This window comes from Anaerotruncus sp. 80 (genome assembly GCF_009936115.1).
Classification (GTDB): Bacteria; Bacillota; Clostridia; order Peptostreptococcales; family Anaerovoracaceae; genus Senimuribacter; species Senimuribacter intestinalis.
In genome coordinates this window covers 1-41,617 of record NZ_QWES01000026.1, presented here as the reverse complement: position 1 = coordinate 41,617, position 41,617 = coordinate 1, and the positions used below count along the sequence as shown (strand labels likewise).

Below are 41,617 nucleotides of genomic sequence, written 5' to 3'. Positions count from 1 at the left end.
ACTACTATGCTGCAGAAACTGATGGAGGGAACTGAGCGAAGCTATGTCACGTTAGACGATTTGCAGGAGAGAAGCATCGCAAAAACAGACCCGGAATTGTTTTTACAGCTGCATAAACCGCCGGTGCTGATTGATGAAGTGCAGTATGCACCGGAGCTTTTTACGTATATCAAAATTCATGTGGATCAATACCACATGCCGGGCGATTTTTGGCTGGCAGGGTCGCAGGCATTCAAATTAATGGATGGGATACAGGAATCTTTGGCGGGCAGAGTAGCATTGCTCTCTTTAACGCCTCTTTCTCAGGCAGAGATATGCGGCGGTGAGATAACGCCTTTTCAATTGGATTTTGACTGTTTGAAGGAGAGAGAGAGAAAGAGCGGGAAGAAATGGATGTTCAAGCCATCTTTCAGCGGATTTATCAGGGATCCATGCCGGCAATCATCAGTGGCTTGAATCGTAACAGCAATATTTTTTACAGCAGCTATTTGAATACTTATATTGAACGGGATGTGAAAGGCCTTTCAGTTGCAGTGGATTCGCTGAAGTTTTTAAGATTTATGACGGCAGTGGCGGCGAGAAGCGGACAGATGCTTAATGTGGCAGAAATTGCGCAGGACGCGGACATCAATCAAATCCAGGCGAAGGCGTGGCTTACAATTTTGGAAACTTTGGGAATCATTTTCTATCTACATCCGTACTCCAACAATCTGCTGAAGCGTTTGGTGAAAAAGCCGAAGCTATATTTTTATGATACGGGGCTTGTCTGCTATCTGACAAAGTGGAGCAGTGCGGAAACCTTAGAAAGCGGTGCGATGAACGGCGCAATGCTGGAGAACTATGTAGTTTCAGAAATTGCAAAGTCTTACTTAAATTGCGGGAGAGAACCATTTATGTACTATTACCGGGATAAGGATGCAAAGGAAATCGACATCGTACTGGAACGTGACGGCGTGCTGCATCCGATTGAGATTAAGAAGACTGCAAATCCCGGAACAGAATTGACGAAAGTATTTTCACTGCTGGATGGGGCTTCTGTTCCGCGGGGAAAAGGCGCGGTGATTTGTATGAAACCAAATTTGAGCGCAATTGACAGGGAAAACTATATTGTGCCAGTGTGGTTGATTTAAATCGCCTGGTATCGAATATACAGGAATGAGAACACAAAACGGAGATTGCTATGACAATGCAGAAACAAGACATCTATGCATATTTAAAAATGAAGAATATCCGGCATGAGATTATAGAGCACAAGGCGGTGTATCATATGGAAGAGGCTTCCAAACTGGAATTGCCTTATCCGGAAGCCGATGGGAAGAATTTGTTTATTCGAGACGACAAGAAAAGAAATTACTATTTGCTCACCGTGAAGGGTGATAAAAAAGTAAACCTGAAAGCGTTTAGAGAAAAGAATCATACCCGTGCCTTGAGCTTTGCGCCGGAGCATGATTTGATGGATATGCTGGGAGTAACTGCGGGTGCTGTAACGCCCTTTGGCTTGCTGAACGATAGTGAGCGAAAGGTGCAGTTTTGTATTGATAAAGATTTTTTTGGCGGTTCCCAAATGATTGGGGGGCATCCAAATGACAATACGGCAACCGTATACCTCAAGGTGGAAGTCTTGATTCGCATCATAGAAGAACATGGAAATCAGATATATGTCGTAGAGTTTTAAAAAGGAGAAACCTATTGGTCATTGCACAGGATGCGCAGGCGAATCCTGTTGGATTCATGGGAGTGGAAAAACGGAAACTGGAAATGCTGTTTATCGTGCCGCAGGCGGTTGGCTTCTATACCCATATGGGATTTTGGCTTGCTCGGCGGGCGGAAATCGATGAGCAGGGGCATCCGTATCCGATTTTGTATATGAAATTGGATGCATAAAGCAGCGTGCAGGGGATTTTTGATTCTGTACTATAAAGCAGATGCTGATTTTCTGTATTGCGCACTGAACTTTTGTGAAGTATAATAATGCCATATGCATGGAAAGGAGGGGAAGTGCTTGAAAGTGGAATCTTTGACAGGTTATTTGATGTCAGAAGACAGAAAAATCGCTGAGATTGAGAATGGGAAAATCCTTAAGTTTGACAGCGCTTTGCTGCCGCTGTATTTAAAGAGAACAGAGGATATAGCGGGATGGCTGGCAGGTCGTGCCATTGATACGCATCGGGTAAATTCCCGTCTGCTGAAAAAAGTGCTTCGTCTGCATACCGCTGATGATGCGGAAACTGCCTTGTCCGTCAATGGTGCAACCATTACAGATACTTACTGGATTTGCCCTGCAGATCATCTGGTGCATTACGCAGATGTTTGCTTTAAAGAAAATGATTTTGATGGTCTTGCCCTTTATGGTGACCCTGACAGCTTTTCACAGAGACCTTCCAGAACACCGGAGTTGACCAACATTGGGAGTTATGAAAAATGCTGGCGTCGAAAGGATGGCGCCTGGTGGATGTATAAGGCGGGAACACCTTGGGAGTATTTTTCGGAGTTGTTCATTTGCAGACTGGGTCTTGAGATGGGGTTTTCTATGGCATGGTATGAGATGGAAGAAGGTTATATCAGAACCAAAGATTTTACAGGCGGTGCCAAAATGAATTTTGAAACGGCAGATGGTGTGATGGGCGAAGAGGACGATTATGCCCGGAGCTATAAAAAGTTATGCGCGCTAAATCCTGCTTTGGGGTCTGATTATTTGAAAATTCTCTGGATGGATACCCTTTGCTTTAACATGGATCGACATACGAAAAATTTTGGACTGCTGCGAGATAGGACGAGTGGCAGGATTTTAAAAATGGCGCCGAACTATGATAATAATATTGCACTGGTTTCCAGAGGTTACAGCCGTGATATCAGCCGCGGTGCAGATGGATTGATTCGATTTTTTCGCGAGTTTATACAAGAACAGCCGGAAGCAAAAGATGTGCTTTGTAAATTAATCGCCTCCAGCGAAATTCCACTTGTTACAGAGGAAATGCTTTTGAGTGTTCTTGCGGAAACAGATGCCGAGCTTCCCGGCGCAGGCGTGGATCTGGATTATATAAAACAATTTGTGGAAAACGGGCAGAAGCAGCTGCTTGCAATATTAGATTTATAAAACATTGCTGGAACTTTCGCTATACCTTTTCTGATGGGAACAGATCCCCTTGTACTATAGGTGCAAATACGTTACAATAAAACACACTACAGGAGGAAAGAACATGAAACCGGTTATCAGCAAATCTGCCCATATTGCGAAAGAAAGTATTTTGATTGGAGATGTGCATGTAGGCAATGAGGCAACGGTGCTGTATTATGCTGTTTTACGGGGAGATAATGGGCGTATCAGTGTTGGAGAACGGACCAACATTCAGGAGCACTGTGTGCTGCACACTGACCCTGGACATCAGGTTCTGATTGGAAATAACGTAACAGTAGGTCACGGCTGTATTCTTCACGGCTGTCAGATTGACGATGAAACGATGATTGGCATGGGCTCCATCGTTATGAATGGTGCGAAGATTGGAAAGCACTGTCTGATTGGCGCGGGCAGCCTGGTCACAGAAAACACAGTAATTCCGGATGGATTTCTTGCTCTTGGCAGACCGGCAAAACCTATAAGACCGCTGAATCAGGATCAGCTGGCGATGCTAAAAGAGAGTGCTGCTGAGTATGTGGAAACGGGGCGGAAGCTACTGGATTAAAATAACTATTTTCATTTTAGATGATATGAGTACAAACGGGCATTTTTATGGTAATATATATATATGCAAAGATAAAAACACAAACGCAGAAATTTTATTGCAAGATTCCTGCAGAACCGGTAGGTAGTCCGGTCGCACCGATTTGGTGTAAGTAACCCTCCCTCCTTAGGGTCGTCCGTTCTTTGTGCATTACAATTATTTTAAGGAGGAATTGTCATGGACAAGGTATCGGGAAAGCTGACCGTATTTTTTGAAGAACCTTTTTGGGTAGGCGTCTTTGAGCGTGTAGAAAAGGGAAAACTATCAGTGTGCAGGGTGGTTTTCGGTGCAGAGCCGAAAAGCTACGATGTATATGATTTTGTTTTAAAGAACTACAATCAGTTGCGATTCAGTCCGGCTGTGGAGGCAACCTTTCAGAAGGCCAGTATCAATCCGAAGCGCGCCCAGCGCCAGATTCACAGGCAGGTGCAAAACCAAGGTATTGGAACCAAATCTCAGCAGGCGTTGAAACTGCAGCAGGAACAGATGAAAACGGAGCGCAAGGCAGAAAGCCGAAAGAGGAAAATGGTCGAGAAGAAGCGCCAGTTTGCGTTGAAACAGCAAAAAAAGAAAGAAAAGCATAGGGGCAGATAGCTGCCTCTATGTTTTTTATCTTAAGTATGATAAACTATAAACGAAAAATAAAGTGGAGGATTGCGATGGAACTTGGAATTACTATCCCGCTGCAGCGTTTTTTGAAACGAAAACAGCCAGCCTACGGTGGAATGACTGACCTTTTTTTCTGCTGGGATTTGCACAATGTCACTTACCAGGGCAGAGATGTCCTTTTAGTTGTAAATGCGTCTAATCGATTTACCTGTGTCACAGCGAACTTGTGCGCAGCAGATTGGACAAACCTGGAGGAAATGGTGCAAAAAACCATAACCGAAGGATTACTGGCAGAGGGATACAGCTGGGAACAGGTGTATTGCTATCTGCAAGCAGCAGGCGAGGTATGGATTACAAAGACTCATGGGCGCAGACCGGTTGCTGCATTGAATCGCGCAGTGGAGCGGCTTAGCTGGATGGCAGAGCCGATGTCAGAAGAGCGACAGTTTCAAGAAGTCCACAGTAGATGGGTCAATGAAGAACTTTGCAAAACCGCAGGTTTTGTACAGCGAGGAAAACCCAAAGACTTTTTTTCTGCTGAGCTGGAACAGATATTATAAAGAAATCTTATCATTTCTCAGGAACACCTAGATATATTTGCTGTGCTGCAGATTCTCGTAAGCCTTGAGAAGAAGAAAAAAATAGTATATAATGAACACAACTTTTCAACGGAAGAAATAATTTTAAACTGAGAGGAGAAGCAAATGGGAACAGAGACGATTAAGACGGAGAGGTTGACACTTAGAAAATTTTACATAGACGATGCGAAGGCGATGTACCGCAATTGGGCGTCTGACTGCGAAGTAACCAGGTTCTTAACATGGCCTGCCCATGATAATATAGAAGTAACCAGGACAGTGCTGAAGGATTGGGAACAGCAGTATGCTGATGAAAATTTTTATAACTGGGCTATTGTGCTAGATGAGGTTGGCGAACCAATCGGCAGTATTGGCATGGCTGCAGCGGATTCGGACACTCGTATGATTGCCATTGGATACTGTATTGGAAAAAAATATTGGCATCAGGGTATTGCGTCGGAGGCACTGCAGGCTGTCATCGATTTTCTGTTTCAGAAAACTAATTATAATCGGATTGAAGCCAGACACGATGTATTCAATCCCCATTCCGGTATGGTGATGAAAAAATGCGGTATGCAGTACGAGGGGACTTTGCGCGAAGTAGCGAGGGATAATACAGGGCTTTCAGACTGCCGATATTACTCCATTCTCAGAAAGGATTACGAAGCAAAAGCAGAAACCGGGCAGATTGCCTTTGAAGAAACGGAGAAAACCGATGTGATTGCGTCCTTTGAAGGAAAGCTGCGGGAGAAGACGGTTGGATACGCTCGTATTGCCCACTATGATGGAAGAGCAACGGAGCTTTGCGGCATCTGGCTGACCGATGAGGGAAAAGAGCTTTTGGAAATTACCGCTTTTGCGGAAGGCTTCTTCACGTTTTTAAAAGAACGTGGATATGAGGAGTTGTATCTGGAAAATGAGGATATGGATTTTGGCGATAGGTTTGGATTTACGTTGGAGTCGCGGGACGCTTCAGGCTGGTATCCGAAGTATGAGTTCCGGAGAAAACTAGTGTAGCCTTAAAAATAATTGCGACAAAATCAAAGCAAACATGACACACTGCTGTCGTGTTTGCTTTGCTATTATGAGGATACTATACAAAAGAGGAGATTTTATTTATGAAAATCGACCGGCTAATCGGCATTTTATCTGTGCTTTTGCGATGTGAACAGGTTACAGCGCCAGAACTTGCAGAACGCTTTGAAGTGTCCAGAAGAACCATCAACAGAGATATCGAAGCCCTCTGCAAGGCGGGGATTCCTATTGCGACCAGTCAGGGAAGCGGCGGAGGCATTTCTATTATGGATGGCTACAAAATTGACAGAACACTGCTTACGACAAAGGATATGCAGATGATTTTAGCAGGTCTGCGGAGCCTTGACAGTGTTAGCGGAAGCAGTTATTATGAGCAGCTGATGGAAAAGTTAAAGCCTGGCGCGTCGAGCTTTACCTGCGGCAGCGATTTTATGCTGATTGATTTGTCTTCTTGGTACAAAGAGACTCTGGCGCCGAAGATTCAGTTGATGCAGGAGGCGATTTCGGAGAAAAGGAAGCTGACATTTCGGTATTATTCGCCGAAAGGAGAAGAAATGCGAACGGTGGAGCCGTATTACCTGGTATTTCACTGGTCCAGCTGGTATCTGTGGGCGTGGTGCGAAAAGAGACAGGATTTTCGTCTGTTTAAGCTCAATCGGATGACCTACGTGGAAAAGGTGGGGGAATGCTTTGCTGGGCGTGATGTACCTTTTCCGGAACTTTCTAACGAGAAAATTTTTCCGGGAGAAATCAAGGTAAAAGCACTCTTTGAAGCCGGGGCAAAATGGCGATTGATTGAGGAGTTTGGAGTGGACTCTTTTCGAGAGCAGGAAGATGGAAGGCTGCTTTTTTGTGCGGACTATACCGACAAGGAAAATCTGCTGACATGGTTGCTTACTTTCGGAGCGCAGGCGGAACTTTTGCAGCCGGAAGAACTACGAGAAGAATTGCGCCAGATAATCCAAAAAATGGAGGAAAAATACAATGGAGTACATCAAACTGACTGAAGAAAATCTGGAAAAAGAGCACATTTGCTGTGCCATATCATCGAATAGAGACCCGCAGGTGACCAGCAAGAAAGGCTGGCTGAAAGAACGGTTTGCAGATGGTTTAGTGTTTCTGCGGGCTGATACCAGGGGAAAGTGCTTTATCGAGTATATCCCTGCGGAAAAGGCGTGGCTGCCTATTGAGGCTGAAAATTACATGCACATTAACTGCTTCTGGGTGTCGGGTGCAAGCAAGGGGCACGGCTATTCCAGCGAACTTCTGCGCACCTGTATTGCAGACGCAAAAGCACAGGGTAAATCGGGTCTTTCAATCATTTCATCTGAAAAAAAGAAAGGTTTTCTGTCTGATCCAAAGTATCTGCAGCATAAAGGCTTTCTGCTTGCTGATACGGCGGAACCGTATTTTACGCTGCTGTATCTGCCGTTTTCGGCGGACGCGGCAAAACCCGTATTTCGTCCCAATGCGAAGCAACCGGCGCTGAAAGAGGAGGGCTTTACGCTGTATTATACCAGTGGCTGTCCTTTCACCGCAAAATATGTGCCGGTGATTGAAAACCTGGCGGAGGCAAAGGGTATCGCTTTTGAAAAGAGAAAGATCGAAACCTGTGAGCAGGCGCAGAATGCGCCCATGGCATGGACCAATTACGGACTGTTTTATAATGGAACTTATATCACCCATGAAATTCTTTCAGAGAAAAAGTTTGAACGTCTCTGTGAAACTTTGCTTTGACGAAATCGGGTAAGAAAGGAGTAAAAGGATGGCATCTCATTTAGAGTTTGTAGAATATGTGGCAGGACAGCTTTCGGAAGCGGGAGAAATCACATACCGGAAAATGTTCGGCGAGTACGGCATGTATCTGGACGGTAAAATTTTTGCGGTCATTTGCGATGACCAGCTGTTCATCAAGGTAACTGAGGCAGGGCGCAGGCTCGCACCCCAGCTGACCCTTGCGCCGCCTTATGAAAGTGCGAAGGATTATTTTCTTTTTGAAGACATCGACAATCGGGAATTTCTAGTCAGCTTTGTGAAAACAACGTGGGCGGATCTGCCTATGCCGAAACCGAAGAAAAAGAAGGTGAAGTAACAATGGCGTTTGATTATAAAAAGGAATACAAAGAGTTTTATCAACCGGGGAAGAAGCCGTCTTTGGTGGAAGTGCCCAAGATGCGTTATATTGCAGTTAGGGGAGAGGGAGACCCCAATGAAGAGGGAGGCGCGTACAAAGAAGCTATCGGATTACTATATGCCATTGCTTTTACGATTAAGATGAGCAAATTGGGCAGCCATCGCATTGAGGGCTATTTTGACTATGTAGTGCCTCCGCTGGAAGGATTTTGGTGGCAGGAAGGCGTGCAGGGCGTCGATTTCAGCAGGAAAGAAGATTTTCAGTGGATTTCAGCCATTCGGCTGCCGGATTTTGTGACCAGAGAAGAATTCGACTGGGCGATCTCGGAAGCAACAGCAAAGAAGAAACGGGATTTCTCCAAAGTGGAATATCTGACGATGGAGGAAGGACTTTGTGTTCAGTGCATGCACGTGGGGGCTTATGATGACGAGCCGCAAACGGTGGCGCTGATGGAGGCATACGTGGCAGAGCAGGGTTTTGTGACAGACTTTACAGAAAACCGGCGGCACCACGAAATTTATCTGTCCGATCCAAGAAGAGTCGCCGCACAGCGGTGCAAAACTGTGATTCGGCATCCTGTGAAGAAAGCTTGCGCAGCGGAGGAAAATAGAGTATGATAAGAAAAAACAAGGAGGCGCTACAACATGGGGAAAGTGAGTTTTTGTACCTGCAATGACTATGATTGTCCTTTTAACCCGGTCAATCATAATGAAGGATGCACGCCTTGTATTGCGAAGAATCTGAAAGAAAGAGAAATTCCTAGCTGCTTTTTTAATGCACAGGATCCGGATCGAGAGACTGATCGGGGCAGCTATAAATGGGAGGATTTTGCAAGAGTGGTAGCAGAGTCTTCTGGCGAGGACGGCAAGCAAGTGAACATGTAAAATGGATAGACTGAAAGCAGAGGCTTTCGGTCTATTTTTTTCTTTGTCCGCATATTCTGGTAGGAAGTACAAAGGGGGATTCGCGTTGAAAGAAAAAATTAGTATCATCCGGGTTATGAAGTATGCTGGAGCCTATATCGCCTTTGAAATCGGCTCTGGTTTTGCAACGGGACAGGAAATTTTACAGTTTTATACATCTTATGGAACTATGGGACTCGCTGGAGCCATTGTCAGTATGATTCTTTTTTCCTGGGCAGGTGGCAGCCTGATGAAGATTGGACATCGGGTAGGTGAAAAAGCTGCAGAAAAGCCATACCAGCTTTTTTGCGGAAAAATACTGGGAACTTTCTATGAATATTTTGTTCTGTTTTATTTATTTGCAGTCCTTGCTGTGATGATTTCCGGTGCAGGAGCGTCGCTTTCGGAGTATTGCGGGGTCAGTTACTATGTAGGGGGACTGATTATGGCGCTTCTGGTCTTTGGCGCTTTTGCTTTTGGACTTGATAAACTCATTGATATTGTAGGGCTTATGGGACCGCTTATCATTGGTTTTTCTGTGTTTATTGCAATCTGCACGATTACAGCGAACTTTGGTGATCTGATGGCGGGAAATGTAGATGTGGAATTTTTACAGAATGCACGCCCTGCACAGAACTGGTGGTTTAGCGGCATTTTGTATGTTGCCTATAATACAGTCAGTTCAGTTGCATTTCTGATGGCGCTGGGAAGGGATGCGAAATCTGAAAGAGAGGCAGCGGCTGGCGGCATTGCGGGTGGCGTACTGCTGATGATTACGGTGATCTTCATGAATTTGGCATTGACCTCACGGCTGGATTTGGCAGAAAGCAGTATCGTGCCTTCTCTGAAACTGGCAGAAAACGTATCATCTGCAGCGGGAACGGTGTTTGTCTGTATTATGATCTGCGGCATCTTCTCTACAGCAGCGCCGGTGCTCTGGTCCATCTGCAATGGTCTTGCAAGACCGAAGAGTAAAGCGTCTCTGATTATTGCTTTTCTGGTCAGCGCTGACAGTTTTATCCTGGGGCAGCTGCCTTTTGACAAACTGGTAGCATTTATTTATCCTTTTACGGGATATCTGGGCATTATACTGCTGTTCTGTGTGTTTCGGTGGCAAATTGGACATAGGAAGAACACTGTGCAAAGAAATTAATTTTTTCATGAAAAAAGCTCTTGCCAGAAAGGGGAGAGGCAAGAGCTTTCCTATTGCATACTTCAATTCTGAAAGAATAGGAGGGAGTATGCAGAAGGGATGGAAGAATTTAGTTTGTTTCGTTTAGTTGGAAGCGATTATAATGGGCAGACAGCAAATCCTTTGCGGTGCTGTAATCGCCGCTGATGATAGCGCTCAGAATCTGCTGGTGTTCCATGACAGTGTGATTTCTGCTTCTGTCAATATGCCAGTGATTATAGAGTACAATCATGTAAAATAAATCTTCGATTTGACCGTACTGCCGTGTGATATAAGGATTGTCACAGCAGGTGATGAAAGCGGACTCGAAACTGATGGAATAACGAACGTATTCCTGCATATTGTCTACCTCCAGATGGTCAATCTGTGCTTTCAATGTTTTCTGTAAAAGTTCTACAAGCTGATCCATTCTGCCGGTCTGCTGGCAGATCTCAAAGGCGCCAAGAAGCATGCTCAAAATTGCCTGTGCAATCTGTGCAAGTCTTCGCTCGGAAAATTTAATGACGCTGGGTCCGGAATTGGGATAAATGTCGATGATACCGTCGCGATTCAGCATGGAAAGTGCTTCTCTCACTGGAGAATTACTGACATTCAGTTCTTTGGAAAGGGCTGTAATGCTTAGGCGGCTTCCGGGTTCGTATTTTCCTTCAATGATATTTTTCTTGATGATGTCGTAAATCTGATCCCGTATAGGGGCTTTCTTAATCGGCTTGTTCATAGTCTGGTATTCCTTTGTCTAGTCTTCATATCGATAGGCATATTTTAAGGGATTTTCGCCATAATGTCAATAGTTTTCTGATTTCTTTGAAAAGGGTTTGACGAAAAATAATGAATGATTGATAATGCCTTATTTTTACGGGAAAAATATGGTGAAAATGCGGGAAATGTGTAATTATATGCACCTTTATCATTGGAAAAATCGGATTTATGGAAAAAATAGAGCATTCACGGTTTATTGTATACAATAATTACAAATAAATAAAAAATAGATAGAAAAATTGTTTGCGTATACATAAAGCAGAAAAAATTGAAAAAAATATAGGTTGATTTGGTGAAATCAATTGACAACGGAAATTTCCGGTTCTAAAATGTGGTTAAGAAGTTAATCATGTAAGAGATTACTTGGTAGATAGAAGAAGGAGGATTCACCCTTATGAAAAAATTATTAACAGGCGATGAAGCTATTGCAAGAGGGGCTTATGAGGCTGGCGTAACACACGCATCTGCATATCCTGGAACGCCTAGTACAGAAATTTTGGAAAATGTTGCTAAATATAAGGAGATTTACGCTGAATGGGCACCGAACGAAAAGGTAGCCATGGAATCCGCAGCAGGGGCATCAATGGCTGGGGCAAGAAGCATGGCTTCCATGAAGCACGTAGGTGTAAACGTAGCTGCTGACCCGATGATGACCTTTGCCACCATGAGAGTAAACGGCGGTTCCGTACTGGTAACAGCTGATGAGCCGGGCATGTTCTCCTCTCAGAATGAACAGGACAACAGAAACTTTGCTAAGATGGCAAAGATGCCGATGTTTGAGCCTGCAGACTCTCAGGAATGCCTTGACATGATGAAGGAAGCTTATGAAGTTTCCGAAACCTATGGCGCATTGGTGCTGATGAGAATGGTTACTCGTGTATGTCACTCTAAATCGCTGGTAGAAGTTGGCGAAAGAGTAGAAGTTGCCAACAGACCTTGGGAAAAGGATCTGGCAAGATTCGTCTGCGTGCCTGCTAACGCAAGAGTCAACAGAGTAAACATGGAAGAAAGAACCAAGAAGTTGGAGGCGTACTCCGAACAGTCCAAGTTCAACTTTGCTGAGATGAACGGAACCAAAATCGGTGTTATCGCATCCGGTCCTTCCTATTACTATGCGAAGGAAGTATTCGGAGAAGATGCTTCTTATCTGAAATTAGGCTTCACATTCCCGCTGCCGACAGAGATGATCAAAGAGTTCTGCAGCAAGGTAGAAACGATTTATATCGTAGAAGAAGACGATCCATATATCGAAGAATTTGTACAGCGTCTCGGATTTGCATGCCACGGCAAGGACACATTCCCTGCATACGGTGAAATGACTTCCGACGTGCTGAGAAAAGCGCTTTACGGTGAAGAACTGCCGCAGATTTCTTATGACAAAGAAAAAGTCATCAAGCGTCCGCCGACACTTTGTGCAGGATGTCCGCACAGAGGACTGTTCTATAGACTGGGCAAGAGAAAAGATGTGATGATTACTGGCGACATCGGCTGCTATACTTTGGCATACGGCGCGCCTTATAATGCAATGGACGCTGCGATCTGTATGGGCGCATCTATTTCTATGGGGCACGGCGCGCAGAAAACCTTCAACAGAGAAGGCATTAAGAGAAAGGTTGTTACCGTACTGGGTGACTCTACATTCTTCCATACCGGCGTAAACTCCCTGATGAACACCGTTTACAACAACAGCAATACCATCAACGTAATTCTCGATAACAGAATTACCGGTATGACGGGTCATCAGCAGAATCCGGGTACTGGCTACACCGTAAAAGGTGAAGAAGCTAACATGATCAACATGGAAGCGTTGGTTAAAGCCATCGGTATCAAGCATGTAAAAGTAATCGATCCGAACGACCTGAAAGCAGTTGACGCCGCCTTTGATGAATTTTGGGATCTGGATGAACCATCTGTTATCATCACAAGATGGCCGTGCGTGCTGAAGAAATTCTCTCAGGCTGATCTGGAAGAATTCCCGGGTCTGTTCCAGACAAAGGATGTTGTAGATCCTGACAAGTGTATCGGATGTAAGGCATGTCAGAAGACTGGATGTCCTGCACTGATTTTTGACAAAGATACTAAGAAAGTACATATCAATAGAGCTGACTGTGTAGGCTGCGACGTTTGCGCACAGGTTTGCCCGGTAGATGCCATCGTAAAGGAGGAGAAATAAAATGACAAAGAATATTTTATTATCAGGTGTCGGCGGACAGGGCACCATCACTGCTGCAAAGATGCTGACCTTCGGTCTGATGGAAGCAGGCTACGACGTAAAGATGAGTGAAATTCACGGCATGAGCCAGAGAGGTGGCGACGTGGTTTCTCAGGTTAGATACAGCAAAGAGAAAGTATTCTCTCCTGTCATCGAAAAGGGTACTGCAGATATCATCGTTTCCTTTGAAGAAATGGAAGCGCTGAGAACTCTGGATTATCTGAAACCAGATGGCGCAGTGGTTGTCAATACAGAGAGAATTCCTTCCATGACCGTACTGACCGGCGTAGAAGAATATGCAAACGATGTCATTGAAGAAATTGAAAAGGCAGCAGACCGCGTACATACCATGGACGCATCCAAAATGGCTGCGGACCTGGGCAACGTAAAAGCGGCTAACGTCATTCTTCTAGGCGCCCTTGTAAAATTGATGGGGCTTGACGATATCGACTGGGAAGATATCATCAGAAAGAATGTAAAAGAAAAGTTCATCGATCTGAACCTGAAAGCATTCAAAGTAGGCGCAGACGCTGTAAAATAACTATAAAATTTAAAAGACAGGAATCTCTTGCATGAAAGGGATTCCTGTTTTTCTGTTTTTGGTACTACGGATTTTTTTATTAAGTAGGAAAAATAGGTAGAGAAGCTGATGATTGACAATATGTAAAAAACTATCTAAAAAGTAAGGAAATGAGACAGTTCTTTTGAAGTAAAAGTGATATTGGAGCGAAAAAGAATCCAAGACAAATGCCAGGATGAAGTTTAATCTGATTTAATGATTGGTATGCAGTATTTCATGCTGTGGAGAAACCGGTGCGCCATAATCTCAGGATTTTTTTGTATATATGGCGTTCATCTCCTGGAAAACGCCATATTTTAAGCGTTTTTTTGTATACATGGCGCCAGCCATCCGCCAACCGCCATATTTGGATTCATTTTCTCAAATACTGGCACGAGCCTGCCGCCCGATACTTGCTTTTTTGATATTTTACTGTAGGATACCAAAGTTTTTCCGACTATCTGTCTGCATTTCTTTCTGCAGCCGCCATTTTTTCTTAAAAAGCTTTTGTATCTGGCACTTTCTCAAAGGTCCGCGCCATGTATACAGAAATCAAGCTAAAATATGGCGCGGGGTAAATCATCGGCATATCTTGATTCTCTTTCTGCCAGGTTTGCTCCCGTACATGAACTTGCCGGACTAGCTGCTTGTAGCGGGCGCTGGCCTAAAGCCGAAAAGAAGCTGTCTCATTTTATTTTGAGACAGCTTCTTTCAACCTTATGCAAGATGGGGTTGTTATTTTTTCTTCGAGACAGCGACGCTGATCAGACCGCACACTGCCATTAGGTAAGGATAGAACAGATACGGAATGATATCAAAGGAGGTTAGCCCTGTCAGCGTTGCAGCAGACAGCAGCTGGGCGCCGTAAGGAATAATCCCCTGAAATACGGAGGCGAACATATCCAGAAGGGAAGCGCTTCGTTCCGGTGAAATGCCGTAGTCGTCGCTGATTTCTTTTGCGATTGGGCCCGCAATTACGATAGCCACGGTGTTGTTGGCGGTCGCTGCGTCAACAACAGAAATCAGAGCAGCAATACCAACTTCCGCGCCTTTATATGTATGAATACGGCTATGGATTTTTTCGAGAATAAAAGCGAATCCTCCGTTTTCTTTGACCAGTGCGCTGATGGCAGCAACCAGCATGGAAATTACAGTGATATCATACATACCGGTGACGCCGCTGCCGATAGAAGTGAATACTTCAGATACGACAAGGGAGCCGGTGAAAAGACCAACGAGAATGGAAAGTACGGTGCCGCTGATTAAAACAACAAACACGTTGATTCCGATTACTGCAGTCACTAATACAAAGATATACGGCATAACCTGCCAGATATTATAATTGAGCTCTGCCTCTAATGTAAAAGAAGCGCCGCGAGTCAGGCAGAACAGTATGACAACGGTGATAATTGCTGCTGGAAGTACAATCAGAAAGTTCTTTCTGAATTTATCTTTCATCTCACAGCCCTGGGTTCTTACCGCTGCGATGGTGGTATCTGAAATCATGGACAGATTGTCGCCGAACATAGCACCGGACACAACTGCACCGATACAGATTGGCAGCGCAAAGCCGGTCTTGTCCGCAATGCCTACAGCGATTGGTGCAAGGGCTGCGATGGTACCCATGGAAGTACCCATGGAAATTGAGATAAAGCAGCCGATGACAAACAGACCGATTACTGCAACGCTTGGCGGCATCAGGGAAAGCCCCAGATTGACGGTACTGTCGACTCCCCCTGCTGCAGATACTGCTCCTGAAAAAGCGCCTGCGGCAAGATATATCAAGCACATTGTGATGATATTATCTTCCCCGATTCCAATAGCAGCAATGTGCAGCTTTTCGGTAAAGGTTTTGCCCTTTGTCTGGACAAATGCTACGATAAGCGCGATTAAGAAGCCTACAACAGCTGGCATGGTATAAAAGTCATTGAGTAGAATTCCGGTTCCTAGAAATAGGATTAGAAATACCAGAATTGGAAGCAGAGCCCAGCCGTTTGCCTTTGGTTTTGATTCGTTCATTTCTTCGTCTCCTTTTTGCGTAAATTAATAATAAAATCCTGAGAAAAAAAGTCGGACCTTTGTGGGGTTCGACTCAGGGACAATTGCTATTTACATTTTATCAAATTATTATTTGCGGTGCAAGGGTAATTTGCGAAGTTTTAGCTGTCTGTAAGGGGAATAAAGCAGACCCAGACTGCGATTGTAGGCGCGGAATCCAAGGGAGGCAGCTATAGAATGTCTTTTTTTGTGCTTCGGGAGCATGATTCGTTCTGTACCTCCGAAAGCAATGATTCCACCGCAGGTAATAGCGGAGATTAAATCATTGTTGCAGGTGATATTCTCATGGAAAGCAGTAAATGCCATGCCAACATAATCTTCTTTGTGAGAGTCTGAACCGCCGATACAGGGTTTGCCATATGCTTTTGCAAGGGCCTGCGCTTTCTGGTTGGCAAGGGGACTTTCACAGGTGTTAAAGCCTTCAATAAAATCAAAGTGGTTGACAAGCTGAGGATTTTTGCGCAGCTTGCGGAGAAGCAGAGCGCTGTTGTAGCGAGTGCCGAAAGGATGAGCAGGTCCTAGAATTCCGCCATACTGATGGACCAGCTTTATCAGTCGCGCAATGGACATGCCGCGGATTTTTAGCACAGGCAGAAAAATGCCATCTGGCATAATCACCAGAATGTGACCGGCGTCCCTGGTGTCGTATTCCACTCCGACCAGTACTGTAAAATCGCTGGTTATGCTGTGGCAAAAATTTTTAAAATACCGATAGCCTTTGTATGTATCGTGGTCAGTTATCAGCATACCGGAGAAACCGTGAGATATTAAAAGTTCAATATAGCGTTCGATTGGAATTTTTGCATCGATGGAACCGGCTTTGGTGTGACAGTGCATATCGAATTTTATCATCAAATTCACTTCCTTTCGCGATATAGCCTTTACATATGAAATGGATTTTATACAGGTATTTTATGCAAAAATGCAGTTTGAAATGTGCTGCATCATTGTCACCTTTTATTAAAAAACAAGGTTGACATGAAGAGGCGTAGATGTTATACTCTCTTTAGTTCAAGAAAGAAGGAGTATTTAATTATGACTACAACAAGAAATAAAACCTATGATATGATTTGTGTGGCAATGTTTGCAGTTATTATGGCAGTATGTTCCTGGATATCAATTCCTACTTTGGTTCCTTTTACGATGCAGACCTTTGCGCTGTTTTTAGCCTTTGGTGTGTTAGGGGGCAAGAGGGGCACTCTGGTCGTTGTTATCTATGTTCTGCTGGGAGCTGTTGGTGTTCCAGTCTTTGCAGGATTTTCCAGTGGGCTTGGTGTGCTGATGGGTACTACCGGCGGATATGTGCTGGGATTTTTGCTCAGCGGACTTCTCTATTGGAGTTTAGAGCGGCTGCTCGGTGAGAAAATCTGGGTGCGTGCTCTCTCCATGGTTTTGGGAATGGTTACCTACTACGTATTTGGGACTATTTGGTTTATGGTGGTGTATACCCAAAACACGGGAGCTATCGGTCTCAGCGCAGTGTTGGGCTGGTGTGTATTCCCATTTCTGCTGCCGGATAGCATAAAGTTGGTGTTGGCACTCATACTTAGTGACAGGCTGAAAAAAATCGTGAAAAAAAGTGGCTGGGAGTAAGCGCATCTGTGCGGGCTACTTCCGATAATCCAGATATTCCAGAAAACGCTTTACCGCAAGGGAAGCGTTTTTTTTGCTGCGCAAAATCAGCGCAAGGTCACGGTAGGCGGGCTCTTCCAAAGGCTTTGTGATGATGTTGTAGGGGGAACGCTTTAAAATCAGGCTGGGCAGAATGCTGATTCCCAGCCCACTTTCAACCATTGCCATGATAGCGTAGTCATCGAAAGTAGAACAGCGAATCTTGGGCGTTAACTGATGATAGCGAAAAATCTGTTCGGCGTCCACACGCTTTCCGGTTTTCGGGAGAATAAAGGGGTCGTCGCACAGCGCCTTTAGAGGAAATTTTTTGCAGTGTTCAAGGGGGTGACTTTTGGGAAGTGCCACCAGCAGTTCGTCCATTTCAAGATGAATGGTTTCCAGCGGGGATCGGATGGGGAGAGGCAGAAAGCCGCAATCCGCTTTGCCGCTGACGACCCAAGCTTCGATTTCTTCGTAGTCACCCATGAGCAGTTCATAGTCAATGCCGGGATAGTCCGCTTGAAAATGTTTGATGATGTTAGGAATCCAGTGAGTAGCAATACTGGAGAAGGTAGCAATTCGGATTAGTCCTGTGTGAAGACCGGAAAGCTCGTCTACCTGTTCTGTAAGGGCATCGTATTCTCTGCATAAAGACTGAATAAACGGAAGCAGCTTTTCGCCCTGAGAGGTCAAGAAGACGCCAGCTTTACCGCGCTCTAGAAGCGTTAGATTCCATTCTTTTTCTATGTCGGAAATCATGCGGCTGATTCCTGACTGGGAATAGTTCAAAAGTTCAGCGGCTTTGGTAAAGCTGCCATATTCCACAGTCTTGAGAAAGGCTTGGTATTTCTGTAAATTGGATTCCATCGTTTTCACTCCTATATATCTGATTTTGTAATGTAAAACATGAAAGAAATTCGCTTTTGTGATTTATACTTTTATGATACAGTATGAGAGAGAAAAATACAAGACAGATAAAAAAGAAAGTGAAAAGAAGGAAGGAATTTGTAATGCAGGAGAATTTATCTGTGCAGAGAGAACCGCAGCTGACAAAACCACAGATGAAAATTGTGGAAAATAGAAAGCCCCGGGTGAAAAATGCGTTTAGTCTGGAAACATTAGTATTTTTAGGAATCTTTGGCGTGATATTTGGGTACCTTGGAATTACCATGGGAACTGTCAATATGATGAATACGCTGATGAATACAGCCTATGACCTCTTACTGAACACGGTATTTTATATTATGGCAATCGCCGTACTTGCTGGTGCGGCTGCTGGATTATTAACGGAATTCGGCGTTGTAGCAGCGATTAATAAAATTTTGTCACCTTTAATGAAGCCTCTTTACGGGCTTCCAGGAGCAAGCATAGTAGGCGTAGTTACTACTTATTTGTCCGATAATCCAGCAATTTTATCGCTGGCAGAGGACGATAATTTCAGAAGATATTTCAAAAAATATCAGCTTCCGGCATTGACTAACATTGGGACGGCCTTTGGTATGGGCATGATTATTACTACCTTTATGATTGGGATTAAGGCACCGGCAGGCGAAAGCTTTGTGGTGGCGGCTCTGATTGGTAATCTGGGTGCAGTCATTGGCAGTATTGTCAGTGCAAGATTAATGCTTCGCCATACAAAGAAAATTTACGGAACAGAAGCGGAAGTCGATGTAAAATCCGGCTGCAGCCAGATTTCCCTTGACGAAAGAATGATTCGCGAAGGCGGTCTGGGTGAACGTTTCATGGGCGCTATGCTGGAAGGCGGAAAAAATGGCGTATCTATGGGATTTGCCATTATTCCTGGCGTGCTTATCATCTGTACTATCGTGATGATGCTGACTGGCGGACCTTCTGCTGATGGAACTTTTACTGGTGCAGCTTATGAAGGCGTTGGATTTTTGCCGTGGCTTGCGGAAAAAGTGGAATTTATTCTGACCCCATTGTTTGGCTTTACTGCGGCAGAAGGGATTTCTGTGCCAATTACGGCGCTGGGCGCTGCGGGTGCTGCCATTGGACTGGTGCCGAATTTAGTAGCAGATGGTCTGGCTTCTGGTAATGATATCGCAGTTTTTACAGCGATGTGCATGTGTTGGAGTGGTTATCTGAGTACGCACGTTGCGATGATGGATTCTTTGAGATTCAGAGAATTGACAGGAAAGGCAATTCTCTGCCATACAATCGGCGGTCTGATTGCTGGTGTCAGCGCACACTTATTATATATGCTTATTGGATAAAGCTTTCTTAAATTATATCGTAAAATGCGGATGCTGCATGATTAGGCATCCGTATTTTATTTCACTAATTCTGACGGGGTGTAGCGGAAGGCGCGCCATAATTGGCGTCCGCAAAGAAGGGGAAAAGATAGAAAAGAAGTGATAACAAGAGTTGATTTTCATATAGGGAAGCGTATATAATAGAACCATGATTTTACTTAATGCAGAACATATTAAAAAGAGTTATACAGAAAAGCCGCTGCTGATGGATGTGAACCTTTCCATCGATCAGGAGGATAAAATTGGACTAATCGGCGTCAACGGAAGCGGAAAATCTACTTTGCTGAAGATTCTTGCGGGTGCAGTCGATGAGGAAGGCGGCACCATCACAAAATCCAGAGAGCTTCGCAGCGCATATCTGGCGCAGAATCCGCCCTACGACCCAGGGCTGTCTGTGATGGAACAGGCATCGCGGTATCTTTTGGAAACTGGCAGTCAAGTTGAGCAGTATCAGTACCAGTCCATGCTGACAAAGCTTGGCATTACCGACTTTGAACAGAAGATGGGGCAGCTTTCCGGCGGACAGAGGAAACGGGTTGCCATGGCAGCAGTTTTGACGGCGGACAGCAATTTGTTAATCCTGGATGAGCCGACCAACCATATGGACAGCGATGTCATTATTTGGCTGGAAGAATATTTGCTTCGCTACAAAGGTGCGATATTCATGATTACCCATGATAGGTATTTTTTAGATCGAGTGGCTAACCGAATTGTGGAAATCGACGGCGGAAAGCTTTACAGCTATGATGGCAATTACGATTACTATTTGGAGACCCAGGCTGCCAGAAAGGAGATGGAACTGGCATCGGAGAGAAAGCGGCAGGCCATTTATCGCAAGGAACTTGCTTGGATTCGTAGAGGTGCTAAGGCTCGTACTACAAAGGCAAAGGGCAGAATTGAGAGGTTCCATCAGCTGGAAGAAAGTAAATTGGTAATAGGCGATGCCGCGCTGGAAATGACTGCCGCATCCAGCAGACTGGGTAAGAAGATTATTGAGATTGAACATCTCAGCAAAGCCTACGGCGATCTGCGGCTGATTGATGATTTTAGCTATATCCTTTTGCGAAATGACAGAGTCGGTATCATCGGACCTAACGGCTGTGGAAAGTCAACCCTACTCGGTATGCTTATGGGGCAAATCGCCAGTGACAGTGGTAAAGTGGAAAAAGGTGATACCGTAAAAATCGGCTATTTCTCGCAAGAAAATCAGGCTCTCGATGAGGATGCTAGAGTGATTCGTTATATTTCTGATATTGCAGGCACTGTGCAGACCAGCGAAGGGAGTTTCTCAGCTTCCCAAATGCTGGAGCGCTTTCTGTTTCCGCCCCATATGCACTCTGTCAAAATCGGACATCTTTCCGGTGGTGAGAAGCGAAGACTGTACCTGCTCAGTATTTTGATGACAGCACCAAATGTACTGATTTTGGACGAACCGACCAATGACCTGGATATCGAAACCCTGACGGTGTTGGAGGACTATTTGGACGATTTTAATGGTGCGGTCATCGCCGTATCCCATGACCGATATTTTCTGGATAGAGTGACCCGAAAGACCTTTGCATTTTTACCGGGTGGTGAGATACGCCAGTACAATGGAGGGTTTACAGACTATGAGGCAAAGCACAGTTTAGAGCTTTTGGAACAGCAGACAATAGCAAAACAGGAAAAGGCACCAGAGCCTAAGCGGCGAGAAACAAAGCCGCAGAAACCCCGTTTCACATATAATGAACAGAAAGAGTTTGAGACGATTGATGCGGATATTGAGGCGCTGGAAAGCCGGCTGGCAGAAGCGGAAGCAGAGATGAGCCGACATGCCACGGATTTTTCAAAGCTGGCAGAGCTGCAGATGGAGAAGGAAGAACTTGAAACACAGCTGCTTGAAAAGATAGAGCGGTGGACGTATCTGAACGAGTTAGCAGAGGAAATTGCCAATTACAAGAAATAAGAAGAGTGAGGAGAGAGTTATGGCAGATATTAAATATGAAATCATAGAGGAAATCGGCGTGTTATCAGAAGGTGCAAGAGGTTGGCGCAAGGAGCTGAATTTGGTCAGCTGGAACGGTGCTGCACCGAAGTATGATCTGCGAGACTGGGCGCCTGCGCATGAGAAAATGGGAAAAGGCGTTACCTTAACAAAAGATGAGGCAAAAGCGCTGGCAGCCTTGCTTGGCGAGATACAGTAGGAGGCGAGAAATGGAAAAACTGTTATTCATAGACGCATGTGTCAGGGATGAAAGGTCCAGAACTAAGATTTTGTGCGACGTTTATCTGGAAGAATTTCTGAAAAAAAATCCGGAGACTGAGGTTGAAACGGTAGTCCTCAGAAACGGCAGCGTGCAGCCTCACACTATGGAGAAATTGGATATTCGGGACGACCTGGTTCGCAAAAAAGACTTCACGCATCAGATGTTCAGCCTGGCGAAACAGTTTAAGGAAGCGGACTATATCGTAATCGGCACACCTTATTGGGATTTGTCCTTCGCAGCAATTCTTAAAGTCTACATCGAAAATATTATGGTAGCAGACTTGACCTTTAAAGCTACTAATACAGGATTTATCGGACTGTGCAATGGAAAAAAGCTGACATATATTACGACAGCGGGCGGCTTCATTGGAGAAAAAAATTATGGTTACGATTATATGTGTGGAGCAGCCGATATGCTTGGCATTCCTGAAACAGAATGCATCAAAGCAGAAGCGCTGGATATCGAAGGATTTGATGCAGAGAAGATTGTGGCGAAAGCCGTCGAGGAAATTCGCTGCAAATTCAAATAGACTAGGTATGCTTGGGAAATACAAACAAAGAAAAGAAAAAATGTTTGTAGAATATAAACAAAAACTGTTGACATTCTGCTGGCCAAAAGGTAGAATAGTCATGAATTAAATTTCATATGAACCAAAGACTTTGACGGAGACAGTAGATTTACGCCAAAAAGGTAAGAGCGAGCCGGGGATGGTGAAAGCCCGGTACTGAATGTAGGCATAGATTGAATATCACTCCTGAGTTGCAGGGCTGAAAGACTAACCTGTGTTAATAAATGCGGCGGTTGAGTAAGTGCTGACGGGCCTTCCCCGTAATCGGAAGAACATATGATGGTATGTTGTAGCAGGTGGTTAAGCGAAGATTTTATATCTCCGTCCTGATACAGGACGGAGTTTTTTTATAACATAGGAAATATTGGGTCTTCGATATTTCCGTATGTTTCAAGAAAAGCACCTTGCGAAGCGTCGCCTCATAGCGAGCGACATTGACAAATTTCGCGAAATAGGACATTTTTGTCAACAGGCTGCAGCAAAGCAAGTGATCTGGAACAGATCTTTAATTAATAGGAGGAAAACGAATGCAAAAGAATAACGATACGGTAGAGATCAGATGGCACGGCAGAGGCGGTCAGGGCGCCAAAACAGCATGTTTGCTATTAGCCGATGTAGCGTTTAGCTCCGGAAAACAAGTACAGGGATTTCCTGAATACGGTCCGGAGAGAATGGGCGCGCCAATTACGGCTTATAATCGGATTTCTGATCATGAGAATAAAGTTCACTCTAATATTTATAACCCTAATTATGTGGTTGTGGTAGATGAAACCCTGCTGCATACTGTAGATGTGACAGCGGGACTTTCTGAAGATGGCGCGATTATCATTAACAGCAGCAAGGAGCCTTCAGGACTGAGACCGCTGCTACGCGGCTATCGGGGAAAGGTGTGCACAGTAGATGCAGAGAAAATTTCTGTTGCTACACTGGGAAAGAACTTTCCAAATACACCGATGCTTGCTGCTGTAGTAAAGGTCAGCAATGTCGTTGACAATGAGAAATTTCTGCAGGATATGGAAACTTCCTTCAGCCATAAATTTGCGAACAAGCCCGGCGTGATTGCAGGCAATATGGAAGCGCTGAAGATGTCCATGAACGAAGTAAAAGTAGGTTAAGTTAAAAGGTAGGTTAAGTCGAGATGAAATTAGCAAAGAATATCAACGAGCAAAGTGCGTGGCAGGAGCTGACCACAGGGGCAGAGATCTATGAACCGGGCACTTCCAGATTAGTAAATACCGGAGAATGGAGAGTATTAACCCCTTTCTTCGATGCAGAAAAATGTAAGCACTGTATGCTGTGCGTGCCGTTTTGTCCAGATGTTTCGATACCGGTGAAAGACGGAAGAAGAGAGGATACAGACCTTTATCACTGCAAAGGCTGCGGCGTCTGTGCAAAAGTATGTCCCTTTGGGGCAATCACTATGGGAAAGGAGGAAAAGTAAATGGCAGTAAAAGACAGAATGAGCGGCAACGAAGCAGTTGCAGTGGCGATGAGACAGATTAACCCCGATGTGATGGGGGCGTTTCCGATTACACCATCTACAGAAATTCCACAGTATTTTTCCAAGTATATCGCTGACGGTCTGGTAGACACAGAGTTTGTAGCAGTAGAATCTGAACATTCCGCAATGTCCACCTGTATCGGAGCTTCCGCAGCAGGTGCAAGAGCAATTACGGCAACCTCTTCCGCAGGTCTTGCCTTGATGTGGGAACTGCTTTATGTAGCGTCTTCCTCCAGACTGCCGATTACCATGGCAGTGGTAAACCGTGCGCTGACCGGTCCTATTAATATCAATAACGACCACTCCGACTCCATGGGCTGCAGAGATGCAGGCTGGATTCAGATTTATGCAGAAAATAATCAGGAAGTTTACGATAACTATATTCAGGCAATGCCGATTGCAGAAAGCTGCCGCCTGCCGATTATGATCTGTCAGGACGGCTTTATTACGAGCCATGCTGTTGAAAATATCGAGCTTCTCGATGATGCAGATGTAAAAGCTTTCGTTGGAGAATACGAACCGGAAAACTATCTTTTAAAGGCTGAAAATCCTCTTGCGGTAGGTCCTTATGGCGTTTCTCCATACTATATGGAAATTAAAAAAGCGCAGGCTGAAGCAATGAAAGACGCCAAGACAAGAATCTTGGAAGTTGCAAAGGAATACGAGAAAGTTTCCGGCAGAAAATACGGGTTCTTTGAAGAGTACTATATGGATGACGCAGAAGCGGCGGTAGTAGTAATCGGCTCCTCCGCAGGAACTGGAAAAGCTGCGGTGGACATGCTTCGTGCAGAAGGCAAAAAGGTTGGTCTCATTAAGCTGAGAGTGTTCAGACCATTCCCAATGGAGGAACTGGCAGCAGCCCTTTCCAAAGTAAAAGCTGTAGCGGTAATGGATAAGAGCGAAGGTTTCTCTGCTTGCGGCGGTCCTATTTTTGCAGAGACGCGAAGTGCTTTATACGATCTTGCCAAAAGACCGATGGCAGTCAATTACGTATATGGTCTTGGTGGCAGAGATGTAACCATTTCCACTTACGAAGAAATTTACGACGCCCTCTTTAAAATGATAGAAACAGGTCAGGTCGGCCAGGTTTACAGACATATCGGCGTTAGAGATTTGGAGGATAGATAGACATGGCTTACAGTTTAAAGACAGAATTAGAAAAGAAAAATAGATTTGTACCAGGACACAGACTCTGTGCTGGCTGCGGTGCGGGCGTTGCCGTAAACGGCGTGCTTCGTGCCCTTGACGAAGGAGATAAAGCAGTAGTATCCAATGCGACAAGCTGTTTGGAAGTTTCCACTTTTATGTATCCATATACAGCTTATGAGGACAGCTATATTCACAGTGCTTTTGAAAATGCAGCAGCCATGACCGGCGGCGTAGAGACGGCTTATCATGTGCTGAAGAAGAGAGGTAAAATTAAGGACAACTATAAGTTTATCTGCTTTGGCGGAGACGGCGGTACTTATGATATCGGTTTTCAGTCTCTATCGGGGGCGATGGAACGTGGACACGATATGGTCTATGTATGCTATGACAACGAAGCGTATATGAATACGGGGATTCAGCGTTCATCTGCAACACCTCGTTTTGCAGATGCGACGACTACACCGGTAGGAAGCAAGTCCTATGGAAAAGTACAGAACAAGAAGAATTTGACAGAAATCATCGCTGCGCACAACGTGCCTTATGCAGCGCAGACTACTTTCCTTGGAGATTTTAGAGACCTGCATAACAAAGCACACAAGGCGATTTACACTGAAGGACCGTGTTTCCTCAACATACTTTCTCCTTGTCCCAGAGGCTGGAGATACGAGATGGAAGATCTTGCGGAAATCTGTAAACTGGCTGTGGATACTTGCGTTTGGCCGCTTTATGAGATTGAGCAGGGCGTATGGAAGCTGACTTATGAGCCTGCAAAGAAACTGCCGGTGGAACGTTTCCTCGAAAAGCAGGGCAGATTTAAGCACATGTTTGCAAAGGGCAATGAGTGGATGATTGAAGATGCGCAGAATTATGTGGACGAACAGTGGGAAAAACTGAAAGAAAAATGCCAGCGATAAAATCGTTTTAAAAATGACCAGCTCCTATCACGGCGATAGGAGCTGGTCATTTTATATATAAGAAAACCACGCGTTGGATGCGTGGCGGGTGTTTATTTAGGGGCTGTGCTGTGAGTTTTTTACCTTTTTCAAAACATGTGTTAGGAACGAAAATTTTCTTTGGTGCAGTTTTCAAGGATAAGATTATATGATATACTTTTACTTAGAATTTTGCATGAAGGGAGTGAAAATGATGAAACTGGCTATTGCAGCAGCTCCATGCAAGGCTTAAGGGTGAACTTGTATGGAGTGAACGGAGATTCGCCCAAGGGCTTTGCAGTCTATTTGGAAATTATCTAAATAAAAAGGAGCAAAGTCTTATGAACAATTTAAAAATGATATGTAAGGAACTTCACAGTTTCCTAATTTTGTGGTCTACTCAGTCCTTGTCGCTGCTGGGCAGTTCGATGACCAGTTTTGCGCTGATTTTGTGGACATATGAGGAGAAGGGATCTGCTTTGACGACGGCGCTTTTGGCAGTATGCTCGTATGCGCCTTATGTTGCGATGAGCATTTTTGCAGGCGCCCTCAGCGATAAGTGGAACAAAAAGCTGACATTGCTGGTAAGCGACAGCTTTGCAGCGGTCTGCACATTCGTGGTGCTTGTGCTTTTAAAAACGGGGCAGCTGGAAATCTGGCACCTTTATGCGCTAAACGCATTGAACGGTCTCATGGGGACGGTGCAGCAGCCGGCAGTAGATGTGACGGTGACTTTGATTGTGCCGAAGAAGCATTACCAACGGGTGTCAGGCTTGCGGTCGCTGTCCAGCTCTGTGGTAAATATTTTGACTCCAATAGCAGCAACGACACTATACGCAGTGTTTGGTCTATCCGCGGTGGTTTACTTTGACCTGGCAACTTTTCTATGCGCCTTTGTAACGCTGTGCCTATGGATAAAAATTCCTGAGGGCAAGTGTGCAGGAGAAGGCAAGGAGCCTCTGGTACAGTCTGCAAAGGCAGGACTTTCCTATTTGTGGAGCAATAGAGGGATTCTCGACCTAATGTTGTTTCTGGCGGCAATTAATCTGACGGCATCTATGTACAATGCAGCTTTTCCGGCAATGCTGCTGTCAAGAGCAGGCGGAGGAGAAACCGCTCTTGCGGCAGTCAATACGGCAACGGGGCTTGCTATGTTGGCAGGCAGTATTGCAGCTTCGCTGCTGCCGGAGCCGAAAAGCCGAATCCGTGTTATCTGTAATACGCTTCTATTAGCTATGAGTACGGAGAATTTTATCTTAGCCTTAGGTACTTCGATACCGGTGTGGTGTATCGGCGGAGTGCTGGGATGGATCTGGATTCCGATTATGAACGCCAATATGGATGTAGTTATGCGCAGCCATATCCCTGTTGAAATGCAGGGCAGAGTGTATGCGGCAAGAAATACGCTGCAGTTTTTCACCATTCCTATCGGTTATCTTTTAGGTGGTCTGCTGGTTGACAGGGTCTTTGAGCCGTTTATGGCAGTACAGTCTTCTGCCGGTACTGCCAGCCTGTGGTGCAGTCTGTTCGGCAGTGGAAAAGGCGCTGGTGCAGCGCTATTCTTCTTCGTGATTGGCATTTTGGGTGTGGTTACCTGTTTGATGTTTCGCAGGGATAAGCACATATGGAAACTGGAGGAGTGATAGGTTATATATAAAAAAGCAGGGTCGCTGAGCGGCCCTGTTTTAATGTGCGTTTGAAATTGAGTTAGAATCCACCGTTTGCATACGCGCGGGCGATAAAGTAGGAAGGCTCGTAATAGGCGCCGGTTGTGTAGTCGTCCAGTATATCACATATGGGCGCGTTATAGATGCGAAGCAGGGCGTCTATATAGGTTTCATCATTGGTGATCGTGTCGACGATAAGCCGCTGATAAACTTTTCCCATTTGCGTAGCTGTGGGCAGGTTTTCTGGCGCCAGGTCAGTGTTTATTTCCATAATGTCAAAATCCCCTTGGGTCAAATCATAATTTGCAATCCAGTCGTCTTCCACCTGTAATGGATTTTCACAATGCAGGACTGCGGCGCTTTGGATGAGGTGCAGCCACTGGTCTTTGCTGATAGTATTTACGATGTAACTGTTATGCCTGTGAAGCCGTCTGCTGATCCGTTCAATCATATAGCAGAGAAAATAAAGGTCATTTTCTGTTACTGGTTCATCTAAAAAATAAATCTTTTTCATAAAGAAACACTCCTGTTGAATTTTAGAGTAGGAAGAGATTTTTCTGTACAAAAGACAATCTGGTGTGTTGGATATTTGAATTTTGCAAGTGCCCAAAAGGCCTCTCTGGAAATGATACCGCGTGTAAAATCTTCTACATAATCCCAAATGGTGTCATCTGCCATAGGACCTTCTACTATATCGAAGTCATGTTCAATTCCGCGTCTGCAATTGACTACAAAATCAAGCCATGCTTCTGTTAATGCAGGAAAATGCAGCATGTGTAAATTTTTATCTTCTTCATAATCATATACATTGATGATATGCGTTGGCTGTTTTGTGAGCGCCCATCTTGCGGCTTGTTTTTCTAATTCAGTACAGTAGAATCCATAGCCGAAATCTTTGAAGTGTCCATGTATCAGGATACGAGGTGTTTCTACAATTGTATTACTTCCGTGGTATAAAAGCATGTTTGTTTACTCCTATTTTGGGGTTTTGGTAAAGAGTTTGATTCGATAAGAAAACCGAAACAAACTCTTTTTATTATCCATTTTAACATTTCAATCCACTGGAATTTCCAGACACGAAAATTCTAACATAGCCAAAATAGAAAATCAAGTTGCAAAATAATTTTCCATTTTAACGAAAATATGATTGCATATATTTACGTTAGAGAGTATAATAGAGAAAAAATAAAGCAACAAGGAGGTGAAAAAATGGCTAGAAAAAAAGATGTCCATTTAGCACATCTGGTGGAAAGAGATGGGAATTCTAGAGAGCAGTCTGTGCGCGAACATGCGCGCCAGACTGCTGCATATGCAGGGGAATGTCTGAAACATGCAGGGCTTGCCAACACAGGATTTCTTGCAGGATTATTACACGATATGGGAAAGTGTAGAGCAGCCTTTACAACGTATCTTGAAGAATCTGTAGCAGAGCAACATCCTGCCAAAATCAATCATACCTTTGCAGCGGTAAAGTTTATTATGGAAAAAGCAGAGCACTTAGAGAAAAAAGATACCCTTAGTACACTTGCCTGTGAAATACTGGCATCAGCAGTGGGGATGCATCATGGACTGTGGGATATTTACAAGCCGTTAGATCCTAGTGCCAAGGATGGACTGTCGCATCGGGTTGAAACGCCGGAAGAAGAAATAGGCTATTCGGAAGTGGTGCACAATTTTTTTCAAGAAGTTGCAGATGAGCAGGAAGTTGACGCCCTGTTTCTGAAATCAATAGAGGAATTAAGGCATGTGGTGCAGAAGATTTTGCAGATTAAGGATTTTCAGAGCGAAGGAAAGAAACTTTGCTGCGGATATCTCACCAGACTGATTTCCTCTGCGGTAATAGAAGGCGATCGCAGAGATACGGCGGAATTCAATGATGAGAAGAACGATGAGAAAACCAAAGAAAAGAATGGAGCACGATACCAGGGCAGCAAGGATTTCTGGCAGGAGCAGCTTACTGTTATGGAAGAAAAGATGCGGACAGAATTTAAGTATACGACAGCTATTTCCAAGGTGAGAGGTCAAATCTCGGAGCAGTGTAAAGCCTTTGCGAAACGGGAAGGTGGTATCTATAGATTGACTGTTGATACGGGAGGCGGCAAGACTTTATCGTCCTTGCGTTATAGCCTTGCCCATGCCATGGAATACGAAAAAGACAGGATTATATTCATCATTCCACTTCTCAGCGTGCTGGATCAGAACAGCCAGGATATTAAGGATTATTTGAAAGATCCTAATGCGGTGCTGGAACATCATTCTAATGTGGTGAATACGGAGGAAGATGAGGAAGCTTGCAGTCAACGCGAGCTTCTGACGGAAAGCTGGGACGCGCCGGTTATAGTCAGCACGATGGTACAGCTTCTGCATGTTTTATTTTCGGAGAAAACCAGCGCGATCAGGCGTATGCAATCCTTGTGCAACAGTGTCATTGTGATTGACGAGATACAGATGCTTCCGCTGAAATTTATGCAGCTTTTTGCCGCACAGCTGGAATTTCTGGCTGCATGCTGCGGTACCACCATTGTACTTTGCTCTGCAACGCAGCCGGCATTTGATCGATTAAATTGGCCGGTGCATTTTGGCGAAAAAGCAGAGATGGTGCGTCTGGATCAAGAAACGAACAAAGTGTTTAAACGGGTAAACATTGTGGATCGGACAACTCCGGAGGGGATGTCTTTGGAAGAGCTAGCGGATTTTGCGCAGGAGCAGATACTGCAAAAGGATTCGTTGCTTGTCATATGCAATACAAAGAATACGGCGAAAGAACTTTATCGTAAACTGGAACAGTGCAAAGAAAACGACTGGGAACTGTATTACCTTTCGACAGCGTTATGTGGAAAACATAGAGAACAGGTGCTTGCTGCCATTGGGAAAACGCCGGGACTCCGTGAAGACCGAAAAGTGATCTGTATTTCAACGCAGATGGTGGAATGCGGGATCGATTTTTCGTTCCAGTGTGTCATCCGGGTTCTTGCCGGGATTGAGAATATTGTGCAGGCAGCAGGTCGGTGTAACCGAGGCAACGAGTGGAACCACATCTGTGATATGTTTATCGTGAATTTGCAGGAAGAAAGCTTGCGATTTCTGCGGGAGATTAAAGAGGTACAGGACTGCTGCAGACAGATTCTGAATCTGCAAAGAGGTAAAGTTGATTTGTTGTCCAAAGATACAATCTCTGCATATTATAAAGCTCTTATGGATTCTACATATTTTAAAAAGCAAATTACCTACCCTGTAAAGACATCCGACCTCGATTTTTCGATATTGGAGTTGCTCAGTGTGAATCGGTGCAATGAAGATCGGAAACGCATTTTACGGCAGGCTTTTTTAACAGCAGGCAAGAACTGTGAGGTATTTGATACAAAAAAGACAGATGTGATTGTGGAATTTGACGATGATGCGAAAAAAGCGATTGACAATCTGACGTCAAAACACGGCTTCAGCAATGGCGTAATCAGAGACTTATCTTTTGTAAAACAACAACTGGCGGAGCTGCGCCCCTATACAGTCAGTCTGTTTGATTGGGAACTTGCCAAATTACGAGAAGATCAAAAGATTGACGAAAATCGGGTTCCCGGTGTTATCTTCCTTGACTCAGCAGCCTACGACAGTAGGGAAGGCGTCAGGATCGATCAATATGAAAAAAAGGGAGACTTTTTAAACGCTTAAAGAATGGAGGGATTACATGCAGTATAAAAACATCGTAGAATTTGAAGTTTCCGGTGATTATGCACTTTTCTCAGATCCGATCAATCGGGTCGGCGGTGAAAAGTTTTCGTATCAGGTGCCGACTTATGAGGCTTTGAAGGGCATCTTACATAGTATTTACTGGAAACCGACACTGACCTGGATTGTTGACGCGGTCAGGGTGATGGAACCGATTCAGACAGAATCCAAGGGAATTCGTCCCATCAAGTATACCAGCAGCAAAAATGATTTGTCTTTTTATACGTATTTAAAAGGCTGTCGATATCAGGTTAGAGCACATTTTGTCTGGAATGAAAACAGACCGGAGCTTGCAGAAGATAGAAATGAACATAAACATTTTCAGATTGCGAAACGAATGATTGAACGCGGAGGACGGCGGGATATCTTTCTGGGCACGCGAGAGTGCCAGGGGTATGTGAAGCCTTGTGTTTTCGGCGAGGGAGACGGTGCATACGATCATACGCCGGAATTGGATTTTGGCATGATGTATCATGGCATCACCTATGCGGATGAGGCTTACTCTGAGGAAACGAAAAACAAAATGACAGTGCGGCTTTGGAGGTGCGTGATGCATAACGGGGTGATTACCTTTGATCGTCCGCAGGCATGTATCCATCGTCCGGTACGCGAAATGGAAGTCAAACCGTTTGGCGCTGTCTATGGGAATTTTGAAACAGTTGATAAAACAGGAGGTGATATTTTTGACCTGGATGAAAATGGCATGTGATACCTATGATCAAAATCCCGGAATGGTCGCTAATTTTCAAAGTGACGTGTATCTTTGTCCTATTGCGCATATGGAATCCAGCGCGCAAATTGAAGTCAGTCTGGATTTACAGGGCAATCTAACCGGTGCTCGTTCGATCGAAGACAAAGAGGCTGCTGCCTGTATTATTCCTGTGACTGAAGAATCAGCAAGCCGTTCCAGCGGTGATGCGCCTCACCCCCTTTGTGATAATCTGACCTATGTAGCGGGAGATTATGCCGGGTATGCGAGGTCAGAAAAGGAAGCGAAAACTGCAAAAGGACGGTTTGCAAAGTATATAGAAGGGCTGGCAGCATGGAAAGATTCTAATTACAGTAATGCAACAATAGAAGCAGTGTATGCGTATCTGTCTAAAGAACAGCTTATGGCAGATTTGATCCAGGCTGCAGTGGTGAAACTTGACGGAGAAGGAAAGCTAACAACAAACAAAATTGGCGGAAATACTTATGATAAGTGTATCGTCAGGTTTCAGATCGACGTGCTTTCCGGTGAAAAAAATTGCTGGCAGAATTTACAGGTAATAGAGGATTATCAGCATTACTATCTGGAGAAAAAAGCACAGGAGGCAAGAGAGGATATTTGTTATCTGACGGGAGAAACAGGTGTGATTTCTGCGAATCATCCGAAAGGCATACTGGCAGCCAGTTATGGCGCGAAGTTGATTTCTGCCAATGATGATAAAGATTTTACCTATCGGGGGAGATTTTATACGGGAGAAGAGGCGTATGCTGTCAGTTATGAAGCATCCCAAAAAGCGCATAATGCATTGCGCTGGCTGGCGAAACAGCAGGGGTTCTATGTTGGTAAAACGGATAAACGCTTTTATCTATGTTGGAATCCTGCGGGAAAGCATGTGCCGCAGGTTGGAGAGAATCTGTTTGGCTCGTCCTCTGATGAGGGTATTTTTTCGAAACCAACCACAATGCCGGAGTATAAGACGCAGCTGAAAAAGTGCATCAACGGGCATAAGAATCAATTTAAGACTTCAGATGATATTGCAATTATGGCGATGGAAGCGGCGACCACGGGACGGCTTTCTATTGTGTATTATCATGCAATGAAGGCGCCGGAGTTCTTCGCAAGAATTGAAAACTGGTATCAAGACTGCTGTTGGACGTTTCCCGTATTTGATGCGGATCGAAAACGGAAGCTTGTTGTAAAAACACCGGAAATTATACAAATCGTAAACAACGCATTTGGTGTGGAACGAGAAAACCAGCAGGGAAAATCGATGCTGTATGTCAATGACAAACTGATGATTATGCAGTATCAAAGATTGTTTCACTGTATCGTGGATGGAAAAATACTGCCGCGAGATTTTGTGGATGGGATTTTCAGACAGTGCAATAAACCGCTGTCGTTCTCAAAGAGAAACAGAGAATACATATTGTCCACAGCTTGCGCATTGATTCGAAAATATTGGAAACAGACGTATGGAAAGGAGATTGAAATGGCGCTGGATAGAAAAGAGCAAAATAGAGATTATTGTTATGGACGGCTGCTGGCGGTATATGAGAAGATAGAGCGCAGTACCTATGGGAAGGATGAAAACAGAGAACCGAATGCGATTAGGATGCAAAGTATGTATGTGCAGCGTCCAGCATCGACTTTGGCTTTACTAGAACAAAAATCGATTCCATATTTAGAGAGCTTACCGCCGCAGAAGAGGGAATTTTATCGACAGGAAATTGGCGAAATTCTAAATCTAATAGGAATTGATAAAGAAAATAAAGCGTTGGGCTATCTCTATCTTACCGGATATTATGCTGAACGGGAAGACCTAAGATGGAAGAATAAAGCGAAAAGTGAGGAAAAAGAGGAGGAAACCAAATGAGTATTTTACAGAACAAGATTGATTTTATTGCGCTGGCAGCAGTAACAGACGCCAATCCAAACGGCAACCCACTGGATGGAAATCGCCCAAGAACTACTTATGATGGGAGAGGCGAGATTTCAGACGTATGCATTAAAAGAAAACTGCGTAACCGTTTGCAGGATAATGGAGAAAAGATTTTTGTGCAGTCTGAAGAACGTTGTGATGACGGAGAAAAGAGTCTCAGTGATCGGGTCAAAACCAATCTCCCGACAGGACTTTCCTCGGAGGAATTCGCAAAACAAGCCTGTGAACTTTGGTATGATGTGAGAGCGTTTGGACAGGTGTTCGCTTTTAAAGGAGCAGCGCCGAAGGAAGGCGTTTCCGTGGGTGTACGGGGGCCGGTATCGATTCATCAGGCAAAGAGTATATCTTCCGTAGAAGTGATCAGCCAGCAGATTACAAAGAGTGTAAACAGTGAGCCTGGCAACAAAAAAGGGTCTGATACCATGGGAATGAAGCATCGGATTGGATTCGGTCTTTATGAGATCAAGGGTTCAATCAATGTACAACTGGCGGAGAAAACAGGCTTTACGGAGGAAGACGCAGAGGCGCTGAAAGAAGCGCTGCGCACACTCTTTGTCAATGACGCATCTTCGGCACGTCCAGATGGAAGCATGGAAATTGTTAAGCTATTTTGGTGGAGACATAACAATAAGATTGGACAGTATTCTTCTGCTAAGGTGCATGATTCTCTGCAGATTCAGCAGAAAGAACCAGAAAAATTGGCAACCTGTTTGGACGATTATGATATTACTCTGCTACCTTTAGAAGATTTGGAGCCTGAAATCATAGAGGGCATATAAAATGGCTATGTATACGGAGGAAGAATACATCCAGCTTTCGGGCATTCAGCACTTTGCCTTTTGTCGCAGGCAGTGGGCGCTCATTCATGTAGAACAGCAGTGGGCGGAAAACTATCAGACTACAGCAGGGATTTTGATGCATAAGAAGGCACATGATGAGTCGTCTGTAGAAAAGCGTGGAGATTTAATCATCATGCGAGGTCTTCGCATTGCCTCACGGCGGCTGGGGCTTTCCGGGCAGTGTGATGTAGTGGAGTTTCACAGAGCGTGTGGTGGCATAACATTGTCCAATTATGACGGAACGTGGGATGTTGTACCGGTGGAATACAAGCGAGGAACAGAAAAAGATGGATGCGAAGATGCAGTACAGCTTTGTGCCCAGGCAATATGTCTGGAGGAGATGTTTCTCACGGATATTCCCAAAGGGTATCTGTTTTATGGCGAAAATAAGCGCCGGACGGAAGTTATTTTTGATATGACACTTCGAGGACAAGTTGAGAAGCTATGCGAGGAAATGCATACACTTTACAAGAAGGGAAACACGCCCAAAGTGAAAACTAGTAAAAAATGTCGCAGCTGTTCGTTAAAGGATCTTTGTTTGCCAAAATTAAACAAGAAACTTAATGTGGAACGGTATATTGCAGATAGACTGGGAGAAGGAGGTGCATTGTAGTGAAGAAGCTGCTCAATACATTATATGTACTTTCTGAGGATGTGTATCTGGCACTGGACGGAGAAAATGTAGTAATCCTTCGTGATGAGGAAACTGCCGGAAGATTTCCGCTTCATACGCTGGAGCAGATTGTCAGTTTCTCGTATAAAGGTGCTTCACCAGCGCTGATGGGTGCTTGTGCACGGAAAGAAATTGGGCTGAGTTTTTTCTCGCCGCAAGGCAGATTCTTGGCTCGCACTTCAGGGATACCATATGGAAATGTGCTGCTACGAAAAGAGCAATATCGAATTTCGGATGATGTAGATAGAAGTTTGTCATACGCAAAGGCAATGATTTTGGGAAAAGTTTTTAACTGCAGGTGGAGCTTGGAGCGGACTGTCAGAGATCACGGTTTGCGTGTTGATATTGAGCGTATCAAAGAAATTTCTGGACAGCTCCATCAAGGGCTTTCCGGGATTCGCACATGTGATACGCTGGATTCCTTACGTGGCATTGAAGGTGAGCTGGCATCTCGATATTTTGCAGTTTTTGATGATTTGATTATCAATCAGAAGGAAGATTTTCAGTTTTGCGGTCGCAATCGCCGACCGCCGCTGGATAAAGTGAATGCGCTGCTTTCCTTTGCATACACTTTGCTTGGAAATGATTGTGCAGGTGCACTGGAGGGCGTTGGACTGGATGCTTATGTAGGATTTTTGCACAGTGATAGACCTGGTAGAAAGTCTTTGGCACTGGATATGATGGAAGAACTGCGTGGGATTATGGCGGACCGCTTTGTGCTTTCTTTAATCAATCGAAAGATTATGAAAGCAGTGCATTTTGAGACGCAAGCAGATGGGGCGGTATTGCTCAATGAAGACGGAAGAAAACAGTTCTTGTCGGCATGGCAACAACGTAAGAAAGAGATGATTACCCATCCATTTCTTGAGGAAAAGCTTTGCTGGGGGCTGGTGCCTCATATACAGGCAATGCTGTTAGCGCGGACTATTCGTGGAGACCTGGAAGGCTACCCGCCATTTTTATGGAAGTAGGAGGTTTCAGATGCTAGTATTAATTACATACGATGTGTCAACGCAGGACAAAGCTGGAAAGACCAGGCTTCGAAAGGTCGCAAGGGAATGTGTCAATTATGGTCAGCGTGTACAAAATTCGGTATTTGAATGTATAGTGGACAGTTCGCAAATGCTGCTCTTAAAGGATAAACTTTTGTCTTTGATTGACGAAAAACAAGATAGTCTCAGGTTTTACTATTTGGGAAATAATTATCAAACAAAAGTAGAGCATTTCGGAGCCAAAGAAAGTTATGAAGCTGAAGGCGTTTTGATGGTTTAAGAAAGGTGCGAAAGGCAAGTGGACATAAAATCCTTGGGGCTTTCGCACCAGAATTATAGACAAAATAGTTACTTTTCTGGAAGTATATGTATTTATACTTTTGGAAATTATAAAGAATTTACAAATAAATGGTGATTCTATTGGGAAATTGGCGTTTATTTGCAGTCGCACCCCGTGAGGGGTGCGTGGATTGAAATAGTAACAAGGTTGTGGAATATGAATGTAACGGTCGTCGCACCCCGTGAGGGGTGCGTGGATTGAAATTTTTCCATGCGGAAAATGTTCTTTTCAGCCTTGTGTCGCACCCCGTGAGGGGTGCGTGGATTGAAATTATTCAGGACGACATGAATTCTGAAAAGAAAAAAGTCGCACCCCGTGAGGGGTGCGTGGATTGAAATGTTGTTTTACACCCATGCCGCAGACTATAGCCTGTCGCACCCCGTGAGGGGTGCGTGGATTGAAATGCGCCGGGGTTATCGTTACCGTAACCTTCTATGATCACTGGTACCAACTTGTGCCTATTTATAGTCACGAGTTGGTGGCTGTGAAAATACTAAAATATATAGAATTTCAGTTAGTTTCAATTTATATTCCTCTATATAAAATGGATGAGAGATTATTAATTTTTAATAATAGATTTTGACAATCATTCTTAAATGCTATGCATTCTTTTTTATTTGTGTTATGATAAATGCAAGTAAATGCGAGAGGTAGCGACATGAAATTATTTGTATATAGTATGAGAGACTTTGACGAAAAGCCTTTCTTTGACAAATTTTGTGAAAAGTATGATGTGGAGTATGGTTACACTGCAGAAGCGCCTTGCTTAGCAAATGCAGAGTTAGCAGCGGGTTATGATGCCGTGGATATTATTACAACTGTTATTGACAGAGAGTTAATTGATAAATTTTATCAGCTTGGAATAAAATGTATTTCGACTAGAACGATTGGATATGACCATATTGACTGGAAATATGCGAAAAAACTTGGTATGGGTATTACAAATGTAACCTATTCGCCATCCAGCGTGGCAGATTTTACTGTTATGTTGATTCTTATGGGGCTTCGTAAAATGAAGCATATCATGATGCGTGGGGATGTACAAGATTTTACACTTCGGGGAAAATTGGCGCGCGAACTACCAGGTTGCACTGTCGGCGTGATTGGAACTGGTCGGATAGGAGAAACGGTAATTCGTAATTTAACTGGATTTGGGTGTGAAATTTTAGCTTATGATCCTTATCAGAAAGAGTCTGTCAAAGCTTTGGGTGAGTATGTTGAACTTGAACAGCTGTTTTGTGAGTCAGATATTATTACACTTCACGTACCTGCAACAGATGAAAATTATCACCTGATTGATAATAATGCACTGCGCATGATGAAAAACGGAGTCGGGATTGTAAATTGTGCCAGAGGTGCTTTAATTGATAGTGATGCACTGATTGATGCGATCGAATCGGAAAAGGTTGGATTTGCGTGCCTAGATGTAGTCGAGCACGAAAGTGGTCTGTACTATTTTGACCGCATGGGTGAACCTCTGGGAAATCCGCGATTAGCAATCTTAAGGTCTTATGCCAATGTTATCGTTACATCCCATATGGCGTTTTACACGGATGAAGCAGTGGCGAATATGGCAGAGAACTCTATTTTAGGAGCAAAAAAATACTTTACAGGTGAAGAAAATCCTTTTGAGGTATAATTGCGACAGATAAAATACACTTGTCCTAAAAATATTTTGGAAAAGATGGAATTTTGTTGGTGCGAAAACGAAGTGAACATGACTTTCTGGGATGTTTCGCACCTGTAATTCAATGAAAAGAGGTGATCTTAAGAGGCTTTTGACAGTTTAGTAGTATGTAGAAATAGAAATAAAACAAAAGATTGATAAAAATTATAGAAATCTTTTACAATTTTGCAGTCGCGCCTCTTGCAGGCGCGTGGATTGAAATTTTTAATGATAGGGCGTTTGATATTTTCAACTCGTCGCGCCTCTTGCAGGCGCGTGGATTGAAATGCAAAAGCGAAATTGTAAAGATAAAAGAGAGATGTCGCGCCTCTTGCAGGCGCGTGGATTGAAATAATCTACGAGTTTACCGTATCTTGAAATGCTTGGTCGCGCCTCTTGCAGGCGCGTGGATTGAAATTATGCTTATTCATCTCTATATGAAGCAACACAAAGTCGCGCCTCTTGCAGGCGCGTGGATTGAAATTTCTGCGGAAAGCCTTAGCGGTCACCGTAATCGGTCGCGCCTCTTGCAGGCGCGTGGATTGAAATCGTTCTAAGGAGGTTGGATATGGAAATTGTATGTGGTCGCGCCTCTTGCAGGCGCGTGGATTGAAATCCCTTACACCGCTTACCCAACTGGTAATGTGTTTGGTCGCGCCTCTTGCAGGCGCGTGGATTGAAATTTCGCTTGCATTTATTATAGCCAGCATACCAGACGTCGCGCCTCTTGCAGGCGCGTGGATTGAAATTTGCTAAAGACAAAGCTTGGAAAAGTCGCATTAACGTCGCGCCTCTTGCAGGCGCGTGGATTGAAATTTTTCAACATAGGCTTGTCTATATCGACACCAAAGTCGCGCCTCTTGCAGGCGCGTGGATTGAAATCGCAATTCTTCCAATCCAAATTCGCAGGGTCAGGTCGCGCCTCTTGCAGGCGCGTGGATTGAAATATCTGGTAATGCGTGAAGTTTTTTTACGTAATCTGTCGCGCCTCTTATAGGCGCGTGGATTGAAACTGGCGTTGGAGCAGAAGCATAATTGGAGTGTATTTGTCGCGCCTCTTGTAGGCGCGTGGATTGAAACGTGGTTTGATTTTGCTGATGGTACGAATATGGGAAGTCGCGCCTCTTGTAGGCGCGTGGATTGAAATCGTGGACCGGGACAATTACCGGACGGTCTATGCATTCGTGTCCCCTTCGCGGGTGCGTGGATTGAAATCTTGTGACAAGGACAGAAACTTCTATAAATCCTGGGAAAAACGGAAATAATTTTGAAAATCCCCTATCACTACAGCAAACCTTACGGCAATCTTTTCCGGCAATTAGCATATCCGCTGCACTTTTCTCATATATTACACCAAATGAGAGAGGTGTTTTTATGATAAGGAAGAATCGAAAAAGAGCGTTATGCCTACTTTGTGCCCTTTGCCTTTGCGGAACTGGTGGAATTTTAGGTGTGAAATACTATTCTAACCCGCAGGAGCCTGTAGTGCTGGAAACAGTGTCTGATAGTTTGACGTCTGAGGGTGCCCCAACCGAAGAGCAAAAGAAAGCTAATTTGAATTTAGATGTAAAGGCAGCAGTACTCATTGATGCGGATACGGGCAAAGTCCTTTATCAGCAGGATGCTCACAAAGAGCTGCCACCAGCGTCAGTAACCAAAGTTATGACCATGCTTCTTGCAATGGAAGCAGTTGAAGATGGGAAAGTTAAATTGACCGACCCAGTAACAATTTCTGAGAGAGCAGCGTCTATGGGAGGCAGCCAGATGTATATGGAAGTTGGTGAAACCCATACACTGGAGGAACTTTTGGAGGGGATTGCCATTGTCAGTGCTAATGATGCCTGTGTGGCATTTAATTGGGAGAACATTTGGGAGAAAAAACTAAACACGAAAGACAATATATATAATGATTTATTAAAAAAATAGCTGAATCCGGCGAGGTTGTCAAGCCTGTACAACGGAATCAGTCAGAGCAAAATGACTTTTACAGGAAAACCATCGGAGTTAATTTCGTGAGCATTTTTCTCAATAGAAAAGAAGAGTAAAACAGACTATGTTTTGTCTATGAAGAAGCAGGTTGCATGACTTGCTTCTTTTTTTGCAGGTTAGAGAATTCCCGGACTTGCTCAGTCTTGAAATAGATGATAGATATCAATATCGGAAAGGAAAGGATGGAAAGAAAATGGAACAGAGAATGAGAAGACTCGCAGGAGGATGTGAGAGTGAACGTTTTATGCGAATGGAAACTGTGTGTATGCTTGCCCGAGAGGTATATGAAACACTGCAGTATGTCTTCCTCGAAGCATTGGAAAAGGAAAGCTTCTTTTGGGAGTACCTGGATGAAATTGAGTATCTTGCCATGAAAGAAAACTGCGAGGACGCAATGCGATATATTGCTTCTCTTTCCAAACTGGCAGATACCGTGGATCAAACAGCAAAGTGGAAGGTATATCTTCTGACCTGCCTTCCTGCTGAATGCATGGAGCTATTTGTCTTTGATTTTGTTGCACAGTACAGCAGTCAGATTATGGAGGATAACGACGATGAAGAGTGAAGTAATAGCTGTCTGCAATCAGAAAGGTGGCGTTGGAAAAACCACCACCACTGTGAATCTTGGTATAGGGCTTGCACGAGAGGGGAAGAAAGTCCTTCTTGTAGATGCAGATCCGCAGGGAGACCTGTCACGTTGTCTGGGATTTGATGATACCGACTGTCTGGACGTGACTCTTGCTTCAAAGATGCAGGATGTAATGAATGAGCGCAGCGGAGATGAAAAAGAGGGAATTCTGCATCACTGTGAAGGGGTGGATCTGGTTCCTTCCAATCTGGAACTGTCGGCCATGGAAATGACTCTTGTCAATGCCATGAGCAGGGAACGGACATTACAGAACTTTCTCGATAAAATCAGAGAAGATTATGATTATATACTAATTGACTGTATGCCGTCACTTGTAGGTTTACAATAGATGTGTTACAACTGAATAAAAAAATTGCAAGATCTCATTTTTGTGTTAAAGTTAAGTTAC

General features: G+C 44.3%; 43 protein-coding genes, 1 pseudogene and 2 CRISPR repeat arrays. Of the genes and pseudogenes, 38 read left to right on the top strand and 6 right to left on the bottom strand.

The window, feature by feature from the left end; translation table 11 throughout:
- The 15 genes from D1155_RS16135 to D1155_RS12880 all read left to right on the top strand — a co-directional run.
- Window positions 1-456: AAA family ATPase (locus D1155_RS16135; protein ID WP_347560998.1), on the top strand; the 456-nt coding region annotated here is incomplete at its 5' end.
- The gene (locus D1155_RS12945; protein WP_347560997.1) at window positions 390-1,130 is read left to right on the top strand and encodes a DUF4143 domain-containing protein; all 741 of its coding nucleotides are present in this window, start codon (window positions 390-392) and stop codon (window positions 1,128-1,130) included. The genes D1155_RS16135 and D1155_RS12945, both read left to right, overlap by 67 nt.
- Window positions 1,131-1,180: 50 nt before the next feature.
- The gene (locus D1155_RS12940) at window positions 1,181-1,675 is read left to right on the top strand and encodes a prolyl-tRNA synthetase associated domain-containing protein (RefSeq protein WP_347560996.1); all 495 of its coding nucleotides are present in this window, start codon (window positions 1,181-1,183) and stop codon (window positions 1,673-1,675) included.
- Window positions 1,676-1,689: 14 nt separating this feature from the next.
- Entirely contained in the window at window positions 1,690-1,884 is a 195-nt protein-coding gene (locus tag D1155_RS12935; protein ID WP_201759597.1) for a hypothetical protein, read from the top strand.
- Between the two features lie 118 nt (window positions 1,885-2,002).
- Window positions 2,003-3,097, top strand: a complete 1,095-nt coding sequence (locus D1155_RS12930) for a hypothetical protein (RefSeq protein ID WP_160202833.1) — start codon at window positions 2,003-2,005, stop codon at window positions 3,095-3,097.
- A 103-nt stretch (window positions 3,098-3,200) separates the two neighbouring features.
- Window positions 3,201-3,683 (top strand): gamma carbonic anhydrase family protein, encoded by a 483-nt coding sequence (locus tag D1155_RS12925; protein WP_160202832.1) that lies wholly within the window; start codon window positions 3,201-3,203, stop codon window positions 3,681-3,683.
- Between the two features lie 216 nt (window positions 3,684-3,899).
- A complete protein-coding gene (locus D1155_RS12920) occupies window positions 3,900-4,316 on the top strand; it encodes a YjdF family protein (protein ID WP_160202831.1) in 417 nt (138 codons plus the stop codon).
- Window positions 4,317-4,381: 65 nt separating this feature from the next.
- Entirely contained in the window at window positions 4,382-4,891 is a 510-nt protein-coding gene (locus D1155_RS12915) for a hypothetical protein (protein WP_160202830.1), read from the top strand.
- 144 nt (window positions 4,892-5,035) lie between these two features.
- Window positions 5,036-5,926 (top strand): GNAT family N-acetyltransferase, encoded by an 891-nt coding sequence (locus tag D1155_RS16130; protein ID WP_160202829.1) that lies wholly within the window; start codon window positions 5,036-5,038, stop codon window positions 5,924-5,926.
- Window positions 5,927-6,027: 101 nt separating this feature from the next.
- A complete protein-coding gene (locus D1155_RS12905) occupies window positions 6,028-6,951 on the top strand; it encodes a YafY family protein (RefSeq protein WP_160202828.1) in 924 nt (307 codons plus the stop codon).
- A complete protein-coding gene (locus tag D1155_RS12900) occupies window positions 6,929-7,681 on the top strand; it encodes a GNAT family N-acetyltransferase (RefSeq protein ID WP_160202827.1) in 753 nt (250 codons plus the stop codon). The genes D1155_RS12905 and D1155_RS12900 overlap by 23 nt, the downstream gene beginning before the upstream one ends.
- Before the next feature lie 28 nt (window positions 7,682-7,709).
- Window positions 7,710-8,036 carry a TfoX/Sxy family protein gene (locus D1155_RS12895; RefSeq protein ID WP_160202826.1) on the top strand — a complete coding sequence of 109 codons (327 nt, stop codon included), beginning with the start codon at window positions 7,710-7,712 and terminating at the stop codon, window positions 8,034-8,036.
- 2 nt (window positions 8,037-8,038) lie between these two features.
- Window positions 8,039-8,695 (top strand): GyrI-like domain-containing protein, encoded by a 657-nt coding sequence (locus tag D1155_RS12890; protein ID WP_160202825.1) that lies wholly within the window; start codon window positions 8,039-8,041, stop codon window positions 8,693-8,695.
- A gap of 27 nt (window positions 8,696-8,722) precedes the next feature.
- On the top strand, window positions 8,723-8,962 hold the full coding sequence (locus D1155_RS12885) for a DUF6485 family protein (RefSeq protein ID WP_160202824.1): 240 nt from the start codon (window positions 8,723-8,725) through the stop codon (window positions 8,960-8,962).
- 85 nt (window positions 8,963-9,047) lie between these two features.
- Window positions 9,048-10,133, top strand: a complete 1,086-nt coding sequence (locus tag D1155_RS12880; protein ID WP_160202823.1) for a hypothetical protein — start codon at window positions 9,048-9,050, stop codon at window positions 10,131-10,133.
- Between the two features lie 109 nt (window positions 10,134-10,242).
- Here the strand turns inward: D1155_RS12880 and D1155_RS12875 are convergent, their stop codons facing one another.
- Complete coding sequence (locus D1155_RS12875; RefSeq protein WP_160202822.1) at window positions 10,243-10,890, bottom strand: GntR family transcriptional regulator; 648 nt, start codon at window positions 10,888-10,890, stop codon at window positions 10,243-10,245.
- A 435-nt stretch (window positions 10,891-11,325) separates the two neighbouring features.
- Between D1155_RS12875 and iorA the strand changes: the two genes are divergently transcribed.
- Together iorA and D1155_RS12865 are read left to right on the top strand one after the other, a co-directional pair.
- The gene (gene iorA, locus D1155_RS12870; protein ID WP_160202821.1) at window positions 11,326-13,104 is read left to right on the top strand and encodes an indolepyruvate ferredoxin oxidoreductase subunit alpha; all 1,779 of its coding nucleotides are present in this window, start codon (window positions 11,326-11,328) and stop codon (window positions 13,102-13,104) included.
- A 1-nt stretch (window position 13,105) separates the two neighbouring features.
- Window positions 13,106-13,684: an indolepyruvate oxidoreductase subunit beta gene (locus D1155_RS12865; protein ID WP_160202820.1), complete on the top strand. Its 579-nt coding sequence runs from the start codon at window positions 13,106-13,108 to the stop codon at window positions 13,682-13,684.
- A gap of 753 nt (window positions 13,685-14,437) precedes the next feature.
- Here the strand turns inward: D1155_RS12865 and D1155_RS12860 are convergent.
- Both D1155_RS12860 and D1155_RS12855 read right to left on the bottom strand, forming a co-directional pair.
- A complete protein-coding gene (locus D1155_RS12860) occupies window positions 14,438-15,721 on the bottom strand; it encodes a Na+/H+ antiporter NhaC family protein (RefSeq protein WP_160202819.1) in 1,284 nt (427 codons plus the stop codon).
- Window positions 15,722-15,829: 108 nt separating this feature from the next.
- A complete protein-coding gene (locus tag D1155_RS12855; RefSeq protein ID WP_160202818.1) occupies window positions 15,830-16,612 on the bottom strand; it encodes a PHP domain-containing protein in 783 nt (260 codons plus the stop codon).
- A 183-nt stretch (window positions 16,613-16,795) separates the two neighbouring features.
- On the opposite strand from D1155_RS12855, the gene D1155_RS12850 reads away from it, so the two are divergent.
- Window positions 16,796-17,353, top strand: a complete 558-nt coding sequence (locus D1155_RS12850) for a biotin transporter BioY (protein ID WP_160202817.1) — start codon at window positions 16,796-16,798, stop codon at window positions 17,351-17,353.
- A 15-nt stretch (window positions 17,354-17,368) separates the two neighbouring features.
- Here the strand turns inward: D1155_RS12850 and D1155_RS12845 are convergent, their stop codons facing one another.
- Window positions 17,369-18,238, bottom strand: a complete 870-nt coding sequence (locus D1155_RS12845; protein ID WP_160202816.1) for a LysR family transcriptional regulator — start codon at window positions 18,236-18,238, stop codon at window positions 17,369-17,371.
- Between the two features lie 143 nt (window positions 18,239-18,381).
- On the opposite strand from D1155_RS12845, the gene D1155_RS12840 reads away from it, so the two are divergent.
- The 9 genes from D1155_RS12840 to D1155_RS12800 all read left to right on the top strand — a co-directional run bounded on the left by D1155_RS12840 (window position 18,382) and on the right by D1155_RS12800 (window position 27,683).
- A complete protein-coding gene (locus tag D1155_RS12840) occupies window positions 18,382-19,605 on the top strand; it encodes a hypothetical protein (protein WP_243151096.1) in 1,224 nt (407 codons plus the stop codon).
- A 187-nt stretch (window positions 19,606-19,792) separates the two neighbouring features.
- Window positions 19,793-21,589 (top strand): ABC-F family ATP-binding cassette domain-containing protein, encoded by a 1,797-nt coding sequence (locus tag D1155_RS12835; RefSeq protein WP_160202815.1) that lies wholly within the window; start codon window positions 19,793-19,795, stop codon window positions 21,587-21,589.
- A 19-nt stretch (window positions 21,590-21,608) separates the two neighbouring features.
- A complete protein-coding gene (locus D1155_RS12830) occupies window positions 21,609-21,827 on the top strand; it encodes a YdbC family protein (RefSeq protein WP_160202814.1) in 219 nt (72 codons plus the stop codon).
- A gap of 10 nt (window positions 21,828-21,837) precedes the next feature.
- Window positions 21,838-22,419: an NAD(P)H-dependent oxidoreductase gene (locus D1155_RS12825; RefSeq protein ID WP_160202813.1), complete on the top strand. Its 582-nt coding sequence runs from the start codon at window positions 21,838-21,840 to the stop codon at window positions 22,417-22,419.
- 566 nt (window positions 22,420-22,985) lie between these two features.
- Window positions 22,986-23,573 carry a 2-oxoacid:acceptor oxidoreductase family protein gene (locus D1155_RS12820; protein ID WP_160202812.1) on the top strand — a complete coding sequence of 196 codons (588 nt, stop codon included), beginning with the start codon at window positions 22,986-22,988 and terminating at the stop codon, window positions 23,571-23,573.
- A 23-nt stretch (window positions 23,574-23,596) separates the two neighbouring features.
- Window positions 23,597-23,899, top strand: a complete 303-nt coding sequence (locus D1155_RS12815) for a 4Fe-4S binding protein (RefSeq protein WP_160202811.1) — start codon at window positions 23,597-23,599, stop codon at window positions 23,897-23,899.
- Entirely contained in the window at window positions 23,900-25,087 is a 1,188-nt protein-coding gene (gene porA, locus D1155_RS12810) for a pyruvate ferredoxin oxidoreductase (protein ID WP_160202810.1), read from the top strand.
- 2 nt (window positions 25,088-25,089) lie between these two features.
- On the top strand, window positions 25,090-26,022 hold the full coding sequence (locus D1155_RS12805; RefSeq protein WP_160202809.1) for a thiamine pyrophosphate-dependent enzyme: 933 nt from the start codon (window positions 25,090-25,092) through the stop codon (window positions 26,020-26,022).
- Between the two features lie 359 nt (window positions 26,023-26,381).
- Window positions 26,382-27,683 carry an MFS transporter gene (locus tag D1155_RS12800; RefSeq protein ID WP_160202808.1) on the top strand — a complete coding sequence of 434 codons (1,302 nt, stop codon included), beginning with the start codon at window positions 26,382-26,384 and terminating at the stop codon, window positions 27,681-27,683.
- 64 nt (window positions 27,684-27,747) lie between these two features.
- On the opposite strand, the gene D1155_RS12795 is transcribed toward D1155_RS12800, so the two are convergent.
- Together D1155_RS12795 and D1155_RS12790 are read right to left on the bottom strand one after the other, a co-directional pair.
- The gene (locus D1155_RS12795; RefSeq protein WP_160202807.1) at window positions 27,748-28,221 is read right to left on the bottom strand and encodes a hypothetical protein; all 474 of its coding nucleotides are present in this window, start codon (window positions 28,219-28,221) and stop codon (window positions 27,748-27,750) included.
- Entirely contained in the window at window positions 28,218-28,670 is a 453-nt protein-coding gene (locus D1155_RS12790) for a DUF3990 domain-containing protein (protein ID WP_160202806.1), read from the bottom strand. The genes D1155_RS12795 and D1155_RS12790 overlap by 4 nt, the downstream gene beginning before the upstream one ends.
- 246 nt (window positions 28,671-28,916) lie before the next feature.
- On the opposite strand from D1155_RS12790, the gene cas3 reads away from it, so the two are divergent.
- From cas3 to D1155_RS12735, 11 genes and pseudogenes are all read left to right on the top strand, one after another.
- Window positions 28,917-31,376 (top strand): CRISPR-associated helicase Cas3', encoded by a 2,460-nt coding sequence (gene cas3 / locus D1155_RS12785; RefSeq protein ID WP_160202805.1) that lies wholly within the window; start codon window positions 28,917-28,919, stop codon window positions 31,374-31,376.
- 16 nt (window positions 31,377-31,392) lie between these two features.
- Window positions 31,393-32,142 carry a type I-C CRISPR-associated protein Cas5c gene (gene cas5c / locus D1155_RS12780; RefSeq protein ID WP_160202804.1) on the top strand — a complete coding sequence of 250 codons (750 nt, stop codon included), beginning with the start codon at window positions 31,393-31,395 and terminating at the stop codon, window positions 32,140-32,142.
- Window positions 32,126-34,015, top strand: coding sequence for a type I-C CRISPR-associated protein Cas8c/Csd1 (gene cas8c / locus D1155_RS12775; protein WP_243151097.1), 1,890 nt, complete (start codon window positions 32,126-32,128; stop codon window positions 34,013-34,015). The genes cas5c and cas8c overlap by 17 nt, the downstream gene beginning before the upstream one ends.
- Window positions 34,012-34,860 (top strand): type I-C CRISPR-associated protein Cas7/Csd2, encoded by an 849-nt coding sequence (gene cas7c / locus D1155_RS12770; protein WP_160202802.1) that lies wholly within the window; start codon window positions 34,012-34,014, stop codon window positions 34,858-34,860. The genes cas8c and cas7c overlap by 4 nt, the downstream gene beginning before the upstream one ends.
- A gap of 1 nt (window position 34,861) precedes the next feature.
- Window positions 34,862-35,533, top strand: coding sequence for a CRISPR-associated protein Cas4 (cas4, locus tag D1155_RS12765; protein WP_160202801.1), 672 nt, complete (start codon window positions 34,862-34,864; stop codon window positions 35,531-35,533).
- Window positions 35,533-36,564, top strand: coding sequence for a type I-C CRISPR-associated endonuclease Cas1c (gene cas1c / locus D1155_RS12760; RefSeq protein WP_160202800.1), 1,032 nt, complete (start codon window positions 35,533-35,535; stop codon window positions 36,562-36,564). The genes cas4 and cas1c overlap by 1 nt, the downstream gene beginning before the upstream one ends.
- A gap of 10 nt (window positions 36,565-36,574) precedes the next feature.
- Window positions 36,575-36,865 carry a CRISPR-associated endonuclease Cas2 gene (cas2, locus tag D1155_RS12755; protein ID WP_160202799.1) on the top strand — a complete coding sequence of 97 codons (291 nt, stop codon included), beginning with the start codon at window positions 36,575-36,577 and terminating at the stop codon, window positions 36,863-36,865.
- Window positions 36,866-37,029: 164 nt separating this feature from the next.
- Window positions 37,030-37,329: a CRISPR direct-repeat array (repeat unit 33 nt; unit sequence GTCGCACCCCGTGAGGGGTGCGTGGATTGAAAT).
- Window positions 37,330-37,583: 254 nt separating this feature from the next.
- Window positions 37,584-38,564, top strand: a complete 981-nt coding sequence (locus D1155_RS12750) for a D-isomer specific 2-hydroxyacid dehydrogenase family protein (protein WP_160202798.1) — start codon at window positions 37,584-37,586, stop codon at window positions 38,562-38,564.
- A gap of 218 nt (window positions 38,565-38,782) precedes the next feature.
- Window positions 38,783-39,806: a CRISPR direct-repeat array (repeat unit 32 nt; unit sequence GTCGCGCCTCTTGCAGGCGCGTGGATTGAAAT).
- A 159-nt stretch (window positions 39,807-39,965) separates the two neighbouring features.
- On the top strand, window positions 39,966-40,517 hold the full coding sequence (locus D1155_RS16125; protein ID WP_160202797.1) for a serine hydrolase: 552 nt from the start codon (window positions 39,966-39,968) through the stop codon (window positions 40,515-40,517).
- Window positions 40,518-40,773: 256 nt separating this feature from the next.
- Entirely contained in the window at window positions 40,774-41,145 is a 372-nt protein-coding gene (locus tag D1155_RS12740) for a hypothetical protein (RefSeq protein ID WP_160202796.1), read from the top strand.
- Window positions 41,135-41,542: pseudogene (locus D1155_RS12735) on the top strand (AAA family ATPase); the annotation flags it as partial. The gene D1155_RS12740 and the pseudogene D1155_RS12735, both read left to right, overlap by 11 nt.
- Window positions 41,543-41,617: the final 75 nt, after the last annotated feature.

Coding starts and splice junctions, on each gene's coding strand:
- D1155_RS12860 (WP_160202819.1), bottom strand. CDS start 15,721: ATGAACGAATCAAAACCAAAGGCAAACGGCTGGGCTCTGCTTCCAATT.
- porA (WP_160202810.1), top strand. CDS start 23,900: ATGGCAGTAAAAGACAGAATGAGCGGCAACGAAGCAGTTGCAGTGGCG.
- D1155_RS12750 (WP_160202798.1), top strand. CDS start 37,584: ATGAAATTATTTGTATATAGTATGAGAGACTTTGACGAAAAGCCTTTC.
- cas8c (WP_243151097.1), top strand. CDS start 32,126: ATGAAAATGGCATGTGATACCTATGATCAAAATCCCGGAATGGTCGCT.
- D1155_RS12900 (WP_160202827.1), top strand. CDS start 6,929: ATGGAGTACATCAAACTGACTGAAGAAAATCTGGAAAAAGAGCACATT.
- D1155_RS16130 (WP_160202829.1), top strand. CDS start 5,036: ATGGGAACAGAGACGATTAAGACGGAGAGGTTGACACTTAGAAAATTT.
- D1155_RS12940 (WP_347560996.1), top strand. CDS start 1,181: ATGACAATGCAGAAACAAGACATCTATGCATATTTAAAAATGAAGAAT.
- D1155_RS12830 (WP_160202814.1), top strand. CDS start 21,609: ATGGCAGATATTAAATATGAAATCATAGAGGAAATCGGCGTGTTATCA.
- D1155_RS12795 (WP_160202807.1), bottom strand. CDS start 28,221: ATGAAAAAGATTTATTTTTTAGATGAACCAGTAACAGAAAATGACCTT.
- D1155_RS12925 (WP_160202832.1), top strand. CDS start 3,201: ATGAAACCGGTTATCAGCAAATCTGCCCATATTGCGAAAGAAAGTATT.
- cas7c (WP_160202802.1), top strand. CDS start 34,012: ATGAGTATTTTACAGAACAAGATTGATTTTATTGCGCTGGCAGCAGTA.
- cas5c (WP_160202804.1), top strand. CDS start 31,393: ATGCAGTATAAAAACATCGTAGAATTTGAAGTTTCCGGTGATTATGCA.
- D1155_RS12790 (WP_160202806.1), bottom strand. CDS start 28,670: ATGCTTTTATACCACGGAAGTAATACAATTGTAGAAACACCTCGTATC.
- D1155_RS12895 (WP_160202826.1), top strand. CDS start 7,710: ATGGCATCTCATTTAGAGTTTGTAGAATATGTGGCAGGACAGCTTTCG.
- D1155_RS12815 (WP_160202811.1), top strand. CDS start 23,597: ATGAAATTAGCAAAGAATATCAACGAGCAAAGTGCGTGGCAGGAGCTG.
- D1155_RS12915 (WP_160202830.1), top strand. CDS start 4,382: ATGGAACTTGGAATTACTATCCCGCTGCAGCGTTTTTTGAAACGAAAA.
- cas3 (WP_160202805.1), top strand. CDS start 28,917: ATGGCTAGAAAAAAAGATGTCCATTTAGCACATCTGGTGGAAAGAGAT.
- D1155_RS12820 (WP_160202812.1), top strand. CDS start 22,986: ATGCAAAAGAATAACGATACGGTAGAGATCAGATGGCACGGCAGAGGC.
- D1155_RS12805 (WP_160202809.1), top strand. CDS start 25,090: ATGGCTTACAGTTTAAAGACAGAATTAGAAAAGAAAAATAGATTTGTA.
- D1155_RS12920 (WP_160202831.1), top strand. CDS start 3,900: ATGGACAAGGTATCGGGAAAGCTGACCGTATTTTTTGAAGAACCTTTT.
- D1155_RS12835 (WP_160202815.1), top strand. CDS start 19,793: ATGATTTTACTTAATGCAGAACATATTAAAAAGAGTTATACAGAAAAG.
- D1155_RS12840 (WP_243151096.1), top strand. CDS start 18,382: ATGCAGGAGAATTTATCTGTGCAGAGAGAACCGCAGCTGACAAAACCA.
- D1155_RS12825 (WP_160202813.1), top strand. CDS start 21,838: ATGGAAAAACTGTTATTCATAGACGCATGTGTCAGGGATGAAAGGTCC.
- D1155_RS12885 (WP_160202824.1), top strand. CDS start 8,723: ATGGGGAAAGTGAGTTTTTGTACCTGCAATGACTATGATTGTCCTTTT.
- D1155_RS12905 (WP_160202828.1), top strand. CDS start 6,028: ATGAAAATCGACCGGCTAATCGGCATTTTATCTGTGCTTTTGCGATGT.
- cas2 (WP_160202799.1), top strand. CDS start 36,575: ATGCTAGTATTAATTACATACGATGTGTCAACGCAGGACAAAGCTGGA.
- D1155_RS12800 (WP_160202808.1), top strand. CDS start 26,382: ATGAACAATTTAAAAATGATATGTAAGGAACTTCACAGTTTCCTAATT.
- cas4 (WP_160202801.1), top strand. CDS start 34,862: ATGGCTATGTATACGGAGGAAGAATACATCCAGCTTTCGGGCATTCAG.
- D1155_RS12740 (WP_160202796.1), top strand. CDS start 40,774: ATGGAACAGAGAATGAGAAGACTCGCAGGAGGATGTGAGAGTGAACGT.
- D1155_RS16125 (WP_160202797.1), top strand. CDS start 39,966: ATGATAAGGAAGAATCGAAAAAGAGCGTTATGCCTACTTTGTGCCCTT.
- D1155_RS12945 (WP_347560997.1), top strand. CDS start 390: ATGGATGTTCAAGCCATCTTTCAGCGGATTTATCAGGGATCCATGCCG.
- D1155_RS12850 (WP_160202817.1), top strand. CDS start 16,796: ATGACTACAACAAGAAATAAAACCTATGATATGATTTGTGTGGCAATG.
- D1155_RS12855 (WP_160202818.1), bottom strand. CDS start 16,612: ATGATAAAATTCGATATGCACTGTCACACCAAAGCCGGTTCCATCGAT.
- D1155_RS12875 (WP_160202822.1), bottom strand. CDS start 10,890: ATGAACAAGCCGATTAAGAAAGCCCCTATACGGGATCAGATTTACGAC.
- D1155_RS12890 (WP_160202825.1), top strand. CDS start 8,039: ATGGCGTTTGATTATAAAAAGGAATACAAAGAGTTTTATCAACCGGGG.
- D1155_RS12845 (WP_160202816.1), bottom strand. CDS start 18,238: ATGGAATCCAATTTACAGAAATACCAAGCCTTTCTCAAGACTGTGGAA.
- D1155_RS12865 (WP_160202820.1), top strand. CDS start 13,106: ATGACAAAGAATATTTTATTATCAGGTGTCGGCGGACAGGGCACCATC.
- iorA (WP_160202821.1), top strand. CDS start 11,326: ATGAAAAAATTATTAACAGGCGATGAAGCTATTGCAAGAGGGGCTTAT.